The 57,671-nt window shown below is 70.1% G+C and carries 38 protein-coding genes, 3 pseudogenes and 1 riboswitch (1 of these 42 running past the window's edge); of the genes and pseudogenes, 15 read left to right on the top strand and 26 right to left on the bottom strand.

The window, feature by feature from the left end; translation table 11 throughout:
- Together tyrS and ACYQ8K_RS20645 are read right to left on the bottom strand one after the other, a co-directional pair.
- On the bottom strand, window positions 1-932 hold the 5' portion of the coding sequence (gene tyrS, locus ACYQ8K_RS20650; RefSeq protein WP_459971906.1) for a tyrosine--tRNA ligase. It extends 340 nt beyond the left edge of the window; only the first 932 of its 1,272 coding nucleotides appear in the window; the start codon lies at window positions 930-932; its stop codon lies off the left edge, out of view.
- A 33-nt stretch (window positions 933-965) separates the two neighbouring features.
- Window positions 966-1,610: a DNA-3-methyladenine glycosylase gene (locus ACYQ8K_RS20645; protein WP_459971903.1), complete on the bottom strand. Its 645-nt coding sequence runs from the start codon at window positions 1,608-1,610 to the stop codon at window positions 966-968.
- A gap of 109 nt (window positions 1,611-1,719) precedes the next feature.
- Between ACYQ8K_RS20645 and ACYQ8K_RS20640 the strand changes: the two genes are divergently transcribed.
- From ACYQ8K_RS20640 to ACYQ8K_RS20625, 4 genes are all read left to right on the top strand, one after another.
- Window positions 1,720-2,997, top strand: coding sequence for an ammonium transporter (locus ACYQ8K_RS20640; protein WP_459971901.1), 1,278 nt, complete (start codon window positions 1,720-1,722; stop codon window positions 2,995-2,997).
- A gap of 78 nt (window positions 2,998-3,075) precedes the next feature.
- The gene (locus ACYQ8K_RS20635) at window positions 3,076-3,840 is read left to right on the top strand and encodes an ABC transporter ATP-binding protein (protein ID WP_459971899.1); all 765 of its coding nucleotides are present in this window, start codon (window positions 3,076-3,078) and stop codon (window positions 3,838-3,840) included.
- Window positions 3,774-4,592 carry an ABC transporter permease gene (locus tag ACYQ8K_RS20630; RefSeq protein WP_459971896.1) on the top strand — a complete coding sequence of 273 codons (819 nt, stop codon included), beginning with the start codon at window positions 3,774-3,776 and terminating at the stop codon, window positions 4,590-4,592. The genes ACYQ8K_RS20635 and ACYQ8K_RS20630 overlap by 67 nt, the downstream gene beginning before the upstream one ends.
- A gap of 70 nt (window positions 4,593-4,662) precedes the next feature.
- Window positions 4,663-5,286 (top strand): TetR/AcrR family transcriptional regulator, encoded by a 624-nt coding sequence (locus ACYQ8K_RS20625; protein ID WP_459971894.1) that lies wholly within the window; start codon window positions 4,663-4,665, stop codon window positions 5,284-5,286.
- On the opposite strand, the gene ACYQ8K_RS20620 is transcribed toward ACYQ8K_RS20625, so the two are convergent.
- The 4 genes and pseudogenes from ACYQ8K_RS20620 to ACYQ8K_RS20605 form a co-directional block, all read right to left on the bottom strand.
- Window positions 5,252-5,467: a Trm112 family protein gene (locus tag ACYQ8K_RS20620; protein WP_459971892.1), complete on the bottom strand. Its 216-nt coding sequence runs from the start codon at window positions 5,465-5,467 to the stop codon at window positions 5,252-5,254. The two genes, ACYQ8K_RS20625 and ACYQ8K_RS20620, sit on opposite strands and share 35 nt — an antisense overlap.
- Complete coding sequence (locus tag ACYQ8K_RS20615) at window positions 5,464-8,490, bottom strand: acyl-CoA synthetase (protein WP_459971890.1); 3,027 nt, start codon at window positions 8,488-8,490, stop codon at window positions 5,464-5,466. Before ACYQ8K_RS20615 ends, ACYQ8K_RS20620 begins: the two co-directional genes overlap by 4 nt.
- 40 nt (window positions 8,491-8,530) lie before the next feature.
- Window positions 8,531-8,806, bottom strand: coding sequence for a hypothetical protein (locus tag ACYQ8K_RS20610; RefSeq protein WP_459971888.1), 276 nt, complete (start codon window positions 8,804-8,806; stop codon window positions 8,531-8,533).
- A 74-nt stretch (window positions 8,807-8,880) separates the two neighbouring features.
- Window positions 8,881-10,384 (bottom strand): annotated as a pseudogene (locus ACYQ8K_RS20605) (HNH endonuclease signature motif containing protein).
- A 90-nt stretch (window positions 10,385-10,474) separates the two neighbouring features.
- On the opposite strand from ACYQ8K_RS20605, the gene ACYQ8K_RS20600 reads away from it, so the two are divergent.
- Complete coding sequence (locus tag ACYQ8K_RS20600) at window positions 10,475-11,320, top strand: SDR family NAD(P)-dependent oxidoreductase (protein ID WP_459971886.1); 846 nt, start codon at window positions 10,475-10,477, stop codon at window positions 11,318-11,320.
- 23 nt (window positions 11,321-11,343) lie between these two features.
- Here ACYQ8K_RS20600 and ACYQ8K_RS20595 read toward each other — a convergent pair whose 3' ends face one another.
- Window positions 11,344-11,721 carry a hypothetical protein gene (locus tag ACYQ8K_RS20595; protein WP_459971884.1) on the bottom strand — a complete coding sequence of 126 codons (378 nt, stop codon included), beginning with the start codon at window positions 11,719-11,721 and terminating at the stop codon, window positions 11,344-11,346.
- A gap of 299 nt (window positions 11,722-12,020) precedes the next feature.
- On the opposite strand from ACYQ8K_RS20595, the gene ACYQ8K_RS20590 reads away from it, so the two are divergent.
- Genes ACYQ8K_RS20590 through ACYQ8K_RS20550 form a run of 9 tightly spaced genes read left to right on the top strand, consistent with a single transcriptional unit; the run spans window position 12,021 to window position 21,645 of the window.
- On the top strand, window positions 12,021-12,158 hold the full coding sequence (locus ACYQ8K_RS20590; protein ID WP_459971882.1) for a hypothetical protein: 138 nt from the start codon (window positions 12,021-12,023) through the stop codon (window positions 12,156-12,158).
- Between the two features lie 40 nt (window positions 12,159-12,198).
- Window positions 12,199-12,705, top strand: a complete 507-nt coding sequence (locus ACYQ8K_RS20585; RefSeq protein WP_459971913.1) for a hypothetical protein — start codon at window positions 12,199-12,201, stop codon at window positions 12,703-12,705.
- 18 nt (window positions 12,706-12,723) lie between these two features.
- Window positions 12,724-13,470 carry a gluconate 2-dehydrogenase subunit 3 family protein gene (locus ACYQ8K_RS20580; RefSeq protein ID WP_459971880.1) on the top strand — a complete coding sequence of 249 codons (747 nt, stop codon included), beginning with the start codon at window positions 12,724-12,726 and terminating at the stop codon, window positions 13,468-13,470.
- Window positions 13,470-15,167 carry a GMC family oxidoreductase gene (locus tag ACYQ8K_RS20575; protein ID WP_459971878.1) on the top strand — a complete coding sequence of 566 codons (1,698 nt, stop codon included), beginning with the start codon at window positions 13,470-13,472 and terminating at the stop codon, window positions 15,165-15,167. Before ACYQ8K_RS20580 ends, ACYQ8K_RS20575 begins: the two co-directional genes overlap by 1 nt.
- Window positions 15,160-16,950, top strand: a complete 1,791-nt coding sequence (locus ACYQ8K_RS20570) for a glycoside hydrolase family 15 protein (RefSeq protein ID WP_459971876.1) — start codon at window positions 15,160-15,162, stop codon at window positions 16,948-16,950. Before ACYQ8K_RS20575 ends, ACYQ8K_RS20570 begins: the two co-directional genes overlap by 8 nt.
- A 30-nt stretch (window positions 16,951-16,980) precedes the next feature.
- The gene (locus tag ACYQ8K_RS20565; RefSeq protein ID WP_459971875.1) at window positions 16,981-17,997 is read left to right on the top strand and encodes an SDR family oxidoreductase; all 1,017 of its coding nucleotides are present in this window, start codon (window positions 16,981-16,983) and stop codon (window positions 17,995-17,997) included.
- Entirely contained in the window at window positions 17,985-19,100 is a 1,116-nt protein-coding gene (locus tag ACYQ8K_RS20560; RefSeq protein WP_459971874.1) for an enolase C-terminal domain-like protein, read from the top strand. Before ACYQ8K_RS20565 ends, ACYQ8K_RS20560 begins: the two co-directional genes overlap by 13 nt.
- A 54-nt stretch (window positions 19,101-19,154) precedes the next feature.
- Window positions 19,155-19,841, top strand: a complete 687-nt coding sequence (locus tag ACYQ8K_RS20555) for a PAS and ANTAR domain-containing protein (protein WP_459971872.1) — start codon at window positions 19,155-19,157, stop codon at window positions 19,839-19,841.
- Window positions 19,842-19,863: 22 nt separating this feature from the next.
- Window positions 19,864-21,645 (top strand): ABC-F family ATP-binding cassette domain-containing protein, encoded by a 1,782-nt coding sequence (locus ACYQ8K_RS20550; RefSeq protein ID WP_459971870.1) that lies wholly within the window; start codon window positions 19,864-19,866, stop codon window positions 21,643-21,645.
- 10 nt (window positions 21,646-21,655) lie between these two features.
- Here the strand turns inward: ACYQ8K_RS20550 and ACYQ8K_RS20545 are convergent, their stop codons facing one another.
- The 18 genes and pseudogenes from ACYQ8K_RS20545 to ACYQ8K_RS20460 form a co-directional block, all read right to left on the bottom strand.
- Window positions 21,656-23,350, bottom strand: a complete 1,695-nt coding sequence (locus tag ACYQ8K_RS20545) for an NAD-binding protein (RefSeq protein ID WP_459971912.1) — start codon at window positions 23,348-23,350, stop codon at window positions 21,656-21,658.
- A gap of 292 nt (window positions 23,351-23,642) precedes the next feature.
- Window positions 23,643-23,811: riboswitch (M-box (ykoK) riboswitch) on the bottom strand.
- A gap of 50 nt (window positions 23,812-23,861) precedes the next feature.
- The gene (locus ACYQ8K_RS20540) at window positions 23,862-24,923 is read right to left on the bottom strand and encodes a type III polyketide synthase (protein WP_459971868.1); all 1,062 of its coding nucleotides are present in this window, start codon (window positions 24,921-24,923) and stop codon (window positions 23,862-23,864) included.
- 154 nt (window positions 24,924-25,077) lie between these two features.
- Entirely contained in the window at window positions 25,078-28,176 is a 3,099-nt protein-coding gene (locus tag ACYQ8K_RS20535; protein ID WP_459971866.1) for a type I polyketide synthase, read from the bottom strand.
- Window positions 28,177-28,178: 2 nt separating this feature from the next.
- Window positions 28,179-34,538, bottom strand: coding sequence for an SDR family NAD(P)-dependent oxidoreductase (locus ACYQ8K_RS20530; RefSeq protein ID WP_459971864.1), 6,360 nt, complete (start codon window positions 34,536-34,538; stop codon window positions 28,179-28,181).
- Between the two features lie 19 nt (window positions 34,539-34,557).
- Window positions 34,558-40,935 (bottom strand): SDR family NAD(P)-dependent oxidoreductase, encoded by a 6,378-nt coding sequence (locus ACYQ8K_RS20525; RefSeq protein WP_459971862.1) that lies wholly within the window; start codon window positions 40,933-40,935, stop codon window positions 34,558-34,560.
- 99 nt (window positions 40,936-41,034) lie between these two features.
- The gene (locus ACYQ8K_RS20520; RefSeq protein WP_459971860.1) at window positions 41,035-42,096 is read right to left on the bottom strand and encodes a type III polyketide synthase; all 1,062 of its coding nucleotides are present in this window, start codon (window positions 42,094-42,096) and stop codon (window positions 41,035-41,037) included.
- A 111-nt stretch (window positions 42,097-42,207) separates the two neighbouring features.
- Window positions 42,208-43,626 carry an argininosuccinate lyase gene (gene argH, locus ACYQ8K_RS20515; protein WP_459971858.1) on the bottom strand — a complete coding sequence of 473 codons (1,419 nt, stop codon included), beginning with the start codon at window positions 43,624-43,626 and terminating at the stop codon, window positions 42,208-42,210.
- Window positions 43,623-44,840, bottom strand: a complete 1,218-nt coding sequence (locus ACYQ8K_RS20510; protein WP_459971856.1) for an argininosuccinate synthase — start codon at window positions 44,838-44,840, stop codon at window positions 43,623-43,625. The genes argH and ACYQ8K_RS20510 overlap by 4 nt, the downstream gene beginning before the upstream one ends.
- 26 nt (window positions 44,841-44,866) lie before the next feature.
- Window positions 44,867-45,361, bottom strand: a complete 495-nt coding sequence (locus ACYQ8K_RS20505; protein WP_459971854.1) for an arginine repressor — start codon at window positions 45,359-45,361, stop codon at window positions 44,867-44,869.
- 73 nt (window positions 45,362-45,434) lie between these two features.
- The gene (argF, locus tag ACYQ8K_RS20500; RefSeq protein ID WP_459971852.1) at window positions 45,435-46,361 is read right to left on the bottom strand and encodes an ornithine carbamoyltransferase; all 927 of its coding nucleotides are present in this window, start codon (window positions 46,359-46,361) and stop codon (window positions 45,435-45,437) included.
- A 78-nt stretch (window positions 46,362-46,439) separates the two neighbouring features.
- A complete protein-coding gene (locus tag ACYQ8K_RS20495; RefSeq protein WP_459971910.1) occupies window positions 46,440-47,591 on the bottom strand; it encodes an acetylornithine transaminase in 1,152 nt (383 codons plus the stop codon).
- Window positions 47,592-47,629: 38 nt separating this feature from the next.
- Window positions 47,630-48,568 carry an acetylglutamate kinase gene (argB, locus tag ACYQ8K_RS20490; protein ID WP_459971850.1) on the bottom strand — a complete coding sequence of 313 codons (939 nt, stop codon included), beginning with the start codon at window positions 48,566-48,568 and terminating at the stop codon, window positions 47,630-47,632.
- Window positions 48,565-49,776 carry a bifunctional glutamate N-acetyltransferase/amino-acid acetyltransferase ArgJ gene (argJ, locus tag ACYQ8K_RS20485; protein ID WP_459971848.1) on the bottom strand — a complete coding sequence of 404 codons (1,212 nt, stop codon included), beginning with the start codon at window positions 49,774-49,776 and terminating at the stop codon, window positions 48,565-48,567. The genes argB and argJ overlap by 4 nt, the downstream gene beginning before the upstream one ends.
- Window positions 49,773-50,832 (bottom strand): annotated as a pseudogene (argC, locus tag ACYQ8K_RS20480) (N-acetyl-gamma-glutamyl-phosphate reductase). Before argC ends, argJ begins: the two are co-directional and overlap by 4 nt.
- A gap of 30 nt (window positions 50,833-50,862) precedes the next feature.
- Window positions 50,863-53,358: a phenylalanine--tRNA ligase subunit beta gene (pheT, locus tag ACYQ8K_RS20475; RefSeq protein ID WP_459971846.1), complete on the bottom strand. Its 2,496-nt coding sequence runs from the start codon at window positions 53,356-53,358 to the stop codon at window positions 50,863-50,865.
- Complete coding sequence (pheS, locus tag ACYQ8K_RS20470; protein ID WP_459971844.1) at window positions 53,358-54,401, bottom strand: phenylalanine--tRNA ligase subunit alpha; 1,044 nt, start codon at window positions 54,399-54,401, stop codon at window positions 53,358-53,360. Before pheS ends, pheT begins: the two co-directional genes overlap by 1 nt.
- Window positions 54,402-54,548: 147 nt before the next feature.
- On the bottom strand, window positions 54,549-55,367 hold the full coding sequence (locus ACYQ8K_RS20465) for a rhomboid-like protein (protein ID WP_459971842.1): 819 nt from the start codon (window positions 55,365-55,367) through the stop codon (window positions 54,549-54,551).
- A gap of 9 nt (window positions 55,368-55,376) precedes the next feature.
- Window positions 55,377-56,288 (bottom strand): adenylate/guanylate cyclase domain-containing protein, encoded by a 912-nt coding sequence (locus ACYQ8K_RS20460; protein WP_459971841.1) that lies wholly within the window; start codon window positions 56,286-56,288, stop codon window positions 55,377-55,379.
- A 211-nt stretch (window positions 56,289-56,499) separates the two neighbouring features.
- Here ACYQ8K_RS20460 and ACYQ8K_RS20455 point away from each other — a divergent pair, with 211 nt between their 5' ends.
- Window positions 56,500-57,579 (top strand): oxygenase MpaB family protein, encoded by a 1,080-nt coding sequence (locus ACYQ8K_RS20455; protein ID WP_459971839.1) that lies wholly within the window; start codon window positions 56,500-56,502, stop codon window positions 57,577-57,579.
- Here the strand turns inward: ACYQ8K_RS20455 and ACYQ8K_RS20450 are convergent.
- Window positions 57,566-57,671: pseudogene (locus ACYQ8K_RS20450) on the bottom strand (TrmH family RNA methyltransferase); the annotation flags it as partial. The gene ACYQ8K_RS20455 and the pseudogene ACYQ8K_RS20450 sit on opposite strands and share 14 nt — an antisense overlap.

Raw genomic sequence — 57,671 nt, 5'->3', positions numbered from 1 at the left:
TCCCCATGTGCCAGCACGGTCAGTTCGCGGGCCAGTCGCCGCTGGGCGGCGCGCTGCTGGGGCCGTTCGGCCGTCGCGTGTTCCAGCTCGCCGAGCTCGTCGGCGGTCAGGAAGGTGAACCAGCGCAGGTACCGGATCACGTCGGCGTCGGCGGTGTTGAAGAAGTACTGGTACCAGGCATACGCCGTGGTCAGCTCGGGGTCCAGCCATAGGCTGCCGCCGCCGGTGGACTTGCCGAACTTGGTGCCGTCGGCGGCGGTCACCAGCGGCACGGTCAGCGCGTGCACCGACGCACCGAGCTGCTGGCGCACCAGCCGGACGCCGGCGACGATGTTGCCCCACTGATCGGAGCCGCCGATCTGCAGCGTGCAGCCGTAGCGCCGGTGCAACTCGACGTAGTCGTTGGCCTGCAACAGCATGTAGCTGAATTCGGTGTAGGAGATGCCGTCGCCCTCGAGGCGCCGCCGGACGGTGTCGCGGTCCAGCATCACGTTGACCGAGAAGTGCTTGCCGAGGTCGCGCAGGAACTCGATCGCCGACAGCGGGCGGGTCCAGTCCAGGTTGTTGACGACGACGGCTCCGGTGGGTGAGTCATCGAAGTCGACGAAGCGCCGCAGCTGCCCGCCGATCCGCTCGGTCCATTCGGCGACGGTGTCCGCCTCGTTGAGGGTGCGTTCGCCGACGTCGCGCGGGTCGCCGATCATGCCGGTTGCCCCGCCGGCGAGCACGATCGGGCGATGGCCGGCGCGCTGGAACCGGCGCAGCGCCAGCAGCGGCACCAGGTGTCCGGCGTGCAGGCTGGGCGCGGTGGGGTCGAACCCGGCGTACACCGTCATCGGCGCGCGCCGCGCCTCGGCGGCCAGCGCATCGAGGTCGGTGGACTGCGCGATCAGCCCGCGCCAGCCCAGCTCGTCGATGATCATGTCGCCCATGATCCAAGATCCTTTCACCCGAGATCGGTTCGGCTAGTCGCTGTTGCCCGGCGCGGCCGCGCGGGGACTGCGGCGGTACGCCGAGACCTCCGGGCGGCCGGGCAGCCACAACCGCCACGGCCGGTCGGCGGCCTGGCTGACGCCGACCCGCGGGCCGGCCGTCGCGGTCAGCGGCTCGTGCAGTTCCAGGGTCACCGGGCTGTCCCGCGCGAACAGGTCAATGCCGTTGTCGTCCATGGTGATTCCCATGGCCGAGCAGAGGTTGCCCGGGCCGCGCGCCAGGGCGGCGGTGTGCACCAGCTCGCCGCGGCGGGCGCGCGCGACGTCCGTGCCGTCCTCGATGGCGGCGGCGCGCAGCAGGACCGCCGCGGCGGTGCCGTCGGGTCCGCACGAGACGTTGGCGCAGACGTGGATGCCGTGGCTGCGGTAGGTGTAGAGCCGCCCGGGGGGCCCGAACATCACGAAGTTGCGGGCGCGCAGGCCCTTGTACGAGTGCGCGGCGGCGTCGGGCCAGGGGCCGTCGGGCACTCCCCCGTAGGCCTCGACCTCCACGACGATCCCGCTCACCCCGCGCGCGGTGAGGGTGGCGCCCAGTAACCGGCGCGCGGCCTCGACCGGGTCGACTACCAGCTGGGCCGCAGCCGCGCCTTCGCGAAATCGTCCTCGAGCCTCGACCACATCAGATCCTGAATCCTCTTTTCTTGAACCCAACGAACCTACCGGCAGGCCCAACGTGGCAGTATCCCGGTGTCCCGGGACCCCAGGGCCGCGAGAAGGAGCCCACCTGATGCATGCGATCGATCCCGCCGCCACCGCGTGGTTGCTGGCCAGCACCGCACTGGTCCTGTTGATGACCCCCGGCCTGGCGATCTTCTACGGCGGCATGGTCCGCACCACCGGCGTGCTCAACATGATCATGATGAGCTTCATCTCCATCCCGCTGGTGACGGTGGCCTGGCTGCTGGTCGGCTACACCATGGCGTTCTCCGAGGATGGGGGCAGCGGGCTGGTCGGCGGTCTCAGGCATTTCGGCATGCTCGGCATCACCCCCGACACCGCCCACGGCACGGTCCCCGAGTTGCTGTTCGCCACGTTTCAGCTGACGTTCGCGATCATCACGGCCGCCCTGGTCAGCGGCGCGATCGCCGACCGCGCCAAGTTCGCCGCCTGGATGGTCTTCGTCCCGGTGTGGACGATCGCGGTGTATTCGATTGTCGCGCACTGGGTCTGGGGGCCGGGCGGCTGGCTGGCCAAGCTCGGCGTCCTCGACTACGCGGGCGGGCTCGTCGTCGAGATCGTCTCCGGGTCTTCGGCCCTGGCGCTGGCGCTGGTGCTCGGGCCGCGCATCGGCTTCAAGAAGGATGCGATGCGGCCACACAATCTGCCGTTGCTGTTCGTCGGCGTCGGGCTGCTGTGGTTCGGCTGGTTCGGGTTCAACGCCGGTTCGGCCTTGGCCGCCAACGGAACCGCCGCGGCCATCTTCCTCAACACATTGGTCGCCGGCTGCCTGGGCATGCTCGGCTGGCTGTCGGTCGAGCAGATCCGCGACGGCCGGCCCACCACGTTCGGTGCGGCGTCGGGTGTGGTCGCCGGCCTCGTCGCGATCACACCGTCCTGCGGGACGGTCAACACACTCGGCGCGACGGTCGTCGGGCTGGCGGCGGGCGTCGTGTGCGCGTTCGCGGTGGGCGCGAAACTGCGCTTCAACTATGACGATTCGCTCGACGTGGTGGGCGTGCACTTCGTCGGCGGCGTGGTCGGGGTGTCGTTGATCGGCCTGTTCGCCACGGCGGTGATGACGGCGGGCCCGCGGGGCCTGTTCTACGGGGGCGGCGTGGGCCAGTTGGGCAAGCAGGCGCTGGCGATCGGGGTCGTCGCGCTCTACGCGTTCGCCATGACGTTCGTGCTGGGCAAGGTCATCGACCGGCTGATGGGTTTCCGGGTCAGCGCCGAGGACGAGACCACCGGCGTCGACCTCACGCAGCATGCCGAAACCGCCTACGCCGAAGGCGTGCACGGTCATCTGCCGCAGCGCCGCCCGGCCACCGGCGAGCGGTTCAACTAGCCCACGGCGCCACCCGCCCGCGCCGCAGGCCCTCGACAGACCTTGACAAGCCCCCGCGACGGGACGATTATTCATCGCATGATGAGTTCATCCCGTGATGAATTAATTACCCGCCCCGGGGAGCCGGCGGTACACATCGACCACCTGCGCGTCATCCGCGGCAAACGCCCGGCTCTGCACGACTTCTCCGTGCGGATCGCCACGGGCAGCGTCACCGGACTGCTCGGGCCGTCCGGCTGCGGCAAGACCACGCTGATCCGCTGCATCGTCGGCACCCAGATCATCTCGAAGGGCACCGTCACCGTGCTCGGCAAACAGGCCGGCAGCGCCGAACTGCGCCATCGGATCGGCTACCTTCCGCAGGACCCGACGATCTACAACGACCTGCGGATCGTGGACAACGTCCGCTATTTCGCGGCGCTGTACGGGTTCGACGGCCAGGCCGCCGACGCCGCCATCGACCGCGTCGGGCTGACGGATCACCGAACCGCCCTGTGCGGCAACCTCTCCGGCGGTCAGCGCACCCGAGTGTCGCTGGCGTGCGCGCTGGTCTGCCAGCCCGACCTGCTGGTGCTCGACGAGCCCACCGTGGGCCTGGACCCGGTGCTGCGCGCGGATCTCTGGGAACAGTTCGCCGAGCTGGCCCGCACCGGGACCACGCTGCTGGTCTCCAGCCACGTGATGGACGAAGCCGACCACTGCGGCGACCTGTTGCTGATGCGCGAGGGTCGGTTGGTCGCCCACACCACCCCGTCCCAACTCAGAGAGGACACCGGATGCACGTCACTGGAGGACGCGTTTCTGTCCATCATCAAGCGCAGCACCATGCGCGAAGCGGGCTGAGCCTGCGCGGCTACACCGCGACCACGGCGCGGATTCTGCGCCAGTTGGTCGCCGATCACCGCAGTGTCGCGATGATCCTGTTCGTGCCGGTCCTGGTGATCAGCCTGATGTATTTCATGTTCCAGAACGCACCACACCGCCCCGGTGGGCCGACCCCGTTCAACAACGCCTGCCTGATCCTGCTGGGCCTGTTCCCGCTGTTCGTGATGTTCATCATCACCGCGATCACCATGCAGCGCGAGCGGGCCTCCGGGACGCTCGAGCGCATCCTGACCACGCCGCTGCGCCGCCTGGATCTGCTGATCGCCTACGGCACCGCCTTCTCCATCGCCGCTGCGGCGCAGGCCATTGTGGCGTGCATCGTGTCGTTCTGGCTGCTGGGATTCGACACGGCCGGCAGTCCGGCATGGGTGTTCGTGATCGCGATCGTCAACGCCGTGCTGGGCGTCGGTCTGGGCCTGCTGTGTAGTGCGTTCGCCCGCACCGAGTTTCAGGCCGTGCAGTTCATCCCGCTGGTGATGGTGCCGCAGCTGCTGCTGGCCGGCATCATCGTGCCACGGGCGCTGATGCCACACTGGCTGCAGTGGATCAGCAATGTGCTGCCGGCCAGCTACGCGCTGGAGGCGTTGCAACAGGTGGGCGCACATCCGGAACTCACGTCCACCGCAGTGCGCGACATCGTCGTGGTGCTGGGCTTCGCCCTGGCGGCGCTGTGCCTGGCCGCGGCCACGCTGCGGCGGCGGACGCCCTAGTGGCGACCGCAAGCGCGGCGCAGCCGGGCGCAGCGGATCGCCACCATGAGCTAGTGGCGGGGGCCTCCTGGTGACGGCCACCAGCGCCGGGCGCCGGCGTCGGGGGCGCCCGGCCGGAAGCTCCGGCACCCGCGATCGCATCCTGGACAGCGCGCGGAAGCTCTTTGCGCGCAACGGCATTCGCAACACGTCGATCCGCGCAGTGGCCGCGGCGGCAGGGGTGGATTCGGCGCTGGTCCATCACTACTTCGGCACCAAGGAGAAGCTGTTCGCCGCGGCCGTGCACATCCCGATCGACCCGATGGACATCATCGGCCAGTTGCGTGAGATGCCGGTTGACGAGCTCGGCTATCGCATCCCGTCAATGTTGTTGCCGCTGTGGGATTCTGAGATCGGGGCGGCGTTCATCGCCACGCTGCGCTCCATCCTGGCCGGTGAGGAGATCAGCCTGTTCCGCACGTTCATCGAGGACGTGATCACCGTGGAAATCGGCGCGCGCGTGGACAATCCGCCGGGAAGCGGCACCACCCGCGTCCAGTTCGTCGCCTCACAGCTGGTGGGCGTGGTGATGGCGCGCTACATCCTGCGTCTGGAGCCATTCGCGTCGCTGCCGCCCGAGCAGATCGCGCAGATGATCGCGCCGAACCTGCAGCGCTACCTCACCGGGGATCTGCCGGACGGCCTTGTGCCATGAGGTGGGCGTGCTCGTCGTCGTCGACGTCGCGGGCCTCGTCGATGAGCAGCACGGGGATGCCGTCCTCGATGCGGTAGGCACGCCGCAGCCGCGGGTTGTAGAGCAGTTCGGACCCCACAAGCACCAGCGGGCCCCGGTCGTCGGGGCACACCAGGATGCTCAGCAGTGCATCGTCGATCATGACTGCGCTCCGGTCAGCTCGGAACGGATCCCACTGGTCAGGCGGCGGTACTGGTCGGTGTCGGGGTCGAAGTACCAGACGTGGCGCCCGGCCTTCGGAATCCCGGCCGCCCGTAGGGCACTGACCGTGGGCCGGAATGTGGCGCTCAGGTTCATCTCCGGCACCACGCACACGATGTCGGGTCCCAGGCCGATCGGAATCTTCGCGAAGGCCTCGGTCAGGTCGGCCGCGGTGATGGAGGCGCCCGGCAACAGCGTCACCGCCGACGCGGCCACCTCGTGATCGCCCACCGGCACGTTGTAGGTCACCGCGAGGTCCACGCCGTTGATGCAACCCAGCGCATCGGTGACGGGCTCGGCGAACACCAGGCCACGCGCGGTGCGCACCACCGAGCCGCGCCGGCCCGCCAGCCAGAAGTCGCCGTCGTCGTCGCGGTAGAACAAGTACTCGGTCGAGATCCACGTGTCACCTGCGGCGAAGACGCCGCGCTTGACCGAGGCGCTGGGGTCGATCGGGCCGTTGGACGCGGCGAGCAGCACCCCGACCTGCTTGGGTTCGGCGATCTGCACGAAGCCGCGCTCGTTCTCCAGGATCAGGTCGTGCTCGGCGTCGTAGGCGCCCAACTCGATGCGCCCCGCGCCCGGCAGCGGGCGACCCTTACTGCCGACCTTCGCGCCGGACACGTTGGCCAGCACCGCCTGTCCGTCGGTGGTGGCGAAGAACTCGACGACGTGCGCCGGCGCGAACGCCTGGACGACGCGTCCCCACAGCCCGGTCGGCATGCCGGAGCCGATGAACAGCCGCACCGGATGGTTGCCCTGCAGCACGAACGCGGGATCGTCGACGATCTCGCGGAGCATGGCCCAGGTGTAGGACACCACGGTGACGCCGTATTGGCGCACCTCCTGAACGAAGCGGCCCGGGTCCAGGCCGCGCGACAGCGCGATGCGGGTGCCGCCGACCACGGCGCCGCCCAGGCTGACCAGCAGTGCCGACTCGTGATGCAGCGGCGTCAGGCAGTAGACGGTGTCGCGGCGATCCAGGGCGGCCGTCGAGGCGGTACCGAACGCCGAGACCGCCCAGCGGTAGTTGGTGATCTGCCTGGCCACCAGCTCGCCGCCGGCCGCGCTGAACGCGATGAACGCCAGATCCCGCGCCAGCCCCGGGTTCGGGCGGTACCAGCCGGGCAGCTCGACGGCGTCCGGGTCGATCTGTTCCATGTCGATGACGTCGGAGTCCTCGGGCAGGTGCAGATCCCGCGACTCGCCGCCGCCGAGCACCAGCACCTGGCGCAGCCCCTGACGGTCGGACCGCAGCACGGCGTCGAGGTTGGTGGGGTCGGTGAGCAGCTCGGTCACCCCCCCGAGTCGCACCGAGGCGCCCAGATCGGCGTCGGGCCGCATCACCACCGCGATGGCACCCAGCCGGGACAGCGCGGCGATCGCCACCAGCGCGCTGGGCCGGGTCTCCATCAGCACGCCGACCCGGTCGCCCTGCCGCACACCGACGTCGATCAGGCCGCGAACGACGTTGTTGACGCGCCGGTTCACGGCGTCGTAGGTGTGCACCCGGCCGTCGAACAACAGGAATTCGCCCTGCGGCGCGTCGTGGGCCTGCTCCTCGATGATGCGGCCCAGCGAGATCCGGGTGTGGTCGTTGATCTGGCCCAGCCGGACCAGGCGTGGCAGCGTGCGGGCCGTCTCGACGGCCAGGGTGCGCACGGACTTGTTGGCGGCGACGACGGTGTTGGCCGCACCGCGCACCAGCCCCACTGCCGCCTCGGAGGCTTCCCCGAGACCGTGCGCGAGCCGGGAGCTCAACGCCACCCCGCTGTCGGTGTGCTCTTCGGGCTGATCGGCCATCAGGTCGATGCTGTCCGGTTTGTCCCCCCCGGTGGACAGCCACTTCACCCATTCGGCGACGGTCGGCCAGCTCTGTTGCGCCGCCTTGGATCCGACGACCAAACCGAAATGCCCTGTGCGGATGGTGGATTCGTAGACTTCCGCGTCCGGTGCCGCACGCCGGATGCCACGCACCGAGGCCGGCTGCCCGATGTCGTCGACCTCGCCGACGAACGCCAGCACCGGGCAGGTGATGTCGGTGAGGGTGACCATCTGGCCGTTGACGGCGAACCCGCCGGTCATCATCCGGTTGTGGGCGATGAACTGCTTGAGCAGTTCGGAGATGGCGGGGCCCGACCATGCGATCCAGCCCTCGCGTTCGAGGAAGCGGCGCTGCTGCTCGCGCGGGAGGAGCGCCTCGCGGTCGTGCAGCTGGCGCACGAAGTCGACGCGCGCCTTGGCGGTCTTGAGCGGGTCCAGCATCTGAAAGCCGGTGCGGGCCATCCAGCTCGGGATGGCCAGCCGGCTGAAGACATGGTCGGCCATGAAGTTGGCGGCGGGCGCGGCGAAGTTTGCCGGTATGCCCATCGGCAGGGCGGCCAGGGTGTCCACCGGCGAGCCGAAGGTGACGATGCTGGCCAGGCTCTTCGAGCGCCGATAGGCGGCGACCTGGTAGCACCACATGCCGCCCTGCGAATAGCCGACCAGATGGATGTCGCTGCCCGTGGTGTCGCGGACCGTGTCGATGGCCTGGCTGAGCGCGACGATGTGGTCGGCCAGGGTGCGGCGCATGCCGCCCTCGACCTTGTCGGGTTCACCGAAGTCGATGACCCAGGGGTCTAGCCCGTGGGCGTGCAGGATCCCCACCGCGCCTTCGTCGCGCGTGACGTCCCACATGTCCGCCGACATCATCATCGGGTGCACCATCAGCACCGGCGGCCCGACGGGCGATTGGCCGCGCCGGCTGTCCGGCGGGAAGTACCGCCGCAGCTTGTACATCGGCACGCTCTCGACGGTCTGGGACGGCGACGGCACGGTACCGGTTTCCAAGCCCCCCAGCCGCAAGACCTCCAACCCGTTCTGCGCGGTGGCGATCAGCCGCTCGACCGGTCGTGTGACCATCGAAAAATTGAGATCCACTGCTGCTCCCTGAGTCTTGACAGCTTGGACATCATGGCACATCAGGGCAGCTAGAAGGGTGGTGGTTCCCCCGATTAGGTAGTTAGCCGCTGCACCTGTTCAGCTCGACGGTGGACCGCGGCCCCGCGCCGTCGAGAGCCGCGGCGTCGGCGGCGTCTTGGGTGAACGCCTGCCGCGCCGCCAGTGTCTGCCCGTCGCTGCTCTCCGCGATCGACGGGCAGCCCAGCCCCGATGTGACCAGCCGGCAGTCGTTCGTCTTGCCGATCACGTCGCACCACAGGACCGCCGCATCCTCGGCCTTTTGCTGAGTGGTGTAGTCGAGCCGGCCAGCGCAACGTTCTTCATGGTTCCGACCCATCGACGCCGTTGATAAACGGCTCTTACGCTCGCAGCCGCGGCTCGGCGGGACGTGAGAATCAGCCCTGGACCCCGTTAGAACGGGGGCGGGTCGTCGCCGTCATCGAGAGGTGGCGCGGGGCCGAAGGAGGCGGGCACGCGCTCTCGACGTTTCGGTTGTCGTGCCTGGCGATTGTGCTTGCGCTCGGTGCCGATGCGTGCGGCCCGGTGTTGGGCGCGGGTGCGCGTGCGTCGGGGCATCATCGCGGTGCGCTCGGCGCAGTAATCCTGGGGTGGGTCCACTTCGGCGGCAGGCATCGCGCCGATGGACTGGCACAGGCTGGGGAACAGCAGCGCGCTGCCCGGGGTGGTGACGTAGGTGTGCCCGGCCGGGGACGTCAGGATCAACGTGCCGTCGGGCAATTGCTGTTCGCGCCACCCCCAGAAAGTTTTCACCAGATGATGAGTACGGCAGTAGCACTTGAGGTTTGACGCATGCGTCCGGCCGCCGTCGGCATACGGGACCGTATGGTCGAGATCGCAGTCGGTCGCCGGGCGGTCGCAGCCCGGCCAGCGACAGGTCAGGTCCCGGCAGCGCACGAAATCGGACCAATGCCTTAGAGGGCACATAACCGGGCTCCGGCGGCGCATCACCGGGATGAACCAGCGGCACCAACCTCGCCGACGCCGCCAATTCCTTGACGAGTTCGGGTGAGATGAGCCCGTCGGCACCCACCTCCGACCCCGGGGCGGTGCCACAGCCGACGAGACTCGCCTGCTCGGCGATCACGTGTATCACCACGGGGCAGGCCGCGGGCCGCTTGCCAGCCGCACAATCCGATCGCCCGCAGCGGCAGCCCAGCCGATCCGCCCCCGCGGCCAGCGCGCCCAACGCATCAGCGCGGCGCTGATCGCGGCTACGCGGGTCGTGCGCACACACCGTGGCCGCCAACGCCTCTAACCGCTTCTCCAAAGCGTGAGCGTCGGGGCCAAGCAGGCTGCCGCTGAGCTCGGCCACTCCGTCGTACACCTCGCCGATCCAGACAGCGCGGTCGGACTGGCGTTGCAGCCGCCGCCGAACGGCATCGGCGTCGGCGCGGGCCACAATTTTGTCGACCTGCGCGCCCAGCCGGCCCTGAGTCATCGACGGCCAGCGCAGCACATTGATTGCCACCTGCTCGTCGACCATCGCGAGCACGTCGGGATCGACGATCAAATCGGTGCGGAACACGATCGTTTGAAACATCCGGTAGTCGATATCCCCGGCCCGAAAGACCCCGCCCACCTTCGGCAGCCGCTCCCGCATCGCGCGGGCATAGCGCACTCGGCTGGCGGCCAGTCCCTGACTGATTCGCAACTGCGCGGCCACTTCCGCACTCACCGCCGCCTCGGTGTCGACCGCCCACTCCTCGCACTCCGAACAGCGCGAGAGCCGATACGAAAACAAGTCTCCGATCGCGGCCAACTGCTCGGCCGCCGCCCGGTTCTCGATCCGCGAAAACACCCCGAGCCGCTCCAGCAGCGCGGCCGACTCCCGCGTTACCGATGGATGGCGCCGCTCGACCAACTCGTCGAACCGGGCAATCACTTCTTCGAACATACATTCGATACTGCCACCGGCCACCGACATGAACTGCTGGACCGCCCGAAGAACGGCCCTGCCTGCGCAGACGGCGCCTATCCTTCCCTCATGGTGTCGAACTTGTCGGGCAAGGTCGCATTCATCACCGGCGGCGCTTCGGGCATCGGCGCGGCGCTGGCCACCAGGTTGGCCGAGGGCGGCGCGGAGGTCTGGCTCGCCGATCGCCAACTGGGCGCGGCACAGGAGCTCGCGCAGCGCCTCAGCAACGGCGGCACGAAGGCCCACGCGATCGAACTCGACGTCCGCGACTACCCCGCGTTCGAGAGCGCGGTCGCCGAGGCGGTGCAGACATCCGGCCGCATCGACTACCTGTTCAACAACGCGGGCATCGGGGTCGGCGGCGAGGTCGATTCCTACACCCTCGACGACTGGAACGACGTCCTGGCGGTGAACCTGCACGGGGTCGTGCACGGCATCCAGGCGGTGTACCCCATCATGATCCGGCAGCGCTCGGGCCACATCGTGAACACGGCGTCGATGGCGGGGCTGCTGGCCGGACCCGGCGCGGCGAGCTACACCGCGTCCAAGCACGCCGTCGTCGCACTGTCGAAGGCGTTGCGGCTGGAGGCCGAACGCCACGACGTGAAGGTGTCGGTGCTGTGTCCCGGCGCGATCCGGACCCCCATCCTCACCGGCGGCACGTACGGGCGGATGACCAACACCGGCGCCAGCGACGAGGACCTGCTCAAGTTCTGGGAACCGATGCGACCGATGGCGCCGGACAAATTCGCCGCGCGCGTCGTTCGTGCCGTGCTGCGCAACAAAGGGATCATCATCGTGCCGGCCTGGTGGAAGGCGCTGTGGTACCTGGACCGGTTCTCGCCGGCTATATCGACGCGGGCCGCACGACTGACGCTCAGGCGGTTACGTGAAACGCCGTCCCGCGCAACGTGATCCGCGGCGTGTGGCGTCACCCCTCAAGTTTCAGTGGACATTTCGCGATCGAGGCGAGCCCGCATGGCGAGCCAATTCCGGCCACTTTGTCGCAGCTCCTCCGCCATCCGGCGGTCCTGCTCCGCGAACTTCCGGTGCTCAGCAGCGCGGGTCCGCAAGAACGCGCCTCGACGTCCACCGCGGTCGGCCGCGTCTTCGAAAGCCTGCGCGGTTCGATCCTGACTAGCTGCCGATAACGCCAAACTTTCGGCCGCTGCCTGCACGCTGTCCGCCGCGAGTCGCCCCGCCCCGTCGGCCGCTTGCCGCGCCTGCTCCGCCCGTTGCCCGGCGAGCACCGCTTGCGCCACGGCCTGCAGATGCTCGCTCGTTTCAAACGCATCGTCTCTCGATGTCTGCACCATCGGCGTGCCCCTCGTCCTCGCGCAGGATTGACCGCGGCGGCGCCCCTCAAACCGGCTGGCCGCCTGCGCTCCTGAAAGCACGCTGAGAACCGGCCACGGTGCCGTTTGCGCAGCAGAGCGCCGGGTACACAGCCGTTGCGCTTCGGTCACGACGCGTTGTCGGGGCCTTCTCGGTTGAAAGACACAGCTGGGCGCTTCCAGTTTTCTGGGCGGGCTTTGGCGACCGTTACTGAACGGACAGTGGCGGGGCCGGAGCCTGTCAGACCGTGTTCCTTCCGACGCGAAGGCGAGGTGGCCTCATGGGCACGACGACGCCGGCGGGTTCGCTCGGCGGCCCCTCCCCGGACACCTGCGGCGCATTCATTCGAACACCCGGTGTCTTCGGCAGGCCCACGGCGGCCAACCGGTTCATCAAGCACGCCACACCGGGCCGGTAATCACCGGCGCGGCCACGGCGCGAGCGAGAAAGGGATGCACATGTTGTTGCTGGGCAACGGCGGACGGTTGAAAGACCGCACCGCCGGCCGCGACGGACTCGGCGAGGTCCAACATCTGGCCGGGCGAGCGCTGTACGACGTCGCGCACGGCCGATTCGAACGCTCGCTGTCCGGACTGACCGCCGTGGCGGCTCTGGTCACGACGGCCGAAATCTATTTCGAGCACTACAAAGCCAGCTTCGGCAACAAATGGATGTGGAGCCCGATCGTGGTGACCCCGCCGGTGGTCGTCGCCGGAATCGGCGGGGTGTTCTCGAAGCGCTGGGCCAAGCTCTGGCTGCCGATCACCGCGGGCGTCTACACGGCCAACGGACTGATGGGCGAATACCTGCACGCCCGCGGCGTCGCGCGCAAGCCGGGCGGGTGGAAGAACGCGTCGTACAACGTGCCGATGGGCCCGCCGATCGCGGCGCCGGGGTTGATGTGCATGGTCGGCGGGATGGGGTTGCTGGCGTCGATCCTGCGCCGCGAACGGTTCCGCGGATAGGGCGCAGGGATTTCTGAGATGGCCGACACCTCACGCCCCGACCACTTGCCCAACCTGCGACCCGACGGCCAGCCGCCGCACCCGTCCTGGTTGCCCAAGCAACGCCGCGGTGTCACGCCGCAGATGATCGGGCGCTATCCCGATTACGACGTGCTGGAAACGGCCGACAAGTGGGACGAGGCCACCCGGAAGGTGGTGCTGGCCCGGCTCGAACCGCCCGGCCCGCTGCGGTTTTTCACGCCCGAAGAGGAGCCGTGCCTGCGCGCGTTCTGCGACACGGTGCTGGCGCAAGACGTCGACCCGCGGGTCCCGGCGGCCGAGTCCGTCGACTCCAAGCTCGCCGACGGGCGCCTCGATGGCTACCAGTACGCCGACATGCCCGACGACCGCGACACCTGGCGGTTGGTGCTGCGCGGGCTGAACGAGACGGCCGCGACGCACTACGGCGCACCCTCATTCGCCGATGCCGACATCACCACCCGAGAGGCGATCATCGACAAGTTCTCGCAAGCGGACCTGCAGGGCGGGGCGTGGGAGAGCCTGAACGTCAAGCGGGCGTGGTCGGTGTGCATGCGAATGACGTTGTCGGGCTTCTACTCCCACCCGTGGGCGTGGAACGAGATCGGGTTCGGCGGCCCCGCCTACCCGCGCGGATTCATGCGCCTCGGTGGTGCCACCGGGCCGGCCGCCGCGCGCGAACCGTACGAGACCCGCGGTGCCACCGACGAGGATCCGGTGCACGTCGTGAACAACGGGGAGTTGTGATGGGCGACTTCTTGCGTGGCCTGTTCAAGGGCGCTGTCGAACCCAAGGACAACGATTCACGATTCCTGCTCGACGTACACACGCGCGACCTGCCCGGCGAGAAGACCATGCGCCGCTACCCCGACGACGACGAGGTCGATCTGGTTGTGGTGGGCGCCGGTGCCGGCGGCTCGGTACTGGCGCAGCGACTGGCCCGAGAGGGCTGGCGGGTGGTGATCCTCGAGGCGGGCCCGTTCTGGCACCCCGATGAGGACTGGGTGTCCGACGAGGCGGGTTCCCATGCCCTGTATTGGACGCAGAAGCGCATCATCGGCGGCGACGACCCAATCGAGCTGGGCAAGAACAACTCCGGGCGTGGCGTGGGCGGGTCCATGGTGCACTACGCCGGCTACACCCCGCGCTTCCACCCCAGCGACTTCGAGACCTACACCCGGGACGGGGTGGGGGCGGACTGGCCCATCCGCTACGAGGACGTCCGCCGCCACTATGAGCAGGTCGAGCTCGAGCTGCCGGTGGCCGGCCAGAACTGGCCGTGGGGCGATCCGCACCGCTATCCCTTTGCGCCGCACCCTATTTCGGGTGCCGCCGCCAAGATCTGGCGGGGTGCGCTCAAGCTCGGCATCGATATGCGGGTGGGCCCCGTCGGCATCGTCAACGGCACCTTCGGCAACCGCCCGCATTGCATCTACCGCGGCTACTGCCTGCAGGGCTGCAAGGTCAACGCCAAGGCCAGCCCGTATGTCACGCACCTCCCCGACGCGCTGGCCCACGCCGTGGAGATCCGCGCCAATTGCATGGCCTGCCGGGTCGAGCTCGACGAGAGCGGCGCGGCCAGGGGTGTGGTCTACTACGACGAGATCGGCGGCAAGGAACGGCTGCAACGCGCCAAAGTGGTTGCTGTGGCCGGGTATTCGATCGAGACACCGCGGCTGTTGCTGAACTCGGCCAGCAACCGCTTCCCGAACGGGCTGGGCAACAACGACGATCAGGTCGGGCGTTACGTGATGGTGCAGGGTGCCACCCAGTCCGCGGGCCGGTGGTCCGAGGAGGTCCGGATGTACAAGGCGCCGCCGCCGGAGGTGACCTCCGAGCAGTTCTACGAGACCGACCTCTCGCGTGGATTCGCCCGCGGCTTCGCCATCCAGACCGTGTCGCCGATGCCCATCGGCTGGGCCGAACACGTGCTGGCAGACGGACACTGGGGCCGCGCCCTGCGGGAGTACATGCGCGACTACAACCACTGGGCGACCGTCGGCGTGCTCAATGAGCTGCTGCCACTGCCCGAAAATCGGGTGACGCTGGCCGACGAGAAGGATCCGTACGGCATCCCGGTGGCCCGGTTCGACTACACCCTCTGCGACAACGACAAGGCCAACATGGCCTACTCCACCAAGGTGATCGGCGACATCCTGCGCGCCGCCGACGCCCAGGACGTGCTCACCATCGAGCGTTTCGCGCACCTCATCGGCGGCGCCCGGATGGGCACCAGCCCGCACAATTCGGTCGTCGACTCCGATCAACGCGTGTGGGGCGTGCCAAACCTGTTTCTGGCCGACGGCTCGGTGTGCCCGACGCAGGGCTCGGCGAACCCCGCGCTGACCATCATGGCGCTGGCCTCGCGCCTCGCCGAGCGGCTGGCCGGCGGGAAGATCGATACCACCGCCGGACGGAGGTCGGAGGCGGGAGCCCGTGGCTGAGCGGACGATCGACGTCGAGACGACCTTCGCGCCTCGGGTGCTGCGTGAGTACGCGCTGCTCGCCGATGGGGAGCGCGGCGCGCTGGTCGGGCCGCAGGGTGACATCGCGTGGATGTGCGCGCCGCACTGGGACTCCGACGCCGTCTTCTCCAACCTCATCGGCGGCGGCGGTGTTTACGCGATCACTCCGATCGACGTCCGGCACGTGTGGGGCGGTTATTACGAACCGGGCAGTCTGATCTGGCGCAACCGCTGGATCACCCGCGACAGTACGGTGGAATGCCGTGAGGCGCTGGCCTTTCCGGGTGACCCGGACCGCGTGATACTGCTGCGGCGGCTCACGGTGTGCCGCGGGACGGCGCGCGTGCGGGTGCTGATGACCCCCGGCGCGGCGTTCGGCCGGCACGGCCTCGGTCAGCCGGCCTCCGATGGCGGCGTGTGGAGCGGCCGGTCGGGGCGGTTGCGCTGGCGCTGGCTGGCCGGCTGCGACGCGCGGACCATCAAAGCCTCGCACGACAACAGCGAAATGCTCACCTGCGAGATCACCCTCGAGGAGGGCCGCCAGCACGACCTGGTGCTGGAGCTGTCCGAACGCGCCCTGCCCGACCAGCCCCCCGACCCCGACCTGGCCTGGGACGCCACCGCGGCCGCCTGGCAGCGCACCGTGCCCCGGCTGGAGTGCACCATCGCCCCCCGCGACGGGAGCCACTCCTACGCGGTGCTGCGCGGGCTGACCAGCAGCGGCGGCGGCATGGTCGCCGCCGCGACGATGAGCCTGCCCGAGCGCGCGCACACCAATCAGAATTACGACTACCGCTACGCCTGGATCCGCGACCAGGTGTACGCCGGCATGGCCGCCGGCGCGGTGGGCACCACCGAATTGCTGGACCGCGCGGTCGAATTCGTGGGCGCCCGGCTGCTCGAGGACGGCCCGAACCTCAAACCCGCCTACACCGTCACCGGCGGCGCGGTGCCCAGCGAAGAAACGCTCGACCTGCCCGGCTATCCCGGCGGCACCGACAAGATCGGCAACTGGGTCAACCGGCAATTCCAGCTCGACGTGTTCGGCGAGGCGCTGCAGCTGCTGGCCAAGGCGGGCGCCGCGGACCGGCTCGACGCCGACGGGTGGCGCGCCGCGCAGGCGGCCATCAGGGCCATCGAAAAGCGTTGGCGCGAACCGGATGCCGGGGTCTGGGAGGTCGGTGACGAGCACTGGTCGCAGTCCCGCCTGGCCTGCGTGGCCGGGCTGCGCGCCATCGCCAAAGTGGCCGGCGCGGGTCCGGAGGTGGCCGCGTGCGCGTCGCTCGCCGATGCGATTCTGGCGGACACGGCGTCGAGCAGCCTGCACCCGCACGGCTATTGGCAGCGCAGCCCGCGCATGACGGGGGTCGACGCGTCGCTGCTGCTGCCGCCGGTGCGCGGCGCCGTCCCCGCCGACGACCCGCGCACCCGGGCCACCCTGGACGCCGTGCGCCGAGAGCTCACCGACGACGGGTTCGTCTACCGTTACCGGCACGACGAGCGCGACCTCGGCGACGCCGAGGGCGCCTTCCTGCTCTGCGGGTTCATGATGGCGCTAGCCGAAGACCAACTGGGACATGGCCATTGCGCGATGCGCTGGTTTGAACGCAACCGCGCGGCGTGCGGCCCGCCGGGGCTGTTCTGCGAGGAGTACGACGTGCGGCAGCGTCAGCTGCGCGGCAACCTGCCCCAGGCGTTCGCGCACGCGCTGATGCTCGAATGCACGGCCACCCTCACCGACGACGACGCCCACCATGAGTGACTACCGGATTGAGCGAGAGGCAGTTCTGCGATGACACAGACCGTGGTGATCACCGGAGCCAGCGCGGGGATCGGCCGCGCCACCGCGAGGGAGTTCGGACAGCGCGGTGCCAACGTCGTCCTGCTCGCCCGCGGCGCGGCGGGATTGGACGGGGCCGCGCGTGATGTCGAGGCCGGCGGCGGCAAGGCGCTGGCGATCCCGACCGACGTGGCCGACCATTCGGCCGTCGCCGCCGCCGCCGACGAGGCCGAGGCCGCGTTCGGCCCCATCGACGTCTGGGTCAACGTCGCGTTCACATCGGTGTTCGCGCCGTTCACCGAGATCAGCCCCGAGGAGTTCAAACGCGTAACGGAGGTGTCCTACCTCGGATACGTGCACGGCACCATGGCGGCGCTGGCCAAGATGCGCCCCCGCAACCGCGGCACCATCGTGCAGGTGGGGTCGGCGCTCAGCCAGCGATCGATCCCGCTGCAGTCGGCCTATTGCGGCGCCAAGCACGCCGTCAACGGGTTCACCGAATCCGTGCGCTGCGAACTGTTTCACGAAGGTTCGAAGGTGCGGATCACCGTGGTGCAGATGCCCGCGGTCAACACCCCGCAATTCTCCTGGGTGCTGTCCCGGCTGCCCCGCCATCCCCAGCCGGTGCCGCCGATCTACCAGCCCGAGGTCGCCGCCCGCGGCGTCCTGTACGCCGCCGATCATCCAGGGCGCAAACAATTCTGGGTCGGCGATTCCACCATGGTGACCCTGCTGGGCCAGAAGTTCGTCGCGCCGCTGCTGGACCGCTACCTGGGCCGCACCGGATACGACTCCCAGCAGACCTCCGAACACGTCAGCCGCGACCGGCCCAACAACCTGTGGCAACCGCTGGACGCCGAGCCGGGCAGCGACCACGGCCCGCGCGGCCAGTTCGACGCCCAGTCGCATGCCCGCAGCCCGCAATTGTGGGCGTCCCAGCACCCCGTCGTCAGCGGCACCGGCGCGCTGAGCGCCGCCGGGCTGGGCGCCTGGCTCGCGGCCCGGGCGGGCCGCCGGTGGGCACGATGACGCCCGACGCGCGGATTGACGAGGTCACCGCGCAGGTCTACGAAATCCCCACGGACGCACCGGAAGCCGATGGCACCCTGTCCTGGACGTCGACCACGCTGGTGCTGGCCGAGGTTGCCGCCGGCGGACGGCGCGGCATCGGCTACACCTACGCCGACGGGGCGTGCGCCAAGCTGATCGGCGGCAAGCTCGCCGGCGCACTCACCGGCCACGGCGCCATGGACATCCCGGCGCGGTGGGGGTCGATGGTCGCGGCGATGCGCAACAACGGCCGGCCCGGGCTGGCCTCCTGCGCGATCTCCGCGGTCGACACCGCGCTGTGGGATCTCAAGGGCAAGCTGCTGGAGCTGCCGGTCTGCCGGCTGCTCGGGATGGCGCATCCGGAGGTGCCGATCTACGGCAGCGGCGGCTTCACCACCTACGACGAGCGCACCACCCGCGCCCAACTCGAACGCTGGGTCGACGAGTGGAAGATCCCCCGGGTGAAGATCAAGATCGGTGAATCGTGGGGCTCCGACGTGAGACGCGACCTGGATCGGATTGCTTTGGCGCGCAACGTGATCGGGCTGGACGTCGAACTATACGTCGACGCCAACGGCGGCTACGACCGCAAGCAGGCGATCCGGGTGGCCCACGCGATGGCCGACCACGACGTCACGTGGTTCGAGGAACCCGTGTCCTCCGACGATCTGGACGGGCTGCGGGAGGTGCGCGATCAGGTGACCCCGGACGTCACCGCGGGTGAGTACGGCTATGACCTGGCCTACTTCAACCGCATGCTCGCCGCCGACGCGGTCGACTGCCTGCAGATCGACGTCACTCGCTGCGGGGGCATCACCGACTGGGTGCGCGCCGCGGCCGTCGCCGCCTCCTGCAACGTCGAGGTCTCCGGGCACTGCGCCCCCAACCTGCACGCCCACGTCGCGACCACCATCCCGAACCTGCGGCACCTGGAGTATTTCCACGACCACCACCGCATCGAACACATGCTCTTCGACGGCGCGCTGCCGCCCGAGGGTGGCGCGTTGCGGCCCGATCAGAATCGGCCGGGGTTCGGCCTGGAGTTCAAACATCGTGACGCCGAGCGCTATCGGACGGCGTGAGCGTCAGGCACTGCCGATGTTTCAGGGATCCAGAGAAGGGGTAGGACACGCGCGATGACGGTGAACTCTAACGACGAAACTGTTAAGCACCGTGAGGCGCTGGCGCCTGACGTCGTCGAGGGAGGCGACCTGAATGCGGTCGACCTGGTGCTGGGTCTCGGCGAGCCACAGCGCGTCGGCCGGTTCTGGTTCTATCTCGACGGCCATCGCTGGGAGTGGTCGGCTGCGGTGGCACGCATGCACGGCTACAAGCCGGGACAGGTGGAGCCCACCACGGAACTGCTGTTGCAGCACAAACATCCCGACGATCGGGAGCGGGTCGCCGCCGTGCTGGATCGCGTGATGAAGGGCAAGCCGTTCAGCAGCCGGCACCGCATCATCGACACCGCCGGGCGCACCCGCTGCGTCGTCGTCGCCGGCGATCGCATGCTCGACGCCGGCCGGGCGTTGATCGGCACGTCCGGCTTCTACGTCGACGTCACCGACTCACTGCACTCCGATATCACCAATGTGCTGTCGGCGGTGGCCGAGGCCCGCGCGCGCATCGAGCAGGCCAAGGGCGTGCTGATGACCGCCTACGGCATCTCGGCCGAGCGTGCCTTCGACATTCTGGTGTGGCGTTCCCAGGAGACGAACCTCAAGCTGCGCGACGTCGCCAGCCGCTTCCTGGACGCCGTGGCCAGCAAGGCGTCATCAGAGACCCAAAGCCAGGTGGACCAGGCTCTGCTGACCCTGGGCTAGCGGCGCCAGTAGGGTCGGCCCAGTGGCGCACCTACTTGGAGCTGAGGCCGTCCACCTCGAATATCCGACTCAGGTGGTCTTCGAATCGATCACGCTCGGGGTCAACGACGGCGCGCGCATCGGCATCGTCGGGCGAAACGGCGACGGCAAATCCAGCCTGCTGCGGCTGCTGACCGGCCAGCAGCGGCCCGATTCCGGCCGGGTCACCCGGCGCAGCGGGCTGCGGGTCGGTGCGCTGAGCCAGGCCGACACCCTGGACCCGGACCACAGCGTGGGCTACACACTCGTCGGCGAGGCGGCCGAACACCAGTGGGCCGGTGACCCCCGGGTCCGCGATGTGGTCGCCGGGCTGGTCTCCGACATCGCTTGGGACGCAATCGTTTCCACCCTGTCCGGTGGTCAGCGCCGCCGGGTGCAGCTGGCCAGGTTGCTGGTGGGCGAGTGGGACGTCATCGCGCTCGACGAGCCCACCAACCATCTGGACATCGAGGGCATCACCTGGCTGGCCGGTCATCTGAAACAACGCTGGGCGCGCAACACCGGCGGGCTGCTGCTGGTGACCCACGACCGCTGGTTTCTCGATGAGGTCGCCACCACGACGTGGGAGGTGCATGACGGGATCGTCGAACCGTTCGACGGCGGCTACGCGGCCTACGTCCTGCAACGCGTCGAACGGGACCGGATGGCCGCCGTCGCCGAGGCCAAGCGGCAGAACCTGATGCGCAAGGAGCTGGCGTGGCTGCGCCGCGGCGCGCCGGCGCGCACGTCCAAGCCCAAGTTCCGGATCGAGGCGGCCAACCAGCTGATCGCCGACGTGCCGCCGCTGCGCAACACCGTCGAGCTGGCCAAGCTGGCCACCGCGCGGCTGGGCAAGGATGTGGTCGACCTGCTCGACGTGTCGGTCTCGTTCGATGGACGCCCGGTGCTGCGCGACATCGAATGGCGGATCGCCCCCGGCGAGCGCACCGGCATCGTCGGGGCCAACGGCGCGGGCAAGTCGACGCTGCTGGGGCTGATCGACGGCACCATCACCCCGGACGCGGGACGGGTCAAGCGCGGCAAGACCGTCCGGCTGGCGGTGCTCGACCAGCAGGGCGACGCCCTGGCCGCGGTCGGCGGCGACCGGATCGCCGATGTGCTGGGCAGGCTGCAGGGCGGCTACCAGGTCGACGGCCGCGAGGTCACCCCGGCGCAGCTGCTGGAGCGACTCGGGTTCGGCCGCGGCCAGCTGTCCGCCCGCGTCGAGGATCTCTCCGGCGGTGAGCGGCGGCGGCTGCAGCTGATGCTCACGCTGTTGTCCGAACCCAACGTGTTGCTGCTGGACGAGCCGACCAACGACGTCGACACCGACACCCTGGCGGCAATGGAGGACCTGCTGGACTCGTGGGCGGGCACGCTGATCGTCGTCTCTCACGACCGCTACCTGTTGGAGCGGGTCACCGATCAGCAGTACGCCGTGCTCGACGGCCGGTTGCGGCACCTGCCCGGCGGTGTCGACGAGTATCTGCGGCTGGCCGAGCGGCGGACCGATGCGGCGGCCGCCGAATCGTCGCGGCCGTCCGAGCCTGCCCCGCAAGCGATGTCGGGCGCGCAACGCCGCGCCACGGAAAAAGAGGTGGCCTCCGTCGATCGCCAGCTGGCGCGGCTGGCGGACCGCGTCGAGGACAAGCACCACGAGCTCGCCGCCCACGACCAGTCCGACCACGTCGGCATCACCCGGCTCACCCAGGAGTTGCGTGCCCTCGAAGACGAGGTGGCCGCGACGGAGAGTCGCTGGCTGGAGCTCTCCGAGTTGCTCGAATGATGCTGGCGCGTCACCTTTTCCGGGCCAGCTGAGGGCGCTGCGCCTTGCGCAGAGTGTCCAGCAACTCCCGATACGGGCCGACCAGGAAGGCCGTGTCGCCGGCACGCAGGTGAGCGTCGCGGCGCAGATGCAGACTGACCGGCTCGTCCTCGCGGGTGATTGCGATGACGCGCGTCTGGGTGGAGATTTCGAACAGCCGTGATCCGTCCAACTCACTTCCGGCCTCCACGTGCATCGCGCCGACGAGGTAGGTGCTGGGCCCGACCGAGAACGTCTCCACCACCTGTAGCCCCATCGCGGCGCCGACGAACCACGGCGCGGCCAGTTCGACGGTAGACCTGACGTTTTCGAATCCGAACCGCTGCGCCACCGCGAAGCCGAGCTCGCGATCATAGATCCGGAGCACCAGCGGAACCTCGGGACGGTTGAGGGCGGGCTGAACATGCGGCCCGTACATTTCACGCAGAACGATGCCGATCTCGATGTTGACCATGTCGTCCTGAGTCAGCACGGCCACGGCACGCGCACGGTCGATGCCGGCCGACTCCAGGGTCTGCTCCATGGTCGCGTCTCCGAATATCACCGGTACGTCGAGTTCGGCCGCCACGGCGAGCAAGGGGTTTTCGTCATCCAACTCCACGATCGCGACGTCGTACCCCGCCGCGGTCAGCTCCGAAACCACCCGAATACCCACGGATCCCAGCCCGACGACGATGACGTGGTTACGCATATGGCGCACCCGTCGTTGCCCGGCCGTATGGACGAAGCGGCGCGACAACAGGAGGTCGGCGATGAACGCGATGAGCACCGCCGTGGTCGTCATCCCGGCGAACATCAACGCGACGCTGAACACCCGGAGCCAGGTGGGTTGTTGCGCAAAACTGAAGTCGCCGTAGCCCACCGTCGTGATCGTCTCGGCGCTGAAATACATCGCGTCGAGCCAGGTCATCCCCGGCGACCGCTGATAGCTCAATCGCAAGATGATCGTCGAGCCGATCAACAGGCCCAGGCCGATCATCGATGCCGGATAGAAGCCGGGATTAACATCGTCGCGCGCGGTACGCAGTGCGTCCAGCAATCGTCCGAACAGGCGGCCACGGGATTGCGTCGAGGTCGGTCGGGGGCCCCGGATACCGCGGGCCGCCAGCTCGTCGGCGGTGCCGATCATGGTAGTCCAGTCACCGGCGCGCACCTGCAGGTCGCGGCCGGGGCACGCCAGAACCTCGCCGGGGGTCGACGAGTTCACGCCGCGGATCACCGCCACCGGTGCCAGGTCGCCGTGAATGTCTCGGAGCGACGCATCACGGGGCGCCTCGCTCCCCCACGCCGTGAACTTGATTCCCGCAGCTTCGAATTCGTGGGTGACCCGTGCCAGACACGCTTCGACCACGGACGGCGCGGCCAGGTCGGCCACGTCGAGTATCGCCCCAGATCCGTTGTTGGCGGCCATCGCTGTCCGCACCACATCGTTGTCCAGACGCACGACCACTCGCATCTCTGGATTGGCTTTCCTTGCCAGCAAAGCAATTTCGATATTTGTTGCATCATCATCTCCGGCGCAGACGATCGCAAGCGCGTGGGCGACTCCAGCCTCAGCCAGCCCGGTGCCGACGAGCTTCACCACGGCGACGCCGGCGTTGGTCAGTTCGGCCACGATCGTTGTCGCCAGCGCATCATCACCACTGACGATGACATGCCGGTCCAGTGGGACATCGAAGTCGACGAAGTCAACGTGACGGTTGTATCGCCACGACTTGAGAATGTTCACCTGAGCACCCGATTCTGTCGATGGGTGGCCCGCGCGAGCGCACACGCACGATGTTCGGCAGCTGGCGGGGCAGGTGCGCACGACCGTACGGGGCCCTAACGGACCAATCCGGATGGCGGGGATGGACTATCGCACGGACTCATCCGGCCCCCACCTCCTTGCCGCCGGGACACACGCGGGTGTCGTTACACGTGCACGGGTGCTGGTCGGTTTCGGCTTGAGTCGATGCCGCACACCCCTCTCGTCAGAGCTTTGGCACTGCACGGCGTATCCGATGTCCGGAAGCCACTTTGGCTCAACCCTTGTGCCGGGAAGAGCTGTCCTGACCCGGGGCGTCTTTCGACGTTCGGGGTCAGTGGCCTGTGTCCGTGCAGACGCCTCACCTAGCGAGGTGCTTGCAAGCCCTAATGATGCTGAGCAAAACCGCCCACGTCAATCCGAGCGCGGCTCAGTGCCAGCGCAGCAATACCAATTCGGAGCCGAAGCCGGGACCCACCGCGAGCATCAGCCCGGGGCTGCCGCCGGGCGGCGGTTTGGCGATGGTGTCCCGCAGGATGTGCAGCACCGACGCCGACGACAGGTTGGCGACCTCCCCGAGCGAGCGCCAGGTCAGTTCCTGCGCCTCCGGCGACAGTTCGAGGCTGGTGGCGATCGTGTTGATGACCTTGGGGCCGCCGGGGTGCGTGATCCAGGCGCCGATGTCGTCCTTGGTCAGCCGGTGCGCGGCGAGGAAGCTGTTCACGTCGTCGGCCAGGTAGCGGTCGATCACCTTCGGCAGTTCCGGCGACATCGCCAGTTGCATGCCGTCCGAGCCGACGTTCCAGCCCATGATGTGCAGCGAGTCTGGGTACTGCCGGCTGCGCGAGTCCAGGATGTCGGGCCCGGCGGAATTCAGCTGCTCGGCGCGACGGTCGCCGACGGCGACGACTGCCGCGGCGCCGTCGCCGAACATCGCGGTACCGACCAGTCCCGACACCGTCGGCCTGACCGTCGGGAAGGTGAGCGAGCACAGCTCGACCGACACCAGGGCGGCGACGCCGTCCGGCGCACCCCGCAGGTAATCGTGCAGCCGGCCCACGCCCCCGGCCCCTGCCGCGCAGCCGAGCCCGAACATCGGGATCCGGCGCACGTCCGGGCGCAGGCCGAGGAGGCCCACCAGCCGGGCGTCGAGGGACGGCACCGCGATGCCGGTGACGGTGGTGGTGGCGATCATGTCGATGTCGTGCGGTTGCAGCCCCGCCTCGTCGAGTGCGCCCAGCAGCGCGTCGCAGCCAAGCTCCAGGGCCTTGTCGATGAAGATTTCGTTCGTCGCGCTGAAGTCGGTGAGTTCGTGGTAGCGCTCGAGGGGTAGCACGAGGTGGCGGCTGTTGACCTTGGCAGCGGCGTGCAGCCGCCGGACGACGTCTTCGTGTTTCTTCAGCGTCGGCAACTCGACGAGCTGATCGGTGATTTCGCGTTGGCTATACCGATGTGGCGGCAAGGCGCCGAAAACACCCGCGATGACGCTCATGCTTTACCTTCTTGATTGCCAACCAGCAGAAACGCTCCCCTTGAACACGAAAGTTTATGCGGTACGGTTCGGTCTCGCAAAAATTCAACGTATTCAACATATGTCGTATTAGATGGTTTCCGCGTACGCGTAATCACGTCCCCGAACAGGGAATTCATCTTTCGGTGTCGTCCTCATCCGCCGAGCTGAGCGCCATCGCGATCAACGCATCGGGGCTCAACGCGTCGATGTCGCCGACGCCGGCATTTGCATCGGAGGCGGGCGTTTCCGGCATCCCGGCAAGCAATAGAAGTTTTTCGAGCAATCCCGTTCTGCGAAGCTCACGCAACGGAATTTTCCGCAGTGCCGACCAAATCTTTTCCTCGTCGGATTCCGCGGGCTCGTCATGGAGTAGTTGGCGGTGAAGATGATCGGCCAGCGCGACCGGCGTCGGGTAGTCGAAGATCAGCGTTCGCGACAATGCCAGGCCGGTATGGCTGGTGAGACGGTTGCGCAATTCGACCCCGATCATCGAGTCGAAGCCGAGGTCACCGAAGGCGCGGTCGGGGTCGATTGCGTGGGCAGCCGGATGGCCCGACACCGCCGCCGCGTGCTCGCAGACCAGCTCGACCAGGACCCGGCGCTGGTCGTCGGGGGCCAGTCCGAGCAGCCGGTGCGCCAGGTCGGGCGTTCGAGAAGCCGTCGCGGGCGGAGCTCCCGTCGCGCCGGAGCCTTCAGCGCCCAGCCAAAACCTTTGCCGCGCAAAGCCATACGTGGGCAGCTCGACGCGTCGCGCGTCCAGCCCGGCGAACACACCCGCCCAGTTCACGTCGAGCCCGCGGGTGAACAATTGACCGGCGGCACCCAGCAGCGATACCATCTCGGGCCGATCCTTGGCCATGCTGGGCACCGAGACCGCCCGCTCGGTGCTCAGCGATTGGTCCACCGCCGCCGTCAAGGCCGTGCCCGGCCCCAGTTCCACGAAGACGCCGGCCCCGGCCGCCTCGGCGGCGCGCACGCCCTCGAGGAATCGCACCGGCCGGCCGACATGCTCCGCCCAGTACCGAGGCGACCCGTAACCGGGGCCGGCCAGCTGGCCGGTCACATTGGACACCAACTCGATTCGTGGCTCCCCCACCTCGATTCCGGCCACCGCCGCGGAGAATTCCGCCACCATCGGCTGCATCAACGGCGAGTGAAACGCGTGCGACACCGCGAGCCGGTGCACGCGCCGGCCTTCGTGGGCCAGCCGGTCCGCCAGCGCGTCCACCGGCGCCTGGGCACCCGAAAGCACCACCGCGGCGGGGCCGTTGACCGCCGCGATGCTCACCCCATCGTTCAGCAGCCCGGCCACCTCGGCCTCCGCGGCGCCGACAGCCACCATCGCCCCGCCGGCCGGCAGCCCGGCCATCAACCGTCCCCGCGCCGCCACCATGAGCGCCGCGTCCGCGAGCGTCAGCACCCCGGCCACGCATGCCGCGGTGATCTCGCCCACCGAGTGCCCCATCACCACATCCGGTGTCACACCGAAGGACTGCCACAGCGCCGTCAGCGCGATGCCGACGACGAACAGCGCGGGCTGAGCAAACTCGGTGTTGCGCAACAACTCCGGGTCGGTCCCCCACATCACGTCCAGCAGCGGCGCCCGCAGATGAGCGTCGACGGCGGCGGCGGCCTCGTCGAAGGCGCGGGCGAACACGTCGAACCGGTCATACAGTTGCCGCCCCATCCCCAACCACTGCGACCCCTGACCCGGGAACACGAATGCCGTCCGGTCCGACGACCCCACAGGCCTGGCCCGGCCCACCGCCACGCCCGGCCGGGACTCGCCGGCTGCGAGGGCCGCCAAACCCGTTGCCAGCGCGGCACGATCGCCGCCCACCACCACCGCGCGATGCTCGAAAACCGTTCGGGTGCCGGCCAACGACCAGGCGACGTCGAGGGGGCTCAGATCGGACCGGTCGACCAGATAGGCCGACAACCGCCGAGCCTGGTTGGTTAACGCCCGTTCGGAGCGGGCCGACAGCACCCAGGGCAGGATCACGTCGGCGGGCCGCGTCCCCGGCCGGGCCGGGGGCTGCTCGAACTGCTCGACGATGAGGTGCGCGTTGGTGCCGCCCATGCCGAACGATGACACCCCGACCCGGCGCGGGCGGTCCACCGGGGGCCACGGTGTCAGCGCGGAGTTGACCTGCAGCCCACGGTGATTGAGGTCGGCCTGAGGCTCTGCGTAGTTGAGGTTGGGCGGGATCGCGCCGTGTTCGATCGCCAGTACGGCCTTGAGCAGGCCCGCGATTCCCGCGGCGGCGCCGGCGTGGCCGATGTTGGTCTTGACCGATCCCACCCGCACCGGATCGTGGGCGCGCTCGGCGAAAACCTCCCCCAGCGCCTGCGCCTCGATCGCGTCACCGATCTTGGTCCCCGTGCCGTGCGCCTCGACGTAGTCGATGTCGCCGCTTTGCAGGCCGGCATCGGCGAGTGCGCGCCGGATCACGTCCGCTTCGCCGCGCGCCGACGGCACGGTCTGGGCGGTCGCGCCGCGCCCGGCGTTGCCGACGGCGCCGCCGCGGATCACCGCGTGGATGCGGTCACCGTCGTCCAGCGCCGACGGCAAGGGCTTCAGCAGCACCAGTCCACCGCCTTCACCCCGCACGTAGCCGTCGGCGCGCCGATCGAACGCATATGTGTGACCCGTCACCGACACCGCGCCGAATTCGCGTTCCAGCATCCCGATTTCGTCGGCCAGATTGAGGTGGACCCCACCCGCGATGGCCAGCGCCGATCGGCCGGTGGCCACGCTTTCGCAGCCGAGGTGCACCGCGACCAGAGAAGACGACTGGCCCGAATCGACGGTCATGCTGGGCCCGTGCAGCCCGAAGGCGTACGAGATGCGGTTGGCGATCATGGCCCGGCTGATTCCGGTGAAGGTGTGGTGGTCCAGGTTGTCGGCGAGGTCGCGCAGCGTCAGTGCGGCGTAGTCGTCCGTCATCGCCCCCATGAATACCGAAACCGGTTCTCCCCGAAGCATTTCCGGTATCAGGAAGGCGTCTTCGAGCAACTCCCAGGTCAGTTCCAGCGCCAGGCGTTGCCGCGGATCCATCGCGCAGGCCTCTCGCGGCGACAGGTTGAAGAAGTCGGCGTCGAATTCGCCCGCGTCCCCGGCGAACCGGGTGGCCTCGCGCCCGTCGCGGATCAGCCGCCAGAACGCGCCGGGGCCGTCCGCGGCCGGGAACCTGCATGCCAGCCCGATGATCGCTACGTCTGTCGAGGCCAAGGTCAGGGGCCGACTTCGTCGTCGAGGATCGCGAACAGTTGGCTGTCGGTGGCGGTGGAGATGTCGTCGTCGAACGCGTCCTCGGGGTGGTCCAGCAGCGGGGCCGGTGCCGGGCCGGTCGCCGTTGCCAAGAGGCCTTCCAGCCGGCTGATCAGCTGCGCCTTATCGCCTGGGCTCAGATCGGGCTGGTTGAGCAGCGCCTGCAGCTCCCGGGCGATGTCATCGAGGCGGGCCATGCGATCGGGCGGCGTGGCGGCCGCAGCCGTCGCGGCGGGGGCGCTGCCGGCCAGCTGGGCGCCCAGGTGTTCGGCGAGCGCGCCGGGCGTGGGCTGGTCGAAGATCAACGTCGGCGAAAGGGTAAGCCCGGTCGCGATTTTCAGCCGGTTGCGCAGTTCGACGGCGGTCAGCGAATCGAAGCCGAGGTCCTGGAATGCGTCGTCGGCGTTGACGTCCGCGGTGCTGTGGCCCAGGACCGTGGCCGCGTTGCCGCAGACCAATTCCACCAGTTCGCTGTGCCGCTGCTCTGCGGTCATGCCCTCCAGCCGCGCCCGCAGGCCCGTCAACGACACCATGTCGGTGTGCTCCAGGACCCGGCGGGCCGGGCGGGCGGCCAACTGGCTCAGCACCGGCGGCAGCGTGTCGCTGTGCTGCGCCAGGGCCGCCCGGTCCAGCCGGGTGCCCACCACCATCGGGTGCTCGGTGAGCGATGCGGCGTCCAACAGCTCCAGCGCCTGCCGGGTGGACAACGCGCTCAGCCCAGCCCGGCTCATCCTGGCCTTGTCTCGCTCGCCGAGGTGCTGGGTCATGGTCGAGGCCTCTTCCCACATCCCCCAGGCCACCGAGAGTCCCGGCAACCCGTGCGCGCGGCGGTGCGCCGCCAGCGCGTCGAGGAAGCTGTTGGCCGCCGCGTAGTTCCCCTGGCCCGGCGCACCCACGATGCCCGCCATCGATGAAAACGCCACGAACGCGGACAGATTCGCATCCTTGGTCAGTTCGTGCAGATGCCAGGCCCCGTCGACCTTGGCCCGCAACACCGTGTCGATGCGCGCGGGCGTCAGTGACGCGATGACCGCATCGTCGAGCACGCCCGCCGCGTGGAACACCGAGCGCAGCGGATACTGTGCGGGCAGCTGCGCCAGCAATGCCGCGACGGCATCCCGGTCGCCGACATCGCAGGCCGCCACGGACACCGATGCACCCTTTTCCTGCAATTCGGCGGCCAGCTCGCCCATGCCATCGGCGCGTTCACCGCTGCGACTGACCAGCAGCACGTGGGGCACCCGGTGCCGCTCGACGAGATGCCGCGCCACCGCCGAGCCCGCCATGCCGGTGCCGCCGGTGATCAGCGCGGTGCCGCCCGCCAGCCCGGCGGGCCCGTCCGGCATGGTCAGCACCACCTTGCCGATGTGACGGGCCTGGCTGACGAACCGGTAGGCGTCGGCGGCGCTGCGCGCGTCGAAAGCCTTGACGGGCAACGGCGTCAGGTCCCCGGCGGCGAACAGCTCCATCAATTCCGCCAGCATCTCGGCGATGCGGTCGGGGCCCGCCTCCATCAGATCGAACGCGCGGTAGGTCACCCCGGGATGGGCCGCGGCGACGGCATCCGGGTCGCGCAGATCCGTCTTGCCCATCTCGATGAAGCGGCCGCCGGGCTCCAGCAGCCGCAGCGATGCGTCGTTGAACTCCCCCGCCAGGGAGTTGAGCACCACGTCCATGCCCCCGGCGAACTTCCGCTCGAAATCCAGAGTGCGGGAATCCGCGATGTGCGCATCGTCGAATCCCATGGCGCGCAGGGTTTCCCACTTGCCTCGGCTGGCGGTCGCGAACACCTCGGCGCCCCAGTGCCGGGCCAGCTGTACGGCGGCCATGCCCACCCCGCCGGTGGCGGCATGCACCAGCACCCGCTGCCCGGCGCGCAGGCCGGCCAGCACCGACAGCCCGTAATACGCCGTCAAAAACACCACCGGCACGGCCGCGGCCTGCGTCATCGACCAGCCGCGCGGCGCCCGGGTCACCAGCCGCCGGTCGACGGCGGCCTCAGAGCCGGCGAGCCCGAAGATCCCCATGACCGCGTCCCCGACGGCCAGACCCGTCACGCCGGCGCCGAGTTCGGTGACGATCCCCGCGCCTTCGGCGCCGAGTTGCGCGGCGCCCGGGTACATGGCCAGCGCCACCAGCACATCGCGGAAGTTCACCCCGGCGGCCGCGACGCTCACCCGCACCTGACCGGCCTCCAGTGCCGCCGGCGGGTACTCCTGCACCGCCAGGTCCTCGAGCGTCCCGGCATCGCCGGCGGCCAGCCGCCACACCGACGGCGGCTCCGGCAACCGCAGCAGGGGGCGCACGTCGGCCGGCTTCAGCCGCGCGCTGTAGGCCACACCGCCGCGCACCACCAATTGCGGCTCGCCACAACCGATCACCGTTGCGACGTCGAGGGTCCCGTCGGTATCGACCAGCACCACGCGGCCGGGGTGCTCGGCCTGCGCCGAGCGCGTCAAACCCCACACCGCGGCGCCGGCCAGGTCGGCGACGTCCTCTCCCGCCAGCCCCACCGCCCCACGGGTCAGCACCACCAGGACCCCGGCCGCCTCGCCCGTCAGCCAGGATTGCAGCACACCCAGGGCCTCATGCGTCGCCTCATAGGCCGAGGTGACCGCCCCCGAGGCGGCGCGCGGCGACTCCCAGACGGTGACGTCCGCACCAATATCGTTGGCGGGCAGCGAAACCGGTGACCACACCACATCGAGCAGCTCCCCGCTACCGGAGCGGGCGGCCACGGCCGCGGTCAGCTGATCGGCCGACACGGCCCGCGTCACCAGCTCGCGCACCGACAGCACCGGCAACCCCGAGGAGTCGGCCAGCTCGACCGAGACGGCCCCGGCGCCGACCGGCGCCAGCCTGACCCGGACCCGGGACGCGCCGGCCGCGTTCAGGCCCACTCCCTGCCACGAGAACGGCAAGACGGTCTCGCTCCGCTCGTCGGCCACGCCGAGCGCATGCAGCGCCGCATCGAGAACCACCGGATGGATGCCGAAGCCGCCCGTCGATACCCCGGCCTGTTGCGGAAGCTCCACCTCAGCGAAAGTCTCGGTCCCCCTTCGCCATACGGCCCGCAGCCCCCGAAAGGCCGGCCCGTATCCGTAGCCGCGGCCCGCCAGGCCCTCGTACGCGCCGGCCACGTCCACCGCGTCCGCGCCCAGCGGCGGCCACACCGACAGGTCGGCGGCCGGTGCGGGCGCATGGTCGCTCAACACGCCCTCGGCGTGCGATATCCAATCCGATTGGGCGGCACGCGAATACACTTCGATGGCGCGTGTGCCCGCTTCGCCGGCCGGGGCCACCACGACCTGAAGGTGCACCACCCCGGCCGCCGGCACCACCAGCGGCGCCGACAGCGTCAGCTCCTCGATCGTCGAGCAGCCCACCTCGTCACCGGCCCGCAACGCCAACTCGACGAAGCCGGCTCCCGGAAACAGCACCGTGCCGGCCACCGCGTGGTCGGCCAGCCATGGTTGGGCGGCAATCGAAAGCCGGCCCGTCAACACCACACCGCCGGAATCCGGCCGGTCCACCACCGCGCCCAGCAGCGCGTGCTCGGCCTCGGCCAGTCCCAGGCTGGCGATGTTGGCCGAACCCACCGACTCACTGGACAGCCAAAACCGGCGCCGCACAAAGGCATACGTGGGCAGCTCGACACGCCGCGCGGTGGGGTCGGTGAACGCCGCGGCCCACCGCACGTCGGCGCCGGACGTGAACAGCTGCCCCGCCGCCCGCAGCAGCGAGTCCACTTCGGAACGGTCCTTGGCCATGGTCACCACCGAGGTCGCCCGGTCGGTGGTCAGGGATTGCTCGACCGCGGACGTCAACGCCGCGCCCGGGCCGACCTCCAGGAACACCCCGGCACCCAACGATTCGGCCAGCTGCACACCGTCGACGAAGCGCACCGGCTTGCGCACATGGTCGACCCAGTATGCGACGGACCCGTAGTCGGGGCCGGCCAGTCGCCCGGTCAGGTTGGACACCAAGGCGATCCGCGGCTGACCCGCCGACACGTCGGCGGCCACCGCCGCGAACTCCCCCATCATCGGCTCCATCAACGGCGAGTGGAACGCGTGCGAGACGGCCAGCCGGTGCACCCTTGCGCCGCCGGCGGCCAGCCGGTGCGCGACCGCCCCCACCGCGTCCTGCTCACCGGAGAGCACCACCGATTGGGGGCCGTTGACCGCCGCGATGCTCACGGCGCCGTTCAGCACTCCGGCCACCTCGGCTTCGGTTGCGCTCACCGCGACCATCACCCCGCCGGCGGGCAGCGCGGCCATCAGCCGGCCGCGCGCCGCCACCAGCCGCGCCGCATCGGGCAGTGACACCGCCCCGGCCACGCACGCGGCGGCGATCTCGCCCACCGAATGCCCGATCACCACATCCGGTGTCACACCGAAGGATTGCCACAACGCGGCCAACGCGATCTCTATGACGAACAATGCCGGCTGGGCGAACTCGGTGCTCTGCAACAGCTCCGGGTCGGAGCCCCACATCACCTCGCGCAGCGGCAGTCGCGCGTGGGCGTCCACCGCGGCCACCGCCTCGTCGAAGGCCTGCGCGAACACCGGGAAACGGTGATACAGCTCGGCACCCATCCCGAGGGACTGCGAGCCCTGGCCGGGAAAGACGAACACGCGCTTGCCCGCCGACCTGGTGCGGCCGACCAGCACGCCGGGGTCGGGCCGCCCGGACGCCAGCCCCGCCAACCCCGCCGTCAGGGTCTCGCGGCCGGCACCCACCAGCACCGCGCGGTGCTCGAAGGCGGCCCGGGTGGTCGCCAGCGACCAGCCGACGTCCACCGCCCGCACATCAGCGTCGGCGCCCAGCCGATCCAGCAGCCGTTGGGCCTGGCCGGCCAACGCCTCGGGCGAGCGGGCCGAGATCACCCACGGGATCACCGGATTCGACGGCGCCGCAACCGGTTCGGCGTCGTCGTCGAGTTGCGCGGGGGCCTGCTCGACGATCACGTGCGCGTTGGTGCCGCTGATCCCGAACGACGAGACGCCCGCCCGCCGGATGCCGCCGTGATCCGGCCACGGCTGCGGCTCGGTCAGCAGCGACACCGCGCCGGCCGACCAATCCACGTGCGGCGACGGGACATCCACGTGCAGCGTTTTGGGCATCACCCCGTGCCGGATCGCCTGCACCATCTTGATGACCCCGGCCACCCCGGCCGCGGCCGAGGTGTGCCCGATGTTGGATTTGATCGACCCCAGCCACAGCGGCCGGTCCGCGGGACGCTCCTGCCCATAGGTGGCCAGCAGCGCCTGGGCCTCGATGGGGTCGCCGAGCACCGTCCCGGTCCCGTGGCCCTCGACCACGTCCACGTCCGCGGCCGTCAGCCCGGCATTGGCCAGCGCCGCCCGGATCACCCGTTGCTGCGACGGCCCGTTGGGCGCGGTCAACCCGTTCGACGCGCCGTCCTGATTGACCGCCGTGCCGCGCAGCACCGCCAGGACGGGATGTCCCAGCCGCCGCGCATCGCCCAGCCGCTCCAGCACCAGAACGCCCGCGCCCTCCGACCACGAAGTCCCGTCCGCGGCACCGGCATACACCTTGCAGCGACCATCGGGGGCCAGGGCGCGCTGACGGCTGAACTCGACGAAGGCCGCGGGGGTGGCCATCACGGTCACCCCTCCGGCCAGCGCCAGGTCGCATTCGCCGGACCGCAGCGACTGCGCGGCCAGATGCATGGAGACCAGCGACGACGAACACGCGGTATCCACCGACACCGCCGGGCCTTCCAGGCCCAACACGTACGACACCCGGCCCGAGGTCACGCTCAGCGTCGAACCGGTGAGCCCGTAGCCCTCCAGCTCGCCCTTCACCTCGCCGCCATAGCCGGCGTGGATCACCCCGGCGAACACGCCGGTGGCCGAGCCGCGCAGCGCCAAGGGGTCGATGCCGGCCCGCTCCAACGCTTCCCAGCAGATCTCCAGCATCATCCGCTGCTGGGGATCCATGGCCAGCGCCTCGCTGGGCCCGATACCGAAGAATCCGGCGTCGAAGTCACCCGCGTCCTGCAGAAAGCTGCCCTGCCGGGTGTACATCTTTCCCTTGGCGTCGGGGTCGGGGTTGTACAACCCCTCGACGTCCCAGCCGCGGTCGGCCGGGAAGTCCGACACCGTATCGCGGCCCTCGATGACGAGTTGCCACAAGTCTTCTGGCGATTCGACGCCGCCGGCGTAGCGACAGGCCATGCCCACCACCGCGACCGGCTCGGAGAGTTGACCCTCCAGTTCCGCGACACGCCGCCGCGTCCGCCTGAGGTCCGCCGTGAGGCGTTTCAGGTAGTCGACGTGTTGCGAGGTGCCCGGCATCGTCGCTCCTTGCGGGGTGTCAGCGGCCGAGTTCTTCATCGAGGATCGCAAAGAGTTGGCTTTCGGTGGCGGCGTCGAGGTCGTCGTCGAGGTGTTCGGTGTCGGAAAGATCACCGGGCGGCAGCGCGGCGAGCAGGTTGTGAATGCGGGCCCGCAGCACCGCTTTGTCGTCGGCATTCCAGGTGGGCGCGCCGAGCAGCGCCTGCAGTTCGCGGGTGATGTCGTTGAAGCGGCCCATCAGGTTCGGCTGATCGTCGGCACCGGCGGTGCCGGCCAGTTGGGTGTCGAGGTGCGCGGCCAGCACGGTGGGTGTCGGATAGTCGAATATCAGCGTCGGCGAAAGGGTAAGGCCCGTAGCGTTTTTGAGCCGATTACGTAGTTCGACGGCAGTCAGCGAATCGAACCCGAGCTCCTGGAAGGCGCGGCCGGCGTCGATGTCGGCCGGATTGGGCACGCCCAGCACCATCGCCGCGTTGCCGCACACCAGGTCGACCAGCTCGCGCTGTCGCGCCTCGGGAGTCAGCCCGTGCAGGCGCGCCGAAAGCCCCGTCGTCGACGCGGCGACATCCGTGTCGTCGATGACGCGCCGGGTCGGACCGGCCACGAGCTCGCGCAGCAGTCCGGGCAGCGCGGCGATGTTGTCGGACAGGGCGGCCCGGTCCACGCGCGCGGCCACCAGCACCGGGGCGTCGACCAGCATCGCGGCGTCGAACGCCGCCAGCGCCGCAGCGGTGGACAGCGGCGCCAGCCCGATCCTGCTCATCCGGGCCTTGTCGCGATCCCCGAGGTGCGCCGTCATCGCGGAGGCCTGCTCCCACAGCCCCCAGGCCAGCGACAGGCCGGCAAGCCCGTGGGCCCGCCGATACGCGGCCAGCCCGTCGAGGAAACTGTTGGCCGCCGCGTAGTTGGCCTGACCGGGGGTTCCCACGATCCCCGCCATCGACGAAAACACCACGAACGCCGACAGATCCAGGTGCCGGGTGAGCTCGTGCAGGTTCCAGGCCCCGTCGACCTTGGCGCGCAGGACCGCATCCACCCGATCCGGGGTCAGCGACGAGATCAGCCCGTCGTCGAGAATGCCCGCGGCGTGCACGATTCCGCGCAGCGGATACTCCGCCGGTATCGAGGCCAGCATCGCCGACGCCGCCTCGGCATCGGCCACATCGCAGGCCACCACCGACACCCGCGCGCCGGCCCCTTCCAGCCCGGCCACCAGCTCGGCGACCCCGGCCGCCCGGGCGCCGCTCCGGCTGACCAGCACCACGTGCGCCACCCGATAACGGTCGACGAGATGGCGGGCCAGCGCCGAACCGGCCATCCCGGTGCCACCGGTGATCACCACGCTGGCGCCCGCCAGCCCGCCGCCGCAGCCGCTGAGCACCGCGCCGGGTCCCGACCCGACGGTGAGCGCGACCTTGCCGATGTGACGCGCCTGGCTGACGTACCGATAGGCCGCCGAGGCGCAGCGGACGTCAAAAGTCTTCAGCGGCAACGGCTTCACAACGCCGTCGGCCAACAGTCCCACGATCTCGGCCAGCATGGCCGCGGTGCGGTCGGGGCCGGCCTCCATCAGGTCGAACGCCCGATACACCGCACCCCGATAGTGGTCGGCGACGACGAGCGGATCGCGCACATCGGTCTTGCCCATCTCGATGAATCGCCCGCCGGGGGCCAGCAGCCGCAACGACGCGTCGGTGAACTCGCCGGCCAGCGAGTTGAGCACGACGTCGAACCCGGCACCGTTCGTGGCAGCCGCGAATTTCGCCTCGAACTCCGTGGTGCGCGAATCACCGATGTGGTCGTCGTCGAATCCCATCGCGCGCAAGGTGTCCCACTTGCCCCGGCTGGCGGTGACGAACACCTCGGCGCCCCAGTGCCGGGCCAGCTGCACCCCGGCCATGCCCACCCCGCCGGTGGCGGTGTGCACCAGGACCCGCTCGCCGGCGCGCAGCCCGCCCAGCACCGAGAGCCCGTACAGCGCCGTCAGGAACACCACCGGAACGCCCGCGGCGGCCACCAGCGACAAGCCCGCCGGCACCGGTGTCACCACGCGCTGATCCACCACGGCCTCGGAACCGACGACCCCGAGCAACCCCATCACCTCGTCGCCCACGACCAGGCCGGTCACGCCGGGTCCCACCTCGACGACCACGCCGGAGCCCTCGGCACCGAGCCGGCCGCCGCCGGGATACATCCCCAGGGCCACCAGCACATCGCGGAAGTTGACCCCGACCGCGGCCACCGCGACGCGCACCTGCCCGCCGGTCAATTCGGTTGGCGGGCAGGGGCTCACGACCAGGTCCTCGAGCGTGCCCTCGCCACCGGCATCCAACCGCCAGCCGCCGGGGGGCAGCGCGACGGCGGAGTCCACGCGCGCCGGCCGCAGCCGTGCGGCGTACGCCACGCCCTGGCGCACCACCACCTGCGGCTCGCCGCAGTCGATCACCGCACCGGCGTCGATGGAGCCGTCGGAGTCGATCAGCACGAAACGCCCCGGATGCTCGGCCTGCGCCGAGCGCACCAGGCCCCATACCGCGGCGCCGGCCAGGTCCGAAACCTCTTCGCCGGCAAGGGCGACGGCGCCGCGGGTCTGCACGGCCAGCACCCCGGCGCTTTCGTCGCGCAGCCACGATTGCAGCGTCGCCAAAATCTCGACCGCCGCGGCGTGCACCGCCTTCACCAGGTCGCCGCCATGATCGCCCAGCTCCCACAGCGTGGCCTCGGCGCCGCCTTCGCCCAGTGCGACCGGCGACCAAGTCACGTCGAGCAATCCCTCGGAGCGCTGCGCCGGAGCCGCCGTCAACTGCGCGGCCGAGACCGGGCGCAGGGCCAACGATCGTACCGAGAGCACCGGAAGTCCCGCCCCGTCAGCCAGTTCCACCGACACCGACCCGGCGCCGGCCGGCGCGATCCGGACCCGCGCCCGCGACGCGCCCGAGGCGTGCAGCGACACGCCCTGCCACGAGAACGGCAGCACGGTCTGGTCCTGCTCGGCGGCGACGCCGATCGCGTGCAGCGCCGCATCCAAGAGCACGGGATGCACTCCGAAGCCGCCGTCCTGGATTCCCGCGTCCTCGGGCACGACGACCTCGGCGAAGAGCTCGTCCCCGCGCTGCCACATGGCCCGCAGCCCCCGGAAGGCGCGGCCGTAGCCGTAGCCCCGCTGCGCCAGCCGGGCATAGGCGCCGGTGACGTCCACCGCGCTCGCCCCGGCGGGCGGCCAGACCGAGAGGTCCGCGGCCGGCGTCACCGCGCCCGGCCGCAACAGACCCTCGGCGTGCAGCACCCACTCCGAATCTGGTTCGGCGCCGGCCGAATACACCGACAACCGGCGCAACCCCGACTCGTCGGGCGCGCCGACCACCAGCTGCACCTGCACGCCCCCGGCCGGGGGCAGCAGCAACGGGGCCGACAAGGTCAGCTCGTCGAGCACCGCAGCGCCGACCTCGTCGCCGGCGCGGATGGCCAACTCGACGAACCCGGCACCGGGGAACAGCACCGTCTCGCCCACCGCATGATCGGCCAGCCACGGATGGGCCGCGGTCGACAGCCGGCCCGTCAGCACCACGCCGCCGGAATCGGGCCGTGGTACCACCGCGCCGAGCAACCCGTGCTCGGCGGCCGCCAGGCCCAGCGTGGCGACGTCTTGCGAACCCGTCGACCCGCCCGGAAGCCAAAAGTGTTGCCGGACAAACCCGTACGTCGGCAGGTCGACGGCCCGGCCACCGAGGCCGGCCATCGCGGCGCGCCAGTCGACGGCAACGCCCGCCACGTGGGCCTGGGCGGCCGAGAGCCAGAAGCGGTCCAGGCCGCCGTCCTCGCGGCCCAGCGACGGGATAACGCACGCCCGCTCGCTGTCGGGCATCGTTTCTTCGATGGCGGCCATCAGCACGGGATGCGGGCTGGACTCGATGAACGCCTGATAGCCAGCGTCGCACGCGCTGCGCACCGCCCGCTCGAATTGCACGGTTTGCCGGATGCTTTGGAACCAATAGTCGGCGTCCAGCCCCGCGGTGTCCATCAGCTCACCGGTGACCGTGGAGAAGAACGCGACCGCCGACGACCGGGGCGCGAGTCCGCGCAGCGCGTCGGCGAGGGACTCGCGGATCGCGTCCACCTGTGCCGAATGCGATGCGTAGTCGACGTCGATGCGGCGGGCGCGGATGTTGTCGGCTTCGCACCGTTGCATCAGTTCGTCCAGCGCATCCACCTCACCGGAGACCACCACCGCCGCAACACCGTTGACGGTGGCGATGTTCAGCCGCTCACCCCAGCCGGCGATCAACCGCTCGGCGCGCGCCAGACCGCACGCCAACGAGACCATGCCGCCCCGGCCCGACAACTGCACCAGCAGCCGGCTGCGCAGCGCGACCACCCGTGCGGCGTCTTTTAGCGAAAGCGCCCCCGCCACATAGGCCGCCGCGATCTCACCCTGCGAATGACCGATCACCGCATCGGGCAGCACACCCACCGAGCGCCACAGTTCGGCCAGCGACACCATCACCGCCCACAGCGTCGGCTGCACCACGTCCACCCGGTCCAGCCCGGGCGCGCCCGGGACACCGCGGATCACGTCGATCAGCGACCAGTCGACGTATTCGGCGAGCGCGTCAGCGCAGCGCTGCAGGTGCTCAGCGAAAACCCGTGAGCCGTCCAGCAATTGGGCGCCCATGCCGACCCATTGCGAACCCTGGCCGGGGAACACGAACACCGTCTTGCCCACCGGCTGCGCGCGGCCGACCACCAGTCCCGCGCCCTGCTCGCCGGCCGCCAGCGCCGTCAGCCCACGCAGCAGCTGCGCGCCGTCGGCGCCCACGATCACCGCCCGATGCTCGAAGCGCGACCGCGTCGCGACCAGCGACCAGCCCACGTCCAGCACCCGCACCCCGGGATCGGCCTTCACGCGCGCCAGCAGCCGCGCCGCCTGGTTCGCCAGCGCCTCACTCGAGCGGGCCGACAGCACCCACGGCACCACCACGTCGTCGCCCGGGCGGGCGGCGGTTTCGGGCTCCGGGACGTATTGCTCCACGATCACGTGCGCGTTGGTGCCGCTGATGCCGAAGGACGACACTCCCGCGCGGCGCGGCCGGCCCACCGCCGGCCAGGGCCGCTGCTCGGTCAGCAGCGACACCGCGCCTGCGGTCCAATCCACGTGCGGCGTCGGCTCATCCACGTGCAACGTCTTGGGCATCACCCCGTGGCGGATCGCCTGCACCATCTTGATCACGCCGCCGGCGCCGGCGGCGGCCGAGGTGTGACCCATGTTCGATTTGATCGAACCCAGCCACAGCGGCTGATCGGCCGGCCGATCCTGCCCGTAGGTCGCCAGAACCGCTTGCGCCTCAATGGGATCGCCGAGCGTGGTGCCCGTGCCGTGACCCTCGACCAGATCGACGTCGGCCGTGCCCAGCCGCGCGTTGGCCAGCGCCGCGCGGATCACCCGTTGCTGCGACGGCCCGTTGGGCGTCGCCAGGCCGTTGGAGGCGCCGTCCTGATTGACCGCGGACCCGCGCACCACGGCGAGCACCGGATGCCCGTGCCGGAGGGCATCGGCCAGCCGTTCGGCCACCAGCACCCCGACGCCCTCGGAAAACCCGGTGCCGTCGGCCGCACCCGCGTACGCCTTGCACCGGCCGTCGGCGGCCAGCGCGCGCTGCCGGCTGAACTCGATGAACATCGCCGGTGTGGCCATCACGGTCACGCCGCCGGCCAGCGCCAGATCGCACTCGCCGGACCGCAACGACTGCGTCGCCAGGTGCAGCGCCACCAGCGACGACGAACACGCCGTGTCCACCGAGACGGCCGGCCCCTCGAGCCCCAGCGAATAGGCCACCCGGCCCGAGGCGACGCTGAGCGTCGAACCGCGCAGGCCGTAGCGCTCCAGGTGTCCCGGCACCCGTCCCTGACCCCCGTAGGAGCCGTGGAAGATCCCGGCGAACACACCGGTCGCCGAGCCGCGCAAGGTGACGGGGTCAATCCCGGCCCGCTCCAACGCCTCCCAGGACACCTCGAGCAGCAGCCGCTGTTGCGGGTCCATGGCCAGCGCCTCGCTGGGGGCGATCCCGAAGAACGCGGCGTCGAAATCACCGGCATCCGAGAGGAACCCGCCGCACCGCGCGTACGACTTGCCCACGGCGTCGGGATCCGCATCGAACAGACCGGCCAGGTCCCAGCCGCGGTCGTCGGGAAACTCCGAGACCACATCGCGGCCCTCAACCACCATCTGCCACAAGGCCTCTGGTGAATTCACGCCACCCGGATACCGGCAGGCCATGCCGACCACCGCCACCGGTTCGGTCGCGGCGGCCAGGTACCGGCGGTTCTCTCGCTTGAGCCGCTCGTTGTCCTTCAGCGACTGACGAAGAGCCTTGATCAGCTCTTCGGTGTTGCCGTTCATCGAAGGCGGCCTCTCGTGTCATTCACAGCGATACCTCCGCAAAATTCAAGCCCAAAAAGCCGACGCCTTACGGTAGGAACGGAAGCGCGCGGGCGAGGATCAGTGCCAACGCAACAACACCAATTCGGAACAGAATCCTGGACCCATCGCGAGCATCAGACCGGGGCTTCCACTCGGCGGCGGCTTGGCCATGGTGTCGCGCAGCACGTGCAGCACCGACGCCGACGAGAGGTTGCCGATCTCGCCGAGCGACCGCCAGGTGAGCTCGAGGGCCTCGGGCGGCAGGCTGAGCGCGGAGTTGATGGCCTCGATGACCTTCGGGCCGCCGGGGTGGCTCACGAACGCCCCGATGTCTGCCGTCGTCAGGCCGTGCGCCGCCAAGAAGTTGGTGACGTCCGCTTCGATGTACTGCTCGACGACGGCCGCGACGTCCTTGGACAGCACCAGCTCGAAGCCGGTGGCGCCGACGTCGAAGCCCATGGTGCGCAGCGAATCGGGGTACAGGTGGCTGCGCGAGTCGACGATGGTGGGCCCGCTGGCGACCAGGTGTTCGGCACGCCGCTCGCCGACGGCCACCACCGCCGCGGCCCCGTCGGCGAACAGGGCGCTGCCGACCATGCCGGCCAGCGACGGCTTGTATCCGGGATAGGTCAGCGAGCACAGCTCGACGGAGAGCAGGGCGGCCACCGCGTCCGGTGCGCCGCGCAGGTAGTCGTTCACGCGGGCCATCCCCGCGGCGCCGGCCACGCAGCCTAGGCCGAACATCGGCACCCGTCGCACGTCGTCGCGCAGGCCGAGCTGCGCGGCGATCCGGGCGTCCACGGACGGCACGGTGAGGCCGGTGACGGTGGTGGTGATGAGCACGTCGACGTCCCGTGGCTGCAGTCCGGCCTCGTCGAGCGCGCCGGACAGCGCCTCGCGGCCCAGCTTCACGGCGTGTTCGGTGAAGACCCGGTTCGCCATGCCGAAGTCGGTCAGTGCGGGGTATTGCTCCATCGGCAACACCAGGTGACGGCCGTTGACTTTCGCGCTGGCATGCAGCTGGCGGACGATGTCCTCGTACCCCTCGAACTCCGGGATGCTGACGAAGAAGTCGGTGAGCTCGCGCTGGGAGTATCGGTGCGGCGGTAGCGCACCGAAGACGCCGGCGACGACGCTCATTGTTCTCCCACCCCTTGGTGACGAGGACCCGGACCGAAACGTTCAACCGGATCGCTTTGAGCCCGAAGTCTAGTCTGCCTGCCACGGCCCGTCAGGAAAACCAACCTCATCTCAATGGTCGCCGCGCAGCTGGCTTTTGAGGGCATCGACGCTGGCCAGGACGGTTTCGATCTGCTCGGCGACCCTTGCCGGCGCGGTGCCGCCCCGCGCATCGCGCGACGCCACCGAGCCCTCGATCGTCAAGACCTCCCGCACCTGCGGCGTGAGATCGGGGCTGATGGCGGCCAATTCGTCGTCGGTCAGCTCGTCCAGCCCGACCGCCCGCTGCTCGGCCGCGCGCACCGCGGCGCCGGCGGCCTCGTGCGCGGACCGGAACGGCACCCCCTGGCGGACCAGCCATTCGGCGATGTCGGTGGCCAGGGTGTAGCCGGCCGGGGCCAGGGCGGCCATCCGCTCCACATCGAAAGTCAGGCTGGCCACCAGCCCGGCCATCGCGGGCAGCACCAGCTCCAGCTGGGCCACCGAATCGAACAACGGTTCCTTGTCTTCCTGCAGGTCACGGTTGTAGGCGAGTGGCTGGGCCTTCAGCGTGGCCAGCAGGCCGGTCAGGTTCCCGATCAGCCGGCCGGACTTGCCGCGCGCCAGCTCGGCGATGTCGGGGTTCTTCTTCTGCGGCATGATCGAGCTGCCGGTCGACCACGAGTCGTGCAGGGTGACGTAGCCGAATTCCGTCGAGCTCCACAGGATGACGTCCTCGGCCAGCCGCGACAGGTCGACACCGATCATGGCGAACACGAAGGCGGCCTCCGCCGCGAAATCGCGGGACGCCGTCGCGTCGATGGAATTGTCGGCCGCGGTGGCGAAACCGAGCTCCGCGGCGATCGCGTCGGGGTCCAGGCCCAGCGACGAGCCGGCCAGCGCGCCCGACCCGTACGGGGACACCCCCGCGCGCCGGTCGAAGTCGACGATCCGGTCGACGTCGCGCAGCAGCGGGTGGGCGTGCGCCAGCAGGTGATGGGCCAGCAGCACCGGCTGCGCGGACTGCAGGTGGGTCTTGCCCGGCATGATGGCGCTCGGGTGGGCGGCGGCCTGGGCGGCGAGGGCGCCGACGACGTCCAGCGCCCCGGCGGCGACCCGGCGCACCGCGTCGCGCAGCCACATCCGGAACAGGGTGGCCACCTGGTCGTTGCGCGACCGGCCGGCCCGCAGCCGCCCGCCCAGGTCGGGTCCGACCCGGTCGATCAGCCCGCGTTCCAGCGCCCCGTGCACGTCCTCATCGGTGACAAGCGGCGCGAAGCTGCCGTCGGCGACGTCCTCGGCGAGCTGATCCAGACCGGCCAGCAGGCCGTCGCGTTGCTCGGAGTTCAGCAGCCCGGCCCGGAACAGGATCACGGTGTGGGCCCGCGAGGCGACGATGTCGTAGGGGGCCAGCACCCAGTCGAAGTGGGTGGACTTGCTCAGTGCGGCCAGCGCATCCGACGGGCCGTCGGCGAACCGGCCGCCCCACAAGGACCCCTCGCGAGTGCTCACGCGTCGGCCGGGCCCTTGGCGGTCTGGTCGCGGGCCGACGCGATCTTCGACGACAGCCCGTGCACGTACACGAAACCCTTGGCGGCCGACTGGTCGAAGCTGTCGCCCTCGTCGTAGGTGGCCAGGTTGAAGTCGTACAGGGATTCCGCGCTGCGCCGACCGTTGACCGCAATGTGGCCGCCGTGCAACACCATTCGCACTTCACCCGTCACGTGTTCCTGGGTCTTGACGACGAAGCTTTCCAGCGCGTCCTTGAGCGGCGAGTACCACAGCCCGTCGTACACCAGCTCGGCCCAACGCTGATCGGTGTGCCGCTTGAACCGGCCCAATTCCCGCTCCAGCGTGACGTGTTCGAGCTCGGTGTGCGCGGTGATGAGCACCATGGCGCCGGGCGCCTCGTAGATCTCGCGGCTCTTGATGCCCACCAGCCGGTCCTCGACGACGTCGAGGCGGCCGACGCCCTGGGCGCCGGCGCGGGTGTTGAGTTCCTCGATAGCCTGCAGCACCGACACCCGCTTGCCGTCGATCGTCACCGGCACGCCGCGCTCGAACCCGACGATCACCTCGTCGGGCGTGCTCCAGTTCAGCGTGGGGTCCTCGGTGTAGGCGTACACGTCCTTGGTGGGGGCGTTCCAAAGGTGTTCCAGGAAGCCGGTTTCCACCGCGCGGCCCCACACGTTCTGGTCGATGGAGAACGGCGAGCGCTTGGTCACGTTGATCGGGATGGCGTTCTCTTCGGCGAACGCGATCGCCTTCTCCCGCGTCCACGCGTAGTCGCGGACCGGCGCCAGCACCTCGAGATCGGGTGCCAGCGAACCGAATCCGACCTCGAACCGGACCTGGTCGTTGCCCTTGCCGGTGCAGCCGTGCGCGACGATGCTGCCGCCGTGCTCGCGGGCCGCCGCCACCAGGTGCTTGACGATCAGCGGCCGGCTGATCGCCGACACCAGCGGGTAGCGGTCCATGTAGAGGGCGTTGGACAGGATGGTGGGCAGGCAGTAGCCGTCGGCGAACTCGTCGCGGGCGTCCACGACGACGGCTTCCACCGCGCCGCAGTCCAGGGCCCGCTGGCGAATGACCTCCATGTCTTCGCCGCCCTGGCCGAGGTCGATCGCCACCGCTACGACCTCACGGCCGGTCTCCTTGCCGATCCAGCTGATGGCCACCGAGGTGTCCAGACCGCCGGAATACGCCAGGATGACGCGTTCTGACATGAACCAATCTCCTTAGGTTGAAACGCTTACGTGAGTTTTTCCAGGGTGGTGGCGAGCTCGGCGCCGGTCATCGGCTCGCGAGCGGCCACGAAGACGGTGTCGTCGCCGGCGATGGTGCCGACGACGTACGGTAGCGCCGCGCGGTCGATCGCGCTGGCCAGGTAGTCGGCGGCGCCGGGCGGCGTGCGCAGCACCGCGAGGTTGGCGCTGGCATCCGCCGACACCAGCAATTCGCTCAGCAGCCGGGACAACCGCGCTGTCCCGCCGGACACCCCGCGCACCGGGCTGCCGTCCTCGGGGACCATGTACACGCCGACACCCCCGTCGGCGCCGCGCAGCTTCACCGCGCCCAGCTCCTCCAGGTCCCGCGACAGGGTGGCCTGGGTGACGTCGATGCCCTCGTCGGCCAGCAGTGCGGCCAGTTCGCTCTGGCTGCGCACCTCGGCCGACGACAGGATGGCCACGATGCGGGCCTGCCGGCCGGCCCGGGTGGTTTCGGGGGTGGCCCTGCTGCGGGTCATTGCGCCACTCTCCCCCGCAAGCGGGAGGTGCCCCCACCGCATCGCTTCGCTCTGCATCGTCGCCGGCACGGGGTCATCGGGACCGCTCCAGCAGCCAGGCCAGCAGCGCTTTCTGGGCGTGCAACCGGTTTTCGGCCTCGTCCCACACCACGCTGGCCGGCCCGTCCATCACCTCGTCGGTGATCTCGTCGCCGCGGTGTGCCGGAAGGCAATGCAGCACAATGGCTTCCGGGTCGGCCAGGGACAGCAGCCGCGCGTTGATCTGGTAGGGCCGGAACGGGGTGAGGCGGTCCAGCCCGTCGTCCTCCTGCCCCATCGACGTCCAGGTATCGGTGACCAGCACGTCGGCGCCGCGCGCGGCCGCGTCGGCGTCGGCGGTGACGGTGACCGAGGCGCCGGTGTCCTCGGCGCGCCGCCGGGTCGCGGCCACGAACGCCTCGTCCGGGGCGAAGCCGTCGGGCGCGGCGATGGTGACGTGCAGGCCGGCCGTGACGCCGCCGAGCATCAGCGAGTGGGCCATGTTGTTGGCGCCGTCACCGAGATAGGTCATCCGCAACCCGGTCAGCGAGCCCTTGCGCTCGGCGATGGTCTGCAGATCGGCCAGCACCTGGCAGGGGTGGAACTCGTCGGAGAGCGCGTTGACCACCGGCACCGTCGCGGCCGAGGCCATCGCGTCGAGGCGGTCCTGTCCGAACGTCCGCCAGACGATGGCCTCGACGTAGCGCGACAGCACCCGCGCGGTGTCCTCGAGGGTTTCGTCGCGGCCCAGCTGGGTGCTGCGCGCGTCGACGACGACGGCGTGCCCGCCGAGCTGGGCGATGCCCACCTCGAACGAGAACCGCGTGCGGGTGGAGTTCTTGTCGAAGAGGACCGCGACGCCGCGCGGACCCTCCAGCGGGCGGGCGCGCAGCGGATCCTTTTTCAGCTCGGCGGCCAGCTGCAAAACCTCGGCCTGCTCGGCGGGCGACAGGTCGTCGTCGCGCAGGAAATGCTTAGCCATCTGCGCCACTCTTCCCCGCAACCGGGAGGTGCCCCCACCTCATCGCTTCGCTCTGCATCGTCGTTGGCGCGCGGCGGGTCATGCTGCGGCTCCAGCGGCGTCGTCGAGGATGCCCGGCAGCGCGGCGACGAAGCCGTCGACCTGGGCTTCGGTGATGATCAGCGGCGGCGCCAGCCGGATGACGTCGGGTGCGGCCGCGTTCACCAGGAAGCCGGCCCGGCGGGCGGCCGCTTCGGCGTCCTTGGCGCGCGGCGCGGTGAGCGCCACGCCGCAGAGCAGCCCCCGGCCGCGCACGTGGTCGACCAGCGGGTGGCCGAGCGCCTCGATGCCGTGCCGCAGCGACTTGCCCAGCACCTCCGCGTGCCGGACCAAGTTCTCCTCGGACAGCACCCGCAGCACCGCCAGCGCCGCCGCCGCGCACACGGGGTTGCCGCCGAAGGTGCTGCCGTGCAGGCCGGGGGTCATCAGGTCGGCGGCCGGGCCGATGGCCAGGCAGGCGCCGATCGGCAGGCCGCCGCCGAGCCCCTTCGCCAGCGTCACCACGTCGGGGGTGATGCCGTCGTGTTGGTGGGCGAAAAACGTTCCGGTGCGGCCCATCCCGGTCTGCACCTCGTCGAGCACCAGCAGTGCCCCGTGCCGCGCGGTGATGTCGCGGGCGGCGACGAGGTATCCCTCGGGCGGGACGACCACGCCGCTCTCCCCCATGATCGGCTCCAAAAACACCGCGGCGGTGGCGTCGTCGACCGCGGCGGCCAGCGCGTCGGTGTCGCCGTAGGGCACGTGCGTGACGTCGCCGGGCAGCGGCGCGAACGGCGCCTGCTTGCTCGGCTGCCCGGTCAGCGCCAGCGAGCCCATGGTCCGGCCGTGGAAAGCCTCTTGCGCGGCAATCAGTTTGGTGCGTCCGGTGAGGCGCGACAGCTTGAACGCCACCTCATTGGCCTCGGTCCCGGAGTTGCAGAAGAACGCCCGCGCCGGGGAATCGGTGCCGAGCAGGGAGACCAGTTCCTCGGCCAGCGCGAGGCTGGGTTCGGTGGCGTACAGATTCGACGTGTGGCCCAGCGTCGACATCTGGCGGGTGACGGCCTCGATGATCGCCGGGTGGCGGTGGCCCAGGACGTTGACCGCGATGCCGCCGAGCAGGTCGAGATACGTGTTGCCGTCCACGTCGGTGACTGTGGCGCCGTCGCCGCTGGCCAAGGCCATCGGCGGAGTGCCGTAGTTGTTCATCATCACGGCTTCCCACCGCCGCTTGATGTCGTCCGTCGCCGTCACGCTTTCCACCTCCGCCGCTCCTCCTCATCGCTGCGCTCTGCATCATCGCGGGTGCGCACCACCTTGGTTCCGGTGCCCTCGTCGGTGAACAGCTCGACCAGCACGCAGTGTTCGACGCGCCCGTCGATCACGTGCGCGCTCGGCACGCCCGCACTCACCGCCCGCAGGCAGGCTTCGACTTTGGGAATCATGCCGGCCTCCAGCGTGGGTAGCAGTTGTGTCAGTGTGGCGGTGTCGATCTCGCTGACCAGCGAATCGCGGTCCGGCCAGCTGGTGTACAGGCCTTCGACGTCGGTGAGCATCAACAGCTTCTCGGCGTTCAGCGCCTCGGCCAGCGCCGCCGCGGCGGTGTCGGCGTTGATGTTGTGCACCACACCCTCGGCATCCGGGGCCAGGGTCGACACCACCGGAATGCGCCGCGCGGCAATGAGATCCAGCACTGCGGCGGTGTTGACCCGTTCGACGTCCCCGACCAGGCCGATGTCGGTGGCCACGCCGTCCACGGTGACGCTGCGCCGCACCGCGGTGAACAGCTGGGCGTCCTCGCCGGTGATGCCGACGGCATACGGCCCGTGCGCGTTGATCAGGTTGACCAGCTCGCGGCCGACCTGGCCGAACAACACCATCCGCGCCACGTCGAGCACTTCCGGTGTGGTGACCCGGAATCCGCCCTTGAAGTCGCCCGGGATCCCGAGCCGGCGCAGCATCGCGCTGATCTGCGGGCCGCCGCCGTGCACGACGACGGGATGGACGCCGCAGTTGCGCAGGAACGCCATGTCGGCGGCGAACGCGTGGCGCAGGGTGTCGTCGGTCATCGCGTTGCCGCCGTACTTGATGACGACGATCTTGCCGTGTAGCTGCTTGAGCCAGGGCAGGGCTTCGGCGAGCACCTGCGCCTTGACCGCGGTGGGCAGCGATTCGGTGGCTGAACTCATGAGCTGTAGGCCGAGTTCTCTTCGACGTAACCGTGCGACAGGTCGGTGGTCCGGATGGTCACCCGGCCATCGCCGAGCCCCAGGTCGACAATGATGTCGATGTCGGCCTCGGAGAGATCCACCTCGCGCGCGCCCGGCGCCCCCGCCCCGTCGGCGAAGACCGTAAAGCCGTTGAACGACACCGTGATCCGGTCGGGGTCCAGGGCGATGGGCGCGATGCCGACGGCGGCGAGCACCCGGCCCCAGTTGGGGTCCGAGCCGAACACCGCCGTCTTGACCAGGGAGTCGCGGGCGATCGTTCGGGCGGCGACCAGGGCGTCGTCCTCGGAGGCCGCGCCCTGAACTGTGACGTTGACCCGCTTGGTGACGCCCTCGGCGTCGGCCTGCAGCTGGGCGCACAGGTCGTCGCAGACCCGCAGCACGGCCTCGTCGAGTTCGGCCTGGCTGGGCGCGATGCCGCTGGCCCCCGAGGCCAGCAGCAGCACCGTGTCGTTGGTCGAGCAGGCGCCGTCGATGTCGAGCCGGTCGAAGGTGCGGGCGCTGGCGTGGCGCAGCGCGGAGTCCAGGGCGGCGGCGTCGACGGCCGCGTCGGTGGTGAGGATGCAGAGCATCGTCGCCAGCGACGGGGCGAGCATGCCGGCGCCCTTGGCCATTCCGCCGACCGTCCAGTTGCCCGGATGGTGCAGCGCAACCTGTTTGGGCACGGTGTCGGTGGTCATGATCGCCTGGGCCGCCTCGTCGCCGCCGGACAGCCCCCCGGCCATGTCCTGCACGATCGTGCGCACCCCGGCGAGCACCTTGTCCATCGGCAACCGGTCACCGATCAGCCCGGTCGAGCACACCGCGACCTCGACGGCTCCGGTCTCGGTTCCCCAATCCGACAGCGCGGCCGCGACGGCCTCCGCGGTGGCGTGCGTGTCCTGAAACCCGCCGGGCCCGGTGCAGGCGTTGGCGCCGCCGGAGTTGAGGATCACCGCGCGCAACGCGCCGGTGCTCAGCACCTGCTGGCTCCACAGCACCGGCGCGGCTTTGACCTTGTTGCGGGTGAACACCCCGGCCGCCGCGTAGTCGGGTCCCTCGTTGAAGACCAGGGCCAGATCGCGATTGCCCGACGCCTTGATTCCGGCGGCGATGCCCGCGGCCCGGAATCCGGCCGGCGCGGTGACGCCCTGTTCGCGCAGCAGCCGCGCTTGCGCAGTGGACGTCACGGCGCCACCCCGATCACCGAAAGGCCTTCCGTCTCCGGCCAATCCAGCGCCAGGTTCATCGACTGCACGGCGGCGCCGGCCGTTCCCTTGACCAGATTGTCGATCGCGGCGATTGCCACGAAGGTGTTCGCCGCCTCGTCCACCGCGACGGCGATGTGCGCCGCGTTGCTGCCGATCACCGCCCCGGTGCGGGGCAGCTGCCCGTCGGGCATCAGGTAGATGAAAGGTTCGGCGTCATAAGCCTTTTCATAGGCCTCCCGCAGCCGGGCCAGCGGCGCGCGGGTGCGCGCGGTACAGGTCGCCAGGATGCCGCGCGATGTCGGGATCAGCACCGGGGTGAACGACACGGTCACGTCGCGGCCGGTGACCGCGCCCAGACCCTGGGCGATCTCGGGGGTGTGCCGGTGCGCTCCGGCGATGTTGTAGGCCCGGGCCGAGCCGATGACCTCCGCGCCCAGCAGGTCGGGCTTGGCCGCGCGGCCGGCCCCGGAGGTGCCGCTGACGGCGACCACGGTGACAGCCGGTTCGATCAGGTCCTCGGCCACCGCGGGCAGCAGCGCCAGCAGCGCCGCGGTCGGGTAGCAGCCCGGAACCGCGATGCGGCGGGCGCCGCGCAGCCGCTCGCGCGCGCCGGGCAGCTCCGGCAGCCCGTAAGGCCAGCTGCCGGCGTGCGGCGATCCGTAGAACCGCTCCCACGCCCCGGCGTCGGTGAGCCGGAAGTCGGCGCCGCAGTCGATGATCAACGTGTCGGGCCCGAGCCGTTCGGCCAGCGCGGCCGAATGACCGTGCGGCAGGGCCAGGAACACCACGTCGTGGCCGGCGAGCACGTCGAGCTCGGTCGGCTCCACCACACGCTGCGCCAGCGCCGTCAGGTGCGGGTGGTGCTCGCCGAGGGTGCTGCCGGCGCTGGCGGCCGCGGTCACCGCGCCGATGGTCAGGCGCCCCTGCGCGTAGGCCGGGTGCCCCAGTAGCAGGCGCAGGATTTCGCCGCCCGCGTAGCCGCTGGCACCGGCAACCGCCACCTTCATTCCGTCGGCCATTCCGCCGATTCTGCATGTTTATGCAGTGGTTTGCAAATCCATTCCACTAGCCGCGGAGCTCCGCGCCGACCGCCTCGGCGGCGCGGCGGACCGCCGCGTCGCGGGCCGCGGTGGCGTCGTCCTCGGTGAGCGTGCGATCGGGCGCGCGGAACCGCAGCGCGAAGGTCAGCGACTTGCGGTCCTCGCCGATCTGCGGGCCGGTGAACACGTCGAACAGCTGCAGGTCTTCGAGCAGCTCCCCCGCGCCCTCGCGGACGGCGTCGGCCACCGCCTGCGCCGGCACGTGCGCGGCCACCACCAGGCTGACGTCCTGGAAGACGGCCGGGAACGGCGACACCCGGGGCGCCGGCAGCGCCGCGCCGATGGGCATCGCATCCAGGTTCAGCTCCAGGGCGCAGGTGCCCTTGGGCAGGCCGGAGCGCTCGATCACCGCGGGATGCAGCTGGCCCGCGTAACCCACCGGGGCGTCCCCGACGAGCACTTCGGCACACCGCCCCGGATGCCACGGTAGCTGCTGGGCCGCGCGCAACCGCACCTCGATTCCGCTCGCGCGGGCGATGATGCGGACCGCCTCGAACGCGTCGGCGGCCTCGGCCCGGCGGCCCGGGCCCCAGGGCCCGCGAAGTTCGCGCAGGCCGGTCAGCACCGCCGCGACGTGCTGCGGCTGCCGCGGCAAGGACGCGTCGAGCGCGGCGATCTCGGCGTCGGTGGGCCGGCGGTCGACGGGGATGAGGTCCACCGCGCGGGTGTCCGCCGTCGGCTGGGCCACCTGGGCCAGCGCGTACAGCGAGACGTCGACCAGGCCGCGAGACACGTTGCGCACCAACGCTTCCAGTAATGCGGGCAGCAGCGTGGTGGCCAGGTGCGGGCGGTCTGCCTCCAGCGGGTTGAGCACGTCGGTGGTGATGCGCCGCGGGTCGTCGGCCGGCAGGCCCCACAGGTCGAACACGCCCGCGGGCAAGAACGGCGTCGGCAGGATCTCGACATAGCCGGACTGGGCCAGGGACTTGCCGATGGCGCGGCGGCGCTTCTGGACGGCGGACAGGCCGCGGCCGGCCGGCGCCGGCGGCAGCACCGACGGGATGACCTCGAGCCCCTCCAGGCGCAGCACCTCCTCGACGAGGTCGGCGGGCTGCACGAGGTCGGGCCGCCAGCTGGGTGGGGTCACGGTCAGGGTGTCCCCACGCTCCGCCAAGTCGGCGCCGATCTGGGCGAGCCGCCTGGCCGTCGCGCCCGGGGCGTAGCCCACCCCAGCGACGCGATCCGGCAGGTCCACGGAGATCTCGATGGGTGGGAGCGACCAGTCGTCGCGCGGTGGGTCGCCGCGCCAGTCGGTCAGGCCGTCGGAGACCACTCCGCCGGCGATGTCGGCGAGCAGCGTGGCGCACCGGTCCAGCGCGGCCACCGAGATCGCCGGATCCACACCCCGCTCGTAGCGGCGGGCGGCTTCGCTGGGCAGGTGCAGCCTGCGCTGGGTGCGCGAGACGGCGGCGGGGTCCCAGACCGCGGCCTCGAGCAGCACGTCGGTCGAATCGGCGCGCACCTCGGTGCTCGCCGCGCCCATCACGCCGCCGATCGCGGTGGTCGCCGTGTCGTCGACGATGAGGACGTCGGCCGGCTCCAGCTTGCGCTCGATGTCGTCGAGGGTCACCACGGTCTCGCCGGGCCGGGCGAACCGCACGCCGAAGCTTCCGGTGATCCGCTTGCGGTCATGGGCGTGCATGGGGTGACCGAGCTCGAGCATCACGTAGTTGGTCACGTCGACCGCCGGGGAGGCCGCGCGGATGCCGGACAGCAGCAGCCGGCGCTGCAGCCACCAGGGCGACACGGCCGCGGGGTCGATGCCGGTGACCGGGCGCAGCGCGAAGCGCCGCACCCCGGTGCCGGGTTGCACGGTCAGCGGCCAGGCCTCTCCGTTGACCGGCAGCGGCTTGATCACCTGAGCGCCGGCCGGGTCGACGAAGTCCAGGTCGTAGGCGCAGGCGATCTCGCGGGCCAGGCCGCGCAGCGACATGCAGTAGCCGCGGTCGGGTGTGATCGCCAGGTGGAAGATGACGTCGTCCAGGCCCAGCACGGCGGCGCCGTCGGCGCCCGGGTCGGCGGTGCCCGGCGGCAGCACCAGGATTCCGGAATGGTCGGCGCCCAAGCCGAGTTCGGCCGCCGAGCAGATCATGCCGTCGGAATTGCGGCCGTAGGTCTTGCGGGCGGCGATTGTGAAATCGCCCGGCAACGTGGTGCCGGGCAGGGCGGCGACGATCAGATCACCCACGGCGAAGTTGGTTGCGCCGCAGACGATCTCACGGTCCTGGCCCCCGCCGACGTCGACGTGGCAGAACCGGATCGGCTTTTTGAAACCGGTGAGCTCCTCGATGGCGGTGACCCGGCCCACGGTCAGCGGGCCCTCGACCGGCCCGAGGGTGGCGACCTCCTCGACCTCGTGGCCGATGCGCACCAGCGCCTGCTCGAGGTCGGCGGGGGTGACATCCCAGCCCGGCGCGCCCGCCGCCACGATCTCACGTAGCCAGCTGTACGGAACGCGCATCAGGCACCGACCCCGAACGGAAGCGAGAACCGGACGTCGCCCTCGACCATGTCGCGCATGTCCGGAATCCCGTTGCGGAACTGCAGCGTTCGTTCCAGTCCCATCCCGAAGGCGAAGCCGGAGTAGACGGCCGGGTCAATCCCCGCGGCGCGCAACACGTTCGGATGCACCATCCCGCAGCCGCCCCACTCCACCCAGCCGGCGCCGCCCTTCTTACCGACGAACCACACGTCGACCTCGGCGGACGGCTCGGTGAACGGGAAGAAGTGGGGCCGGATGCGGGTGCGGGCCTCGGGTCCGAACTCGGCGCGCGCGAACGCGTCCAGCGTCCCGCGCAGGTGCGCCATCGTCAGGCTGCGGTCCACCGCGAGGCCCTCGACCTGGTGGAACACCGGCGTGTGGGTGGCGTCGAGTTCGTCGGTGCGGAACGTGCGGCCGATCGAGACGATGTAGACGGGGAGCTCGCGCGCGAGCAGGGTGCGCACCTGCACCGGTGAGGTGTGGGTGCGCAGCAGCTGCCGGGAACCGTCGGGCGCGACGTAGAAGGTGTCCTGCTCGCTGCGGGCTGGGTGGTCGGCAGGGAAGTTCAGCGCGTCGAAGTTGAACTGCTCGGACTCGACCTCGGGGCCGTCGGCCAGTTCCCAACCCATGGCGATGAAGGTGTCGGCGATGTGTTCGGCCAGGATCGTGATCGGGTGCCGGGCGCCGGTCGGTTGCCGGGTCGACGGCAGCGTGACGTCGACGCCTTCGGCGACCAGCACCGCGGCGTCGCGCTCGGCGCGCAGGACCGCGAGCCTTTCGTCGTAGCCCTGCTGCGCCTCGGCGCGGGCGGCGTTGACCCGCTTGCCGGCGTCGGCCCGCTCGTCCTTGGGGACGCCGCCCAGCACCTGGCGCGCCAGGGCCAGCGGTGAGCGGTCGCCGAGGTGCTCGGTCTTGACGCGCGCCAGGGTGTCGAGATCGCCGGCGCGCGTGAAGGCCTCCCGGGCGGCGCTGACCGCTCGGGCCAGGGCTTCCGGCGACAGGTCCACGGGTTGATCACCCACGCGGCGACACTCTCCTTGGCTGTTGGTTGGCTGCAGGTTGCCTGGAGGCAAGTGCTGATCATAGTGATTCGGCGCGTGGCGCCCGGCGGGCGCGTGGCAGTTGAGCGGCCTGGGGCCGCGCGAGCAGAGTTGGCCGAGCGAAGGGGCTCAGCCGGCGACGGCCGGCTGCGGGCCGGCCAGCGGTTCCTCGCCGTCGAGCGGCAGGGCAGGCAGGCCGCGACCGCCGGCGAACTTCGCCAGCTTGTAGGCGACGAAGGCGCCCACGAGGCCGAACACCGGCGTCGCCGCCAGGGTCCCCCAGTGGTGGGCCAGCATCAGGAAGCCGAAGCCCGAGGACGCCGCCAGCATCAGGTAGCGCGCCGGCGTCCAGTGGATCGGCTGCCGGAACCGGGCGGAGACCAGCACGCCCAGGATCACGGCGACGGTGTGGCCGGCGTCGGTGAAGTCGCCGCCGATGATCGCCGACGCGATGCCCGCCGACACCCACCAGCCGACCCAGGCGGCCCGCCAGCGCGACGGGATTACCGCCGTCATCGCGCCGAGCACCGCCAGCGCGCCGTAGCTCATGCCGACGTCGCTGGCCCGGGTGATCGACACGGGCAGCCAGCCGAATTCGACCGAGGCGGCCAGCGCGGCGGCCACCAGCAGCGTCGCGCCGATGTGGCCGACCAGAAAGGCCACGACCAGCCGGATGGTGCGAAGATGCAGCTCGGCCAGCGCCAGCAGGCAGGTCAGGAAGGGCAGCCAGAAGTAGAGCGGGCCGGCGTCGACCACCAGAGCGCTGCCCAGCAGCGTGCCCAGGTGGCCGTGGGCCAGATTGTGCACGTTGGTGCTGGCGCGCTGAACGATGACGTCATGCGCGTGGGGACCGAGGGCCAGGATCGCGCAGCTGATGGCAAGCAGCAGCGCCGCATACCCCAGAGTGAATTGGACCCGGGCGAGCCGGGACACGATGCCCCCTAACATTGGCATCCATTATGGCTGCGGTTTCGTCTCGGCTGTGTCATCAGGGCCTGACAACTCCTTAAGAAGCTTGAGGCGATATATCGCCAAATCGTCGGGAATGCCGGCGGGCTTCGGCCCGAAAACCGGCTTCCTCGTGCGTTTGGCCTCGACGCCCAACGCGTCCAACTCGCTTTGCGGTATGAGATCTAACGTTGAACTCGACACCATGATTCCACCCTTGGTGGCCCTTTCCATAACTCGTGCGGCGATATTCACATCGACGCCGAGCCAGTCCGCCGCCAGTCGCTGGGGTCGACCGGTGTGAATCCCGACCCGCATCCGGGGCGTATGACCCGCCACCTCGACCGATTTCAGCGCCTCCTTGGCGGCCAGTACGGCGCGCACGGCGACCGTCGGATCGCCGAACACGGCCATCAGGCCGTCGCCCATTCGTTTGACGATGTGTCCGCCGGCGTCGAGCAGGGGTGGCTCGACCGCACGCGCCACCTGGCGCAGCAGCGCCAGCGCCGCGTCGTCGCCGGCCTGCAGGGACCACGTCGAGAAGCCGACCAGGTCGGTGAAGACCAGCGTCACCTCCGCGTTGGCCGGCCGGCGCGACACCCCCTCGGTGAGCGCCTGCCACACCTGCAGCACCCCGAGGCTGAACTCGCGCGACACCGCGTCGCGGTCCCCCAGCAGCCGGTCGGCCGCGCGCGCCGCGGCGCGCGGACCGCCATCGCCCGCCGTGGACAGCGGATCGCCGAACTCGGGGTCGCCGGGCAGCAGTTTGCGCGCGCGCCGGATCAACGCAACCGCCCCGGGACTGCGGTTGCGGCTGTGCAGCCATTGGGTCGCGCCGTGCAGTGGAGAGCGTTGCGTAACGGATTGCGCCTCGGTCTCTTCGGGCTCACCCGGGTCCAGATCGCGACGCGCGAGTTCCACCTGGCCAGGTTATTTGTTTTCCTTCCAGGCAGCCAACGACAGTCCGAGCGGGTTCTGCCGGATGTGTCACATCTCGCACCGAACCACCTGATCACGGTGGCGCCACACCGATGTGGAAGCTCGATAACACCCTCGCGAAACACATCGCCGAAATCGTAGACAACGCGCGTTGTCAAAGTTATCGTGAGCGCAATCGGAGCAGGAGGCCGCGATGACTGGCACTGTGAACGCTTGCGGGAGCGGATCCGCGGACCCGCTCGGACCAGATTCCCTGACCTGGAAGTATTTTGGCGATCTGCGCACCGGAATGATGGGCGTCTGGATCGGCGCGATTCAGAACATGTACCCCGAACTCGGCGCGGCCGTCGAGGAGCATTCGATCCTGCTGCGGGAGCCGCTGCAGCGGGTGGCCCGGTCGGTCTACCCGATCATGGGCGTGGTCTACGACGGCGACCGGGCATCGCAGACCGGCCGGCAGATCACCAGCTACCACCACACCATCAAGGGCACCGACGCGGCCGGGCGGCGCTATCACGCGCTCAACCCGGAGACCTTCTACTGGGCGCACGCCACGTTCTTCATGCTGATCGTCAAGGTGGCCGAGTACTTCTGCGGTGGACTGACCGAGGCCGAGAAGCGGCAGCTGTTCGCCGAGCACGTGCAGTGGTACCGGATGTACGGGATGAGCATGCGGCCGGTGCCCGAAACCTGGGAGGACTTCCAGGAGTACTGGGAGCGCACCGGCCGCGACACCCTGGAAATCAACCAGGCAACGCTCGACATCTTCCAAATGCGCATCCCCAAGCCGAAATTCGTGTTGATGCCGACCCCGATCTGGGACCAGATCTTCAAGCCGCTGGTCGCCGGCCAGCGCTGGATCGCGGCGGGACTCTTCGAGCCCGCGGTGCGCGAGAAGGCCGGCATGCATTGGACGCCGGGCGACGAGATATTGCTGCGGCTGTTCGGCAAGCTCGTCGAACTGGCATTCCTGGCGGTGCCCGACGAGATCCGGCTGCATCCGCGGGCGCTGGCCGCCTACCGCCGCGCCGAGGGACGGCTGCCCAGCGACGCGCCGCTGGTCGAGGCCCCGCCGTTCATGGCGCCGCCGCGCGACCGCCGCGGGCTGCCGATGCACTACTTTCCCCCGGCGCCCAAGTCGCCGCTCGACCCCGCGCTGCAACCCGCCCGGGTGCTGATGGAGCGCGCCGGATCGCTGGTGCACACGACGCTGTCGCTGGCCGGTCTGCGCGCGGGCCGCGGTCGGCCGAAGCGGCCGGCTACGGCCGCGTAGGCAGGCCCAGGGCCCGCGCGCTCTGATACAGACAGATGGCCGCGGCCGACGCCACGTTGAGGCTCTCCGCGCCGCCGGCCATGGGGATGCGC

The organism is Mycobacterium sp. MUNTM1, from assembly GCF_054660795.1.
This window is presented reverse-complemented; position numbering and strand designations above follow the sequence as displayed.

Coding starts and splice junctions, on each gene's coding strand:
- ACYQ8K_RS20530 (WP_459971864.1), bottom strand. CDS start 34,538: ATGCCGGGCACCTCGCAACACGTCGACTACCTGAAACGCCTCACGGCG.
- argF (WP_459971852.1), bottom strand. CDS start 46,361: ATGGCTAAGCATTTCCTGCGCGACGACGACCTGTCGCCCGCCGAGCAG.
- ACYQ8K_RS20600 (WP_459971886.1), top strand. CDS start 10,475: ATGGTGTCGAACTTGTCGGGCAAGGTCGCATTCATCACCGGCGGCGCT.
- ACYQ8K_RS20510 (WP_459971856.1), bottom strand. CDS start 44,840: ATGTCAGAACGCGTCATCCTGGCGTATTCCGGCGGTCTGGACACCTCG.
- ACYQ8K_RS20590 (WP_459971882.1), top strand. CDS start 12,021: ATGGGCACGACGACGCCGGCGGGTTCGCTCGGCGGCCCCTCCCCGGAC.
- ACYQ8K_RS20630 (WP_459971896.1), top strand. CDS start 3,774: ATGCACGTCACTGGAGGACGCGTTTCTGTCCATCATCAAGCGCAGCAC.
- ACYQ8K_RS20505 (WP_459971854.1), bottom strand. CDS start 45,361: ATGACCCGCAGCAGGGCCACCCCCGAAACCACCCGGGCCGGCCGGCAG.
- pheT (WP_459971846.1), bottom strand. CDS start 53,358: ATGCGCGTTCCGTACAGCTGGCTACGTGAGATCGTGGCGGCGGGCGCG.
- argB (WP_459971850.1), bottom strand. CDS start 48,568: ATGAGTTCAGCCACCGAATCGCTGCCCACCGCGGTCAAGGCGCAGGTG.
- ACYQ8K_RS20455 (WP_459971839.1), top strand. CDS start 56,500: ATGACTGGCACTGTGAACGCTTGCGGGAGCGGATCCGCGGACCCGCTC.
- ACYQ8K_RS20595 (WP_459971884.1), bottom strand. CDS start 11,721: ATGGTGCAGACATCGAGAGACGATGCGTTTGAAACGAGCGAGCATCTG.
- ACYQ8K_RS20635 (WP_459971899.1), top strand. CDS start 3,076: ATGATGAGTTCATCCCGTGATGAATTAATTACCCGCCCCGGGGAGCCG.
- ACYQ8K_RS20555 (WP_459971872.1), top strand. CDS start 19,155: ATGACGGTGAACTCTAACGACGAAACTGTTAAGCACCGTGAGGCGCTG.
- ACYQ8K_RS20585 (WP_459971913.1), top strand. CDS start 12,199: ATGTTGTTGCTGGGCAACGGCGGACGGTTGAAAGACCGCACCGCCGGC.
- ACYQ8K_RS20620 (WP_459971892.1), bottom strand. CDS start 5,467: ATGATCGACGATGCACTGCTGAGCATCCTGGTGTGCCCCGACGACCGG.
- ACYQ8K_RS20525 (WP_459971862.1), bottom strand. CDS start 40,935: ATGAACGGCAACACCGAAGAGCTGATCAAGGCTCTTCGTCAGTCGCTG.
- ACYQ8K_RS20540 (WP_459971868.1), bottom strand. CDS start 24,923: ATGAGCGTCATCGCGGGTGTTTTCGGCGCCTTGCCGCCACATCGGTAT.
- ACYQ8K_RS20565 (WP_459971875.1), top strand. CDS start 16,981: ATGACACAGACCGTGGTGATCACCGGAGCCAGCGCGGGGATCGGCCGC.
- ACYQ8K_RS20520 (WP_459971860.1), bottom strand. CDS start 42,096: ATGAGCGTCGTCGCCGGCGTCTTCGGTGCGCTACCGCCGCACCGATAC.
- ACYQ8K_RS20465 (WP_459971842.1), bottom strand. CDS start 55,367: ATGTTAGGGGGCATCGTGTCCCGGCTCGCCCGGGTCCAATTCACTCTG.
- ACYQ8K_RS20495 (WP_459971910.1), bottom strand. CDS start 47,591: ATGATGAACAACTACGGCACTCCGCCGATGGCCTTGGCCAGCGGCGAC.
- ACYQ8K_RS20580 (WP_459971880.1), top strand. CDS start 12,724: ATGGCCGACACCTCACGCCCCGACCACTTGCCCAACCTGCGACCCGAC.
- ACYQ8K_RS20610 (WP_459971888.1), bottom strand. CDS start 8,806: ATGGGTCGGAACCATGAAGAACGTTGCGCTGGCCGGCTCGACTACACC.
- ACYQ8K_RS20615 (WP_459971890.1), bottom strand. CDS start 8,490: ATGTGCCATGATGTCCAAGCTGTCAAGACTCAGGGAGCAGCAGTGGAT.
- ACYQ8K_RS20640 (WP_459971901.1), top strand. CDS start 1,720: ATGCATGCGATCGATCCCGCCGCCACCGCGTGGTTGCTGGCCAGCACC.
- ACYQ8K_RS20575 (WP_459971878.1), top strand. CDS start 13,470: ATGGGCGACTTCTTGCGTGGCCTGTTCAAGGGCGCTGTCGAACCCAAG.